Consider the following 57,671-nt stretch of genomic DNA (forward strand, 5'->3'; position numbering starts at 1 on the left):
AGCACAGTGCAAAATACTATCGTTGGTTTAACGAAGTGCCCTCGGTCCTGCTAATCGGCATCGTACTTCTCGTTGTGATCAAACCTTTCTAAGCGTAGACAACAATCCATGTCCCAACCCCTTTTCTTTTGTTTCGCCCCTTGCCCGCGTGGCCTTGAGGGTTTATTGGTACAGGAGCTGGAAACTCTGCCGCTAGCGGGTCTGGGCCAAGTCTTAAAAGTCACCCCCGCGCCCGGCGGAGTAAGCTTTCAGGCAGATTGGGCCGGGATCATGCAAGCCAATCTGTGGAGCCGCTGTGCGAGCCGGATTCTGTTACGGTTGGATAAAAAATCCTACCGTAACGAACAGGATATTTACGATATTGCGCTAGCCCAGCCCTGGACGGATTGGTTTGATTTGGCGAATGATTTTAAGGTGGACTTAACAGCCTTAACCGGACGTCGCGCTGCGCCAACCGAGGGAACCCGCACTAAGCAACCGCCCCCTGCTGGCAAACGCACTAAACCAGCGTCAGTCAGCCATTTACAAAGCCTTGATTTTGTTACGCTACGCGTCAAAGATGCGGTGTGCGATCACTTCCGTGAGCGCACTGGCCAACGCCCCGATATCAACACCCAGCATCCCGATATCCGCATTCACGTGTTTCTTGATGACATTAGTTGCACGCTTTATCTGGATACCTCTGGCGACGCACTGTTCAAGCGCGGCTGGCGCTTGGAAAAGGGGGAGGCACCGATTCGCGAAAATTTGGCAGCGGGGCTTTTGCAACTGGCGAATTGGCCAGAGCGCGCCGCGGCAGGATTAACCTTGCTTGACCCATTTTGTGGCAGCGGCACATTATTAGTGGAAGCGATGCTGCAACAATTGCAAGTGGCTCCTGGCCTGGCCCGTAGCTTTGCTTTTGAGTGCCTACGACCCTGTCCGCTTGAACAGTGGCAACAAGTGAAACAACAAGCACGACAGCAGATTCAGCTGCAACCATTGAACCAAATTCATGGCAGTGACATTGATCAGAAAATGGTTTATCGGGCCCGTCGCAATATTGAGCGTGCCGCAATTTTGTATGGATTACCCGAGAATTTACCGCTCCCCACCGTGGCGATGAGTAGTGCCGATGAGAAAGCGCCGCCAGCGCCACAAGGTTTGATTATTTGTAACCCACCGTATGGTGAGCGCATGCAAGTTCAGGCCAACCGAGATTCTGTTCATCCCGCGCCAGAAGAAACCGATGCGCTCTTTAGTCATTGGGCTACCCAGCTCAAACGCCACTATGCAGGCTGGTCTGTTTATGTCATCAGTGCAGATATGCAGCTACCGAAACGGTTACGGTTAAAGGAAAGTCAGCGTTTACCACTGTTCAATGGGCCGTTAGAGTGCCGCTATTTTCGTTTTGATATGGTGAGTGGTAGTGCTCGGCATAAGCCATCCCAGGATTCAGCGAACCCTGGGATGACACCCGCTTAGCGATATACGCCAGCACCAAGATAACCATCGTAACCAGGAATTTTGGCGACGTAGGCGGTTTTCTCTTCAATCACTTTGGTTTGGGGGTGGGGCCATTTGTAATCCACCCAACCACTGCCCTTGGCTTTGATCAACGCATTAAACTCTTGCATCAGCAGCTTGCCGTCGGCTGTTTTAAGCTCCCACAAATTTTTACCGACAAGGGCTTTGTTGGCACCGTGACAGACATTCACCCCCTCCATTTTGTAGCAAAAGAGATAGAGGTCACGGTCTTTCCATTTACTCCCAGGCGCTTGGTTGTTGGTGAAATCCTCAAAGGCTTTCTCGACGCCCACCGCTTTAATGTGGGCAATCGCGTCCTCTACCATCTTCTGGGCTTCCGCGCGGGTGCCAGGTTTCTCTTGTGCCAGCGCAACATTTACCGCAAATAAGGGGGCCAGGCAGGCCAGTATCATCCAGACTAGTCGCTTCATCATCATCTCCTTTATCGTTAGTTTGCATAAGCGCGAGCGCTTATGCTGCTAACTACGGCGAGATGGATGCCGCAAATAGATGGCTAATGGTGCTAATACTTATCGTTAACCCACAGTTTAACGTCGCCGACCACCGAGGATAGAGCCTAACACCCCTCGAATAATTTCTCGCCCAACTTGTGAGCCAATTGCCCGAGCCGCACTTTTTGCGAGGGCTTCCACCACACTCTCTCGACCACGCGGCGTTGGAGAGGCGCGCTCACCGAGCATGTCACGCGTGCGTTCACTCACGCTGGGGCGATCTGCGTTAGCGCGAGTGTTGGCAGGCGCACTGCCGGGCCCGGTTTGCTGGCTCGCTTGCAATCGCTCATAGGCAGATTCACGGTCTTCGGTGTGCTCATAGACCCCAGCTACCACAGACTGTGCTAACAACTGTTGGCGTTCTTGGGGGGTCACGGGTCCGAGCCGTCCGGCGGGGGGTAACATCCAGGCACGTTCAACGATATTGGGCCGCCCCTTTTCATCTAAAAAAGAAACTAGCGCTTCACCAACCGCCAATTCAGTAATGGCGGTCGCCACATCCAAGGCAGGATTCGCTCGCAGGGTTTGTGCCGCACTCTGCACGGCTTTTTGATCACGCGGCGTAAAGGCGCGGAGGGCATGTTGAATACGATTGCCAAGTTGCCCAAGGACGCTATCCGGCACATCCAGCGGGTTTTGCGTGACGAAATAGACACCAACACCTTTAGAGCGAATCAGACGGACTACCTGCTCGATCTTATCCAATAAGACCTTAGGTGCTTCATTAAAGAGCAAGTGGGCTTCGTCGAAGAAGAAAACACATTTGGGTTTTTCCACATCGCCGACCTCTGGCAAGTGCTCAAACAGCTCTGACAACAGCCACAATAAAAAAGTGGAATATAGACGTGGCGACAATAAGAGTTTGTCTGCCGCGAGAATATTCACCACACCTTTGCCTTGGCTATCAGTCTGCAAGAGATCTTGAATATTGAGCATTGGCTCACCAAAGAAATGGTTCGCCCCTTGCTGCTCTAGTGTCAGTAAACCGCGCTGAATCGCGCCAATCGACGCGGCTGAAATATTCCCATACTCAGTCTGGAAAGTTTTGGCGTGCTCACCAACATGCTGGAGCATCGCCCGCAAATCTTTACTGTCCAGTAGCAATAAGCCTTGATCGTCGGCAATTTTGAAAACCAGTTGCAACACCCCTTCCTGGGTATCGTTCAAATTCAGCATGCGAGCCAACAAGAGCGGGCCAAGATCAGAAATAGTCGCCCTAACAGGATGACCCTGTTGCCCGAATACATCCCATAGGGTGACCGGGCAACCTGCAAAGGTTGGAGTAGGTAAGCCGTATTGTTGAATCCGATCCTGCATCTTGGGAGTGAGGTTACCGGGTTGGGCAATGCCGGTTAGATCACCTTTCACATCAGCCATAAAAACAGGCACCCCAATCTCTGAGAAACGCTGTGCCAGCAGCTGCAGGGAGACGGTTTTACCAGTGCCAGTCGCCCCAGTAATTAAGCCGTGACGGTTGGCTAAGGCTGGTAATAAACCGAGTTGGGTTGAGCCACTTTGTGCCACAGCGAGGGCAGAAAAAGACATGTTGAACTCCTGGCGGGTCGAGTGATTGGCTATATGGGGATGAATACCCCATGATAAAATTACAACCAATAAGCATACCTTAAGACAGGGAGTCACTCATGGCCGGACACAGCAAATGGGCCAATATTAAGCATAAAAAAGCCCGCGCCGATGCGTCACGCGGTAAGTTGTTTACCCGTCTCATTAAAGAAATTACGGTCGCCGCCCGCTTGGGTGGTGGCGACCCCAACATGAATCCGCGCCTGCGCTTGGCCATGGATAAAGCGGCTGATGGCAATATGCCCAAAGACACCGTCAATCGGGCGATTCAACGTGGTGTCGGGGCCGAAGATGGCGCCAACTACGAAGAGATTCGCTACGAAGGCTATGGCCTGGGTGGCGTAGCGGTGATTGTCGATTGCATGACGGATAACCGTGTACGCACTGTGGCCGAGGTTCGCCATGCTTTTTCTAAACACGGCGGCAATTTAGGGACCGAAGGCTCGGTAGCCTTCCAGTTCACGCACTGCGGCCAGTTTTTATTTGCGCCCGGCACCTCCGAAGACGCGGTGATGGAAGCGGCGCTCGAAGCCGGTGCCGAAGATGTGCAAACCGACGAGGAAGGCGGAATTGAAGTGACCTGTGCCGTCAATGATTTTTCGCAAGTCAAAGTGGCCTTAGAAGCCGCCGGTTTAAAAGCGGAAGTGGCCGAAATCACCATGAAACCGCAAACTACGATTGAATTGAGCGGGGACGATGCCGTCAAAATGCAAAAGATTCTTGATACCTTGGAAAACCTCGACGACACCCAAGAGGTGTATCACAACGCCATTTTGCCGGAGTAAACAAGCATGAAAATTTTAGTGGTTGGCGCCGGGGGGCGTGAGCATGCCTTGGCTTGGCGTTTAACGCAATCAGAGCGTATTTCTAAAGTCTATGTTGCGCCCGGTAATGGTGGCACGGCGCTGGATGAGCGCCTAGAAAATGTCGCGATAACCGATCTGCATGCCTTAGCAGATTTCGCTGCACAAGAAGAGATTGCCTATACCGTGGTTGGTCCTGAAGCCCCCTTGGCAGGCGGTATTGTGGATATTTTCCGCGCCCGTGGTTTAAAAATATTTGGCCCCACCCAAGCTGCTGCCCAGCTCGAATCTTCAAAAGATTTTGCGAAAGCCTTTATGCAACGGCATGGGATTCCTACCGCCGAATATCAAACCTTCAGCGATGCGCAAGCAGCACATGACTACGTTGCCAAACGCGGCGCGCCTATCGTTATCAAAGCCGATGGATTAGCGGCGGGCAAAGGCGTGGTGGTTGCGATGAGCCTCGACGAAGCGCATAGCGCGATTGATGCCATGCTGCTTGATAACCGCATGGGCGATGCCGGTGCGCGGGTGGTGATTGAAGATTTTCTAGTGGGCGAAGAAGCCAGTTTCATTGTGTTGTGTGATGGTAAAAACGTCCTCGCCCTCGCCAGTAGCCAAGACCACAAGCGCCTGCTCGATGGCGATGCGGGCCCCAACACCGGCGGCATGGGCGCTTACTCCCCCGCCCCTGTAGTTACGCCAGAAATTCATCATGCCGTGATGCGGGATGTGATTCGCCCAACGATTGAAGGCATGGCCAAAGATGGCATTACTTATACAGGCTTCTTGTATGCCGGCTTGATGATTGATCATGGGCAAATCAAGGTCTTGGAATTCAATTGCCGCATGGGCGATCCCGAAACCCAGCCGATTATGGCGCGGATTAAAAATGACTTTACCGTCGTCATGGAACACGCTGTCAATGGCACGCTCGATCAAGCCGAAATTGATTGGGATCGCCGCCCGGCCCTCGGCGTGGTGATGGCCGCGCATCATTACCCAGAAACCCCGCGTAAAGGCGATGTCATCACTGGGCTACCCGCTGAAACAGAAGACTGCATCGTCTTTCATGCGGGAACCCAGGATGAAAACGGCAACACCGTCACCAGTGGCGGTCGGGTACTGTGCGTGACGGCCTTGGGTGAAAACATCAAGCTCGCGCAAAAACGAGCGTATGAAGGTTTAGCGTCGATTCAATTCGACGGCATGCAATACCGTACCGACATTGGTTACCGCGCCATCGAACGCAAAGCCGGAAACTAACATGCCCTTAGACGACCTGCGCGCACCCCTGCGGCCCTATTTTTCTAACCTGCAAGCGCAGATCGTCAGCGCCCTTGAAGCCTTTGATGGCAAAGCCTTCCTGCGCGACGAATGGGCTAAGCCTGAAGGCGCAGCACTCGGCGGCAATGGTGTCACGTGTATTGTCGAGAACGGTAACTTCTTTGAACGGGCGGGCGTCGGCTTTTCGCACGTTACCGGGCAACAACTCCCGCCCTCTGCCACCGCACAGCGCCCAGAATTAGTTGGCTGCGCGTGGGAGGCAATTGGCGTGTCACTGGTTCTGCACCCCCGTAATCCACAATGCCCCACCGTGCACATGAATGTACGCAGCTTTGTCGCTGAGAAAAAAGACGGGGAGGCAATTTTCTGGTTTGGCGGTGGTATGGATCTCACCCCGTACTACCTAGATGAAGCCGATGCGGTGCATTTTCACCAGGTTTGTCAGCGTAGTCTCAGCCCCTTTCAAAGCCCGACGGGTGAGGCCTACTATCCGCGCTTCAAACAAGCCTGCGATGAATACTTCTACCTCAAACATCGCCAGGAAGCGCGTGGCATTGGCGGGATATTTTTTGATGATTTTCATGAGCTGGGTTTTGAACAAAGTTTTGCCCTCACCCGTTCGGTTGGCGATCATTTCCTGGAAGCCTACTTACCGATTATTGAACGCCGGCAACACCTACCCTATGGCGAACGCGAACGCGACTTCCAAGCCTATCGGCGTGGCCGCTATGTCGAGTTTAATCTCGTGTTTGATCGTGGCACCCATTTTGGTTTGCAGTCGGGCGGACGCACCGAATCCATACTGCTTTCCATGCCACCTAATGTGACCTGGCGCTACAACTGGCAACCCGAAGCAGGCAGCGCTGAAGCCGCGCTGTACGAGCGCTTTTTACCCGCACGGGATTGGATTTAAGCGCAGTGAACGCCGTGAGCACAGTGCGCAGAATGCGTAAAGTTGGCTTATTGGGCGGGACCTTCGACCCCGTTCATGCCGGGCACTTAGCCTTGGCACACGCCGCCCAAACTCAACTGGGATTAGATGAGCTGCGTTTCATCCCGGCGGGGCAACCCTGGCAAAAACCCACTTTGCGCACCCCCATCGAACATCGCTTAGCGATGTTGAGGCTCGCCCTCGCCGACGCGAAACAGAGTCAGGCAAATGGCCACTGGCAAATTGATGAACGCGAATTACAGCACGTAGAAGCCTCGCGGGTACTTATACGGCACCCAACCTACACCGTTGATACGCTACGCAGCTTGCGTCAAGAATTGGGGCAAGACGTTTCCCTGATTTGGTTACTGGGCACCGATCAACTCGTCAATTTACCCACTTGGCATGATTGGGAAAGTTTGCTGACGCTCTGCCACTTTGCGTATGTGCCGCGTCTGAAGACCGACGGGCAGACGTATGTGTATCCCCCTGCGATTCAAGCGTTGCTGGGCGAGCGCACGACGAATCGTGCCAGCGCCTTAGGCGAAAGTGCATCGGGCTATTTCTTTTCACTGCAGATGGCGCCGCATGCTATTTCTTCGACACAGATTCGCGCGGGCGGCAGTGCTTGGCACCAACTGGCTCAGCCTAACGCAAATCAAGCGAGTAATTTACTTGTCCCGCAAACGGTTCTCGACTACATTCAACAACATCAGCTCTACACAGTCGCCTTATGAATACACAAAAATTGCAACGCACCATTGTTGATGCTTTAGAAGATATCAAAGCGCAAGATATTCAGGTATTCAACACCACTGAAGAAAGTGACCTATTTGATCGCGTGATTATTGCCAGCGGTCAATCTAACCGCCAAACCCGCGCTCTCGCTAAGAATGTGATGGATAAAGTTCGCGAAAATGGTGGCACGATTGTTGGCTGCGAAGGGGAAGAGAGTGGCGAGTGGGTACTGGTTGACGCCGGCGATATCGTTGTTCATATCATGCAACCCGCGATTCGGGCTTACTACGATATTGAAGCGGTCTGGGGTCGTAAACCGGTGCGCGTCAAACTCACGACAGAAAAAGGCAATTGAGGAATGCCCTTTCATTTGCTCGCGGTTGGCCACAAAATGCCAGCATGGATTCAAACGGGCTACCAGGAGTACGCCAAGCGTTTACTGGCTGAATGGCAATTAACCCTCAAAGAAATCAAACCCGAACCCCGCAGCGGTGGCAAAACCCCCGCGCAAATGATGCGTGCCGAAGCAGACCGAATTGAAGCGGCTCTCCCCAAGCACAGTTTCATCGTCGTCCTCGATGAACGTGGCCAAACCTGGCCCACCCAAGTATTGAGTCAACAGATTCAAGCTTGGCAGCAACAATATCGAGATATCACCTTCGTGATTGGTGGAGCAGATGGGCTCGATCCTGTCTTTAAAGAAAATGCCCATGAACGCCTGCGGCTGTCTAGCCTAACGTTGCCACATGGTCTGGTTCGTGTTTTATTGGCAGAACAGCTTTATCGAGCCTGGTCACTCACGGTGGGCCACCCGTATCACCGCGATTGAGCAAGCCAGTCTTGCAGGCTGAACTGACAATCACACGACGGGCAGATCCGCGTTTTTATCCAGCCAAGCCAGGAGATCATCCGGCGGCAAGGGCGGTGAGAAATGATAGCCCTGTGCCAAGGCGCACCCTTCGCGGCGCAAAAACTCAAGTTGCTCAGGGGTTTCCACCCCTTCTGCGACTGCCTCAATATTCAAACTGCGCGCCAAATCTAAAATAGCGGTTGTCATTTGTACATCATCGACATCACGCGGGATATCGCGAACAAAAGATCGATCAATTTTTAACTTGTTCGGTTTGAAGCGTTTGAGTGAGGCGAGTGAGGAGTAGCCGGTTCCAAAATCATCAACAGCAAATGAAATGCCGATCCCGCGCAAGGCCTCAACGGTGGCAATGGTAGCCTCAACGTCTTGCATCAGAGAACTTTCCGTCATCTCGATACTGAATTGCCGTGGGCTAATTTGGTGCCGCAAAATGGCTTCATGTATGGTGTGCGCTAGCTGCTGCATCCGAAACTGAACCAGGGAGACATTAACCGCGAGCGGAACCAATGTGCGCCCCTTATCGCGCCAATCTGCCATCTGCCGACATGCTTCCGCAATCACCCAGTTACCGATCGGCATGATTAGCCCGCGCTCCTCCGCCACATGCATAAAATTGGTGGGACTGAGCAACCCCAATTCAGGATGCTTCCAACGCAACAAGGCTTCAAGGGCAACACAGCGGCCACTGGCGACTTCAATAATCGGCTGGTAGTACAACATAAACTGCTTGCGCTCCAGCGCATGCAAGAGCTGACTTTCTATTTTCAGCGTTTCATGCGCCGATTGATTCATGTCTGCAGTAAAGAACTGGAAGGCATTTTTGCCGCGTTCTTTGGCTTTGTACATGGCTGCATCCGCATTTTTGACCAGCGTATCGTAGTCTTCGCCATCATCAGGAAAAATGGTCACGCCAATCGAAGGGGTAACATGCACAGGCTGTCCCGCGAGCTCATACGGCTGACCGACAGCATCAATAATCCGCTCTGCGATATAGGTGGCCTCATCCCAATTCCGAATTTCACCAGATACCACAATAAATTCATCGCCCCCTTGCCGCCCAACACGATCGGCATTCCGCAGGGCGACACGCAGGCGAGCCGCAACTTGCCGGAGTAATTCATCGCCAACCGAGTGACCCAATGAATCATTGACATGCTTAAAACCATCTAAATCAATAAATAGCACGGCAAAGCGCCGGCCACTGCGGGCGGCTTCCGCGATACTGGCCTGACTCAATTCGCGCAGCATGGTCCGGTTTGGTAACCCGGTGAGGGGATCAAATAGCGCTAAGAACTCCATTGCACGCTTACGCTCAGTCACCTCCGCAAATAAGCCTTGAAGCTTTTCGCTCATCGCATTCAAGCGGATACCAAGCCTGCCAAAGGCGTCATAAGGTAACCAATTAGGGCGCTCTAGCAGGTCAAGGTTACCAATCCGTTGGGCTTGGTTACTGAGCCGATGTAAGGGATGGAGGACTCGCCAATGCAAGCCTAGACTGACAAGTGATACCGTTAAGATCAGTTGCACGACGACCAACGGCATCCCCCAGTAGGTCAGCTCATACCACAGGCTGTTCGCAAGCCCTCTTTGCACCAGTAACACGACGTGCCCAAGCTTTTCGCCACGCTCAATGATGTCTTGGCTAACCTCAAGCAAGGGGCCGGAGCCAGCAGGTGTCGTTTTACCGACGGAGTGATAGGGCAGCGCTGATTGCTGGGTATAGACCCGAATTTGAATGACACCAGGATCCTGCAACGCGAGTTGTGTCGCCTGGATCACCCCCGCGCGGTTAAGATTCCACAAGTTAACGCGCAAGGCCGGCAGAAGTTGATTCATGCGCGTGGCATTGATTTGATTTTGCTGTGCCGTGGCCTCATGTTGCAAACGTTGCATCAGCATCGGAAAAACCACCAATGCTGGCAATAAAACGCCCAAGATAGCAAGCAAATACAGGGTTTGCTGTATGCCAAATACGCGACGCAGAAATTTCCTGATCTTTTTTAGCAATGTGACGCCCAACTTTCTTTTTGCCCTAAATCCAACCCACTAACTCGCTTGAAAAATAGCAGCTCGCCCTTACCTCTAAAGATAGCGGGGGAACCCTGTCCGAATAGATCAAAAAACAGACAGCCGGATTGCTTCTCAACCGATATAGGTCCCCTTTGACACCAACGCCAATACGATTGAGGCATGAGCCTATGTCTCATTAAGATAGACGGCATAAATTCTTTTAACTTAATGCTATAGGAGTCGAGATTAACCATGAATGCTGCAACGCAAAAAGAAACCCTCGGATTTCAGGCGGAAGTACAACGTCTATTGCACCTGATGATCCATGCTTTGTATAGCAACAAAGAAATATTTTTACGCGAATTGATCTCTAATGCGTCAGATGCCTGCGACAAATTGCGCTTTGGCATCAATAGTGGGCACTTAAAACCCGCTCTGTCTACAACAAACGCAAACGATTTTACGATTCGTTTGCGCGCTGACAAGGCCGCCCGCACCCTCAGTATTGAAGATAACGGGATTGGCATGTCGCGCGAAGAAGCGATTCAACACCTGGGCACGATTGCCAAATCCGGGACACGTGACTTCATTGCCCAATTATCTGGCGACCAAGCCAAAGATGCGCAGCTCATTGGCCAATTTGGGGTTGGCTTTTACTCGGCTTTCATTGTGGCCGAGCGCGTTACGGTTGAAAGCCGCCGCGCCGATGCCCCCGCAGATAGTGCGGTGCGGTGGGAATCTGATGGCAGTGGCGAATTCAGTGTCGAAACCATCGAAAAAGATCAGATTGGCACGTGCCTGACCCTGCATTTGCGCGAAGGTGAGGATGAGTGGCTCAGTAGCTGGAAGTTACGGGAAGTCGTCAAGCGCTACTCTGACCATATCGCCTTTCCCATCCAAATCCAACAGGAAAGCTGGGATGCCGAGAAACAAACCATGGAAGTGAAAGACGAATGGGAAACCATCAACCAAGCCAATGCACTATGGACACGCAGCAAATCTGAACTCAGCGCAGAAGATTACGAGCGCTTCTTTGAGAGCCTCAGCTTTGGCAACGGCAAACCCCTCAAGTGGGCCCACCACCGGGTTGAAGGCCGCAGCGAATACACCCAATTACTCTATCTCCCCCGTCAAGCGCCGCATGATTTATGGGACCGCAACCAAAAGCGTGGCCTGAAACTGTATGTCCGCCGTGTCTTTATCATGGAAGATGCCGAGCAACTGCTGCCCGCTTACCTCCGATTTGTGCAAGGGGTCGTTGATTCAAGTGATCTGCCTTTAAATGTCTCGCGTGAACTCTTACAAGAATCCCGTGATGTAAAAGCCATTCGCGAGGGCTGCACCAAGCGTGTATTAAGCATGCTCGAAGAGTTGGCCGAGAGTGAAAACGACCAAGACCAAAACGATTACGCCCTTTTCTGGCGCGAATTTGGTAACACCCTCAAAGAAGGGGTGGCTGAAGATTTCGCCAATCAAGAGCGGCTCGCAAAATTACTGCGCTTCGCCTCAACGCAACAAGATAGCAGTGAACAAACCGTGAGCCTAGCAGCCTATGTCGCGCGGATGAAACCGGAACAGGAACACATTTACTACCTGACCGCAGAGTCTTACGCCGCTGCCCTGGCGAGCCCTCACCTCGAAATTTTCCGTAAAAAGGGGATTGAAGTCTTATTACTGACCGATCGCGTTGATGAATGGATGCTGAGCTACCTATCCAGCTTTGCAGAAAAGTCACTGCAATCGATTGCCAAGGGCAGCGCTAATCTAGACAAACTGGCCGACGACACGGAAAAACAGGCACAAGCGACCGCCACCGAAGCCCACAAGCCCTTTATTGAACGCCTTCAACAGGCGCTACAAGAACAAATAAAGAGCGTTCAAGTCTCAGCGCGCCTGGTCGAATCGCCGGTCTGTATCGTGGCCGAAGAAGGTGCAATGAGCCTACACTTGCAACGAATGTTAAAGGCTGCCGGGCAACAAGCGCCAGTTAGCAAACCGATTCTTGAAATCAATCTTGAGCATCCCTTAATTCAACGCGTGCGGGCGCTGCCCGATGAAGCAACGGACTTTCAAGACTGGGCCGCGCTGCTATTAGATCAAGCGATTTTGGCGGAAGGCGGGCAACCGCAAGACCCTGCCGCGTTTGTAAAACGACTCAACAAACTACTCATCGCAGCCTGAAGGGAGGCGAAATAAAAAATCCCCGCATTGCTGCGGGGATTTTTTTGAGCATGCTGCTCGCTATTAAAGTCTGGCCAATCAGTTAGGCTTTTTTGACTTTTTCCAGCATTTTGAACACTGCTTTGGGCGAGTTAACAAACAAACGTTTGAATGCTTTTCCCAGGCAGCGACGCTCAAGAGTATTACGACGGGTGCGGCTACGCTCGGCCATGATGGACTCCAGTAATCAAGAAACAGACCGAGTATTATACAAGACTCAACTGTAATCGCCAATGCCGCTATCGGCTTCCTAACTTCGTATGTCAAATCAGAAAAAAACACCGCGCACGCCGCTCTACGCCCCCGTTACCTTTTCCGAGCAAGCAGGGGTGCGCTATCTGCACTTTGGAACCGAATGGGTACAAGGCGCTATGCGCCTGCGCAAGCCGTTTAAGCTAGAGCTGGAATATGCCCAGCAAATGATGGCCTGGCTACTATTTCTGGATGCTCCTCAGCATGTGGCGCAGCTGGGCTTAGGCGCAGCGTCACTCACCAAAGCTTGCTGGCAATTGCTGCCGCAAACGGCGGTGACAGCGGTAGAGCTGAATCCCGATGTGATCGCCTGCGCCCACAGTATGTTTGCCTTGCCACCCGAAGACGACCGCCTTACCGTGCTTGAACAAGATGCAGCTGAATGGGTTGCCCACCCCAAACGGGCGCGTACTGTGGATGTGCTGCAAGTGGATTTATACGATGCCACTGCCCGTGGCCCAGTGCTCGAAAGCCTGGCGTTCTATCAGGCTTGCCGCCGTGCGCTGCGCCGCCCCGGCATGCTCACCGTGAATTTGTTTGGGGATCACCCCAGTTTCGTTCGCAATCTCACCAACCTGCGCGCCGCGTTTGATGACCGGGTGCTGTGTTTACCCGAAGTCCACCAAGGCAATGTGATTGCCCTGGCATTTAATGGCCCGGCGTTAGAAGTGAGCTGGGAAGCACTCTACCAACGGGCCTTGGCGGTAGAAGCGCAATACGATTTGCCCGCGCGGAAATGGGTAAAAGGTTTACACCAGCGTTTGCAGCAGATGGGGAGTAATCTGGCGCCGATTTTAGTCATCTAATTTCGCTTTTTTGAAGCTGCGCCCCATGATTGAAGATAGCGTCGGCTATTTATTTTGATTGCAACTCAGTGGCTGGCTCTGCGGGTGCGGGCAAATCTAGGAATGGCATTTCAAGCGAAAAATGCTGGCAAAACCAGTTTGGGGTTAAATCTTTCCCAGCTAAACAGCTATATATTTCTTGATGGGGAATCAGCGGTAAATCCCCTCCACACAAATACTGAATACCACCTGCGACATTGATGACGGTTGCTATCACCGCGTAGCGTACCACTCGTTTTGCCAGGGTCACCTCACTAAGGAAAAAGCGCTCCGGCTCAGTAAAACAGGCCCGAATAAATTTGCGTTGATCAATCACCCAACAAATTAGCAACGCATTAGCCCACAGGTAGCTAAACCAGTATTCAGCCTCAAAAAGTAATCCCCCTATCGCGTATAAAAAAATTCCCAATAAAGCATAGTTAAGGCAAAAACAATAGTATCCCCATGGCATCAAACCAGCACCTTTATCGCTGACCGAGAGCGGGTGAGGGTTACTGATAGACATTATTCGTTTTCCTTTTTCCTACGTTTTTATGGCCCACGCTCACCCACCCCAACGCCGCCCCCACTACACATTAACCAGACCTACTACAACTCTAACAGCACCTCACACAAACCACAGCTAAAGGCCATGACTGGGGGTGAAATCGACGGGCGAACCCTGCCTTTAGTGCCCTTGTGCTTGTGCCATGGGGTGTACGGTGAGCGCTTGCCCGCTGGCTTGAATCTGAAATAGACGATCAATATTGGGGTGTTTACCGGGGTTGGCTTGCGCATCGGCAGTATGTTCAGCATAAATTTCTAGCCCCAAGCTTGCCGCCTCTGGCGTAACGCGGCCAAACTGGCTGGCGAGCCAAGCGTAAACGCGCACGGAACCTGCTTGACCTGGTTTGTTTTCAATCGTGGCAAGCAGTTGGCCTTGGGCGTCATGCAGTGCCAGTGCAGCCAACATGGGTTGCTCGGGCAGTTGCGCAAGGTTTTCGCTGAATTTGTCGCTGATTTGTAGGCTTTGTGGGGTTGGCTGAGTCATATTTCTTTATCCATCTTATAAAGTGTTTTAAGCTTTGCTGATTGTAAATCAAGGTAAGTGATGCCGAGCATGAATGCAACTGCCAAAAAAGACCCCGAAAATAGTAAATTAACGGTCGGAACCGTGATGCGGGCACTCTTGAAAGCGGGGCATGTGAATGCCGACACCGCCGAGCGCTTAAAGGTGAATGGCCGCCTGAAGCGTGCCGACATGCATCCCCTGAGTTTTGTGGCAGAGCAGCGCTTGAAATCACTATTACCCCCGCATAAGGTTCTGCAACTCGAATGGCTTACCGAGTGGTTTGCGCAAGAGATTGGCCTGCCTTATGCCCATATTGACCCACTGCGCGTTGATATACAGCGCGTCACGGAAGTGATGTCGAGCGCCTATGCCTCACGCTTCAAAATTCTGCCGTTGGAAGTCAATCCAACCACCGTAACGCTGGCGGTTGCGGAACCCTATCTTAACGACTGGGAGGCCGAGCTCAAGCCGATTTTGAAAAAGGATTTCAAGCGAGTTTTTGCTAACCCAGAAGATATTGATCGTTATATCGTTGAGTTTTACAGCATGGCGCGCTCGGTACGCAATGCAGCCAAAACCGGCGCGGTCAATAATCAACAAAGCTTTGAACAATTGGTTGAACTGGGCCAGAGTGGGCGGCAACTGGATGCCAACGATGCCCACATTGTGCATGTGGTCGATTGGCTCTTGCAGTACGCTTTTGAGCAACGCGCCAGTGATATACACATGGAACCCCGACGTGAGCAGGGCTTAGTCCGGTTTCGAATTGATGGCGTCTTGCACCAGGTCTATCAAGTCCCGATCTCGGTGATGAGTGCCATGATCGCTCGGATTAAAATTTTAGGGCGTATGGATGTGGTTGAACGGCGTCGCCCACAAGATGGCCGAATCAAAACCCGCACCCCCAGCGGGGAAGAAGTCGAAATGCGCCTCTCTACCTTACCCACTGCTTTTGGGGAAAAGTTGGTGATGCGGATTTTTGACCCCGAAGTCTTGTTACGTGATCTGACCGAGCTCGGTTTCTCTGAGGAAGACTCAGCCCGCTGGCAACAAATGACCCAGAGTCCAACGGGGATTATTCTCGTGACTGGCCCAACTGGCTCAGGTAAAACGACGACCCTCTATTCCACCCTGAAATCGCTAGCAACCGAAGAAGTCAATGTGTGTACGGTGGAAGACCCCATCGAAATGGTGGAACCCAGCTTTAATCAGATGCAAGTCCAGCATGGTATTGACTTGGGCTTTGCTGATGGCTTACGAGCACTGATGCGACAAGACCCTGATATTATTATGGTGGGGGAAATTCGTGATCTGGCCACCGCAGAAATGGCGATTCAAGCGTCATTAACCGGCCACCTCGTCTTATCGACACTGCATACCAACGATGCCCCCTCGGCCCTGACCCGCATGCTGGAGCTAGGCGTGCCGTCCTATTTAATGAATGCCACCATTCTCGGCGTTATGGCACAACGCTTGGTCCGAACACTCTGCCCGCATTGCAAAGTGGTTGGTGAACCGATTCCTGAGGATATCTGGCACAGTCTGATTGCCCCCTGGAAAATGAAAGCGCCGACCCACGTGTATCGACCAGTTGGTTGTCTGGAATGTCGAAACACCGGCTATAAAGGACGCGCAGGGATCTATGAAGTGATGCTGATGAATGACGCCATTCGCCTACTCCTTACCCAAGCGCCCAATCTCTCTGCCATGCGCTTACAGGCCATGAAAGATGGCATGAAAACCTTACGGGTTTCCGGCGCGCTCAAGATTGCAGCGGGCCTCACGACGCTGGAAGAGGTACTAAAAGTAGCCCCTGCTGTCGAGCCAGAAAAACCTAACTGATCGCGTTTCTGTCCTGTTGCAATTTTACGGGCGCTGTATCTGGTGGTGATGCCACCTAGCCGTTAAGCTGGCTTATGGATACCTTATTGATCAGCTCCCCTTCCCTGTTCTGGACACATACGCTGTCGTTTATCAGCTATTTCGCCATCATGTCGGTCACGCCCGGCCCCAATAACGTGTTGGTGACCGCTTCTGGTGCCGCCTTTGGTTTTAAACGCACCCTGCCCCACATGCTCGGTATTGGCTGGGGGCATGCCCTGCAAACAGTGGCGATTGCCTTGGGACTGGGACAACTTTTCCTGCATGCCCCTTGGCTACATGTCGCTCTCAAAAGCTTGGGAACAGCCTACTTACTCTATTTGGCATGGCGTTTATGGCATAGCGCCGTGATTGCAACCCCGGAAGTTAGACAACCGATCAGGTTTGTCGAAGCCGCACTATTTCAGTTCGTCAACCCCAAAGCATGGGTCATGGCTCTCAACACGGTAACCCTATTTTTACCGAGTGGCTGGCCCTGGTGGCTGGCTTGTTTGTATTTGACAGTAGTCTTGGTGTGCGTCAATTTTCCATGTGTCGCCCTGTGGGCCGTGTGTGGTGCCCGCTTGCAAGGCCACTTGCAAAAACCAGTGGGGCGACGGCTGTTTTTTGGCAGCATGGCCATCGGGCTGATCATCACAGGGGGATGGATGATTTGCCAATAAGGCAGCCCATCGCTCTAGACGAATAAGCTGCCGCTAAACTAGGAATTAATCGCAGCACCAAGCCGACGCTCTCAAGAAAAACTCCCTATCTTGCTTGTGAAGCGGGCTGGCTATGCCCTACAATGACGCTTTCTTAGAACTGTTTGATATAAATCATGACATTCTCCATCAAATCCTTTTTCTGCCTCAGCGCCCTCTTTCTTGCGGCAACGGCACCTGTTAATGCTGCCGAGGGTAATGCGAAAGCGGCTGAAGCAAAAATATCCATGTGTATCGGCTGCCATCAGATTCCTGACTACAAAGCCTCTTTCCCGACCGTTTACTCCGTACCGTTAATCAAAGGCCAAAACGCCAAATACATCGAAGCGGCATTAAATGCCTATAAGAAAGGCGAGCGTAGCCACCCCACCATGCGTGGTATTGCCAAACAGCTGAGCGATCAGGACATTGCTGACTTGGCCGCGTATTACGGCAGCAAATAACGGACTGGTGACCAATTTATCGGGCAAGCCCTGCTTCACCTTGCCCTCCCCCTGGAGAAAATGATGCAAATGACAAAGACAATCACACTGATTGCCCTGCTAACCGCGAGTCTCGGTGCGATGGCTGCCGATAAGGCTGCAGGCCAAAAACTGGCAGATGCCCAATGTGCGGCTTGCCATGCAAAAGTCACAGGCAATGACAAAGATTGGAATGTGCCACTCGATCCGAGTTATCCCAAGCTTGCAGGTCAAAAACAGGACTATCTGCTGCAAGCGTTAAAAGATTACAAGAGCGGCGCACGTAAAAATGCCATCATGGCAGGCCAAGTGGAGAAGCTGAGCAAGAAAGACTTAGAAAATCTCTCCGCTTATTTTGCTAGCCTCAAAGGAACCCTAAGCTACCGATAAGTTGATCTAGCGCAAACCCTGATCCTATCAGCCGCAACTTTTGCGGCTTTTTATTCTCTACACTCAAGACACCATGAATTTAGACGAGTAGCAGTGCATTGACCCGTAAGTTCGAGGTGTAGCAGAGAAGGAAATCAACCCATGATGAAAGGAACCACGGCATGAAAATTCTATTACCCGTTGACGGCAGCGATTACAGTAAGTTCGCAGTTAAGTACCTCTTGTCGCATAAGTCAGTCTTTGGCGAACAAGTATCGCTCACACTGGCACACGTTTATCCCTCTCTCCCCGGCCATATCAGTGCGCACATTGATAAAGAAACTTTAGCGGCCTATCACGCTGAACAAGTCGAAAGCGCGACCGCCAGTGCCCGCAAACTGCTTGATGCCGCGAAACAAGACTACAAAATCACGAGCAAACGAGGGGATGCTGGCGAAGAGATTGCCAAACTCGCCGAAAAAGGAAAATTTGATATGGTCATCATGGGATCCCATGGTCGGGGCGCATTCAGTGGCCTGTTCCTTGGCTCAGTAGCGCGCAAGGTCCTGGCTGCTTGCAAAGTGCCCGTGCTGTTGATTCGCGAATGACCCTTACACGTTTTTGAGCTACAACTGTTGTTGTAAACGTTGCAAGTAAGCTTGGCTGTCTGGCATCTGCCCTTGCTGTTGGGCTTGCCAGACAATCTCCGCCAAACAATCCATCACTGCATGAGCCGCTTGATGCTCTGAATCGAATTTACGGGTTAAACCCTGATAAATCGGCACGATACCCGGCGGCTGATCAATCGATAGCTGCTCGCTAACGGCCAAATGCATAGAAAGATGCAGAAAAGGATTGGTGTGATATTCGCCATCAGCATAATCCTGACCGAGCTGATCTGAATCTGCCAATATGGCGTGATATTCGGGATGCCAAAGGACTGCGGCAAACCCCATTTTTTCCAAGGGCGTCATGCTTTTGGGGCTGTGGCGCTTGGCCCAACATGCCATAAAAAATTGCCGGACTTGCGTGCGACTCGGGTTAAACATAAAGCTGTCTCTCAAGTTGACAAGCTGATACTGACGCCTGCGCCATTGCCCCCTGTTGCAGCACTGCAGGCGTTGCGGCGTGAGATGGCGGGGCAAGCTGAAAATGGCTTCTGGGCGCTAAGAGCGTCAAGATCGCAAGAATCAGGAATAACCCAGCAGCAAGCCCATGAATCAGCCGTAAGGGTAATTTTTTCGCTGCTTTCTGGCCGATTAGCACCACTGGCACATTCGCTAATAACATCCCCAGAGTTGTGCCCATCACAACGGCCACCAGCCCCCACGTCTCCCAGGCGGCATATTTTGCTGCCAAGAGCACCGTCGCAATTTGAGTTTTATCTCCTAACTCGGCGATAAAAAATGCCACTGTCGTGGTCCAGAAAACGCCATGCTTGCCCGCTTGTGGCAGCGCGGCTTCATCGACTTTATCGGGAATCAGCATCCAGCCAGCCATTAGCAGCAGCGATGTCGCTAAGCCCCATTGTAACCAGGCAGGATCTAGCCAACCAGCCAATACATTGCCGACCCAGCCGGCAGCGGCATGATTAAAAATGGTGGCAACAAAAATCCCGGCAATAATCGGCCAAGGTTGGCGAAAGCGAGCGGCCAGCACCAGGGCTAAAAGCTGGGTTTTATCCCCCATTTCACTGATCGCAACGAGGGTGGTGGAAGACAACAATGCTTCAATCATGGGCTGTAAACCTTTGTGAACGTTGGCCCCTGCGACGCTTGACGTAACAGGCGCGTATTAGCAATTAACTCGTTTTAAATCGATAGTCACATAAATCCTGCATCATGCACTCAGCGCAGCGAGGCTTACGAGCCTGACAAACATAGCGCCCATGCAGAATTAACCAATGGTGCGCATCTACCTTAAATTCTGCAGGCACCACTTTCAGTAACTTTTGTTCAACTGCCAACACGGTTTTACCTGGTGCCAGCCCCGTGCGATTGCTCACCCGGAAAATATGGGTATCAACGGCGATCGTCGGTTGTCCAAATGCGGTATTCAAAATCACATTCGCTGTCTTACGCCCTACCCCCGGCAACGCCTCAAGTGCCGCGCGCTCAGCCGGGACCTCACCAGTATGCTGGCGTAACAAGAGTTCGCAGGTCGCAATCACGTGTTTTGCCTTGCTCCGAAATAAGCCAATCGTTTGAATATAAGGAATGATGCCCGCTTCACCGAGTGCCGCAATTTGTGCCGGGGTATTCGCCACCTTGAATAATTTGGCGGTCGCGAGATTCACACTTTTATCGGTTGCTTGAGCCGAGAGCATCACCGCAATCAGCAACTCAAATGGGCTGGTGTAATGCAATTCTGTGGTGGGCTTGGGATTATCTGCCTGCCAACGCAGAAACATCTCGCGACGTTTTTGTGCATTCATACCGCCCCGTCTCCCGCTTTAGAACGCTCTATTGCGGCTGCCACGAGCTGCTGTTTGCGCAGTAGCGTCGGATCATCTGGATGCGTTTTCTGTAAGGCATTGAGTTCTGCCAATTTGGCCTCCGCTTTGCGGCGCAGCCGTTCTTCATTTTCAATCTGCTCACGCTGCAAACGCGCTTGACGCGCTTCATAACGGCTGCGCGCTAGCGCGGCATCGCGCGCCTGCCACTGGGGTAAGGGGGGTTCCGGACTGATCATCTCAATACAAGCCACAGGGCATGGTGCCACACATAAATCGCAGCCGGTACACCAATCGGCAATCACGGTATGCATTTGTTTGGCAGCACCGACAATCGCATCAACAGGACAAGCTTGAATACAGAGCGTACAGCCAATACACCACTCGGAACGAATCATGGCAACCCGACGCGGCGCTTCAACGCCGTGAACTGGGTTTAGAGGAATCACAGGACGGCCCAGACGTGCAGCCAGTTTCGCGATACCCGCCGCGCCACCGGGTGGGCACTGATTGATCTCGGCGGCGTTATTGGCAATCGCTTCCGCATAGGGACGGCAGCCCTGATAACCGCATTTAGTGCATTGGGTTTGGGGCAATAAATCGTGAATATCGTCGGCCAGGGATGACACAGCAGTCTGAGGAGCAGGGGAATCGATCAATCTGCGATTATAACTGCCCACCGATTCAGGATGACCTATCCCTCTATGTGTTTAAGGGTATCACCAGCGTCCTCATCTGCCCGACGCGCCGTCAGGCCAGCGTAGATGAAATAGCGGTTACGCCCACCACTTTTAGCCTGATAAAGAGCCTCGTCAGCCCGCAAAATCAGGGCTGCATTGGTAAGGTCTGGAGTCACTCGAACACTGGCTATGCCCAAACTAGCGGTCACATGGAGACTGGTTGGAGAGTAAGCATGTGGCAAGGCACGCACCGCCACATTACGCATGATATTGCGCGCCACCACGATGGCGCCATCTGGGTCGGTATCTGGCAAGACGACAGCAAACTCCTCGCCCCCATAACGCGCCGCGATATCCGTGGGGCGCTGACACGCGTGACGCATCGACTCAGCAATCACTTGCAAGCACTCATCGCCAGCTAAGTGACCGTAGCCGTCGTTATATTTTTTGAAATGATCAACATCGCAAAGCAAGAGACTCAGCCAGCCCTGACTACGTCGCAAACGCCCGATTTCTTGGGCCAAATAGCTATCAAAAAAGCGGCGATTAGCCAGCCCCGTGAGACCATCTTGATGTGACTGGATTTCCAATTCCATGTTTGCCTGCGCTAACTCCTGCGAGAGCTGTAACAACCGCTGACGCATATCGTCAATGCGCTGCATAGCGCGGATCTTGGCGCTCAGCACCACATAGCTCACTGGCTTGACCAAATAATCATCGCCACCGGCCTCAATCCCTCGCTCTAGATCTTGATCGTCTTCTTTCGCGGACAGAAAAATAATCGGCACCCAATCGTCAATGCGATATCGGCGCATTTGCTGCGCAACCGTATAACCATCGGTATCGGGCATCATCACATCCAACAACACCAAGCCTGGACGCTCGCGCTTGAATAGGTGCATCGCTTCCTCGCCATTACTAGCAAGAATCGCTTTGTGCCCCATCTTTTCGATCATTTTAGACAGAGCGAAACGTAACGTTTTAGAGTCATCCACCACCAAAATTGTTAGCATGATCGTCGTTGGTTTATCTGTTCTGTCTCGCTCTATGATTGAACTTATCAGCGCAACACGTTATATTGCCGCACTATGACAAGCTTAACTGCCACCCGCCCCGATGCCGAATCCTACTCATAAACCCAAAGCGGCTTCATCTTCTAGCTTAACGGCAAAATCAGCACTTTCTAAAACGACCAAAACGCCGATCAAGCGCGACCCGGAGCGCACCCGGCTCAAAATTTTAGATGCGGCTACCAGTGAATTTGCCCGCCATGGCTTGGGCGGAACGCGGGTGGATCGAATTTCCAAGCGGGCAGGCAGTAATGAACGCATGCTGTATTACTACTTCGGCAGCAAAGAAAAGCTCTTTTTGGCAGTACTTGAACGTGCCTATCTCTCTTTTGTTGCCGCAGAAAGGGCACTGGAGCTCGACTTGGCCGAGCCAGAAAAAGCGATACAAACCCTCTGCTGCTTTATCTGGGACTATTACTGGGATCATCCTGAGTTAGTGCGATTGCTTAACAGTGAAAACTTACATCAGGCCAAACACCTCAAACGCTCGGCTCGCCTGCAAGAACTGTTATCACCGCTTGTCAGCCACCTGGGTGACATTTTGGCTGAGGGCGTCAAGCAAGGCCTGTTTCGTGCAGATATTGATGCCGCAGAGGCGTATATCAAAATTGGATCACTGGGCTACTTTTATATTTCTAACCAGCACACCATTGCTGCGGTTTTAGGCCGAGATATAACGAGCGTAGCGGCACGGCGCGCTCGTTATGCCAGCAACCTGGAAATGGTACTGGCTTATTTACGTCAGCACTAGTGCTGACTGATGCTTGTGATTTACTCATGCTTTAGCCACGGCGGTTCGCACGCTTGGGTGCTGCACCGATGCGGACTTCATGCTGACGAATAAAATCACGAATCTGCGGGCAAACCACGGTGCGCCAGCGTCGCCCGCTGAAAATACCATAATGGCCCGCGCCAGTGACTTCAAGATGCTGCTTATGGTCGGCGGGAATATTGCAACACAAATCATGCGCAGCGCGGGTTTGGCCACTCCCTGAAATATCGTCCAGCTCACCCTCAATCGTAAATAAGGCGACTTGCCGAATTGACTCAGGCGCAACCCGCTCACCTCGCACATGCCAACGGCCTTCGGGTAGCAAATATTCTTGAAAAACCGTGCGGATTGTTTCCAGATAATACTCTGCAGGTAGATCAAGTACCGCGTTGTATTCATCATAGAAGGCGCGATGGGCATCTGTACTTTGGTCATCCCCCTTCATCAAATGCTCGTAGTAATCCCAGTGCGATTGCACATGGCGATCTGGATTCATCGCCACGAAGCCCGCATGCTGCAAAAAGCCAGGGTACACCCGCCGTAAATAGCCGGGATACTTGGCCGGCACGGTATAAATCACATTATTCTCAAACCAACTGAAAGGCTTTTTAATCGCTAGCGCATTCACCGCCGTGGGCGAGCGACGGGCATCAATCGGTCCCCCCATCATGGTCATTGAAAGCGGCAGTTTAGGATCGTTAGCTGCCGCCATGAGCGATACCGCTGCCAGCACCGGCACGGTGGGTTGGCAGACTGAGATGACATGCACATTGGGCCCCAGCAACTGCAGAAACTCGATCACATAATGCACATAATCATCAAGGTGGAATTCCCCTGCTGAGAGGGGCACCAGACGGGCATCTACCCAATCGGTGATATAAACATCATGCTCTGGGAGTAAGGCGCGCACGGTATCGCGCAAGAGTGTTGCATGGTGGCCTGATAATGGCGCAACCAACAACACCGTTGGGTCTGCAGCCCGGCTTTGTAGCGGCGTCGCGCTCAGATCACGCGCAAAATGCAGCAGCTTACAGAAGGGTTTGGCGACCACCACTTCCTCATTCACCGCAACCTCGTGGCCCTCAACCGAGGTCACCGTTAGCCCAAATGCGGGTTTGTCATACTCTTTGCCGAGCCGATGCAATAAATCGTAGCCAGCAGAGATACGTTTACTAAAGGGGGTATAGGCCAGCGGGCTGTAGGGATTGGAGAAGAGTTGGGCACTCATTTCAGCCCAAGAACTCACCCGATTCAGCATTTGCCGTTGAATTTCATGCAACTGATACAGCATTTCTTACTCCATTAATCCTAGCTGAGCCAAAACCAGCGAGCGCGTTATTGTGTCGATGATTATCCGCCGGAAATGAGTTTTGTGCAACGCATCATTTTCATTTACCCGCATCACTTTTTGAGGTATCGGCAGCGCAGAGTCGCCGCTGCAGCGAAAAATTAGAGTATTCCTGTAAAAAAGCCAAGCGAGAGGGCTTGGCTTTATGAGAACGAGAACAAAACAAGAAGCATCAACGCTCGAGGTATTGGAGCTTGTCTTTTACCTTGGCCCATTCGTCTGCATCGGCAACATGAGGCTCCATGCGCGTAATGCTTGGCCATTTTTTAGTCAACTCGGCGTTAATTTCGATGAATTGACGCTGATCATCAGGCACATCTTCCTCCGCATAGATCGCATTCACCGGGCATTCTGGAATACACACTGCGCAATCAATACACTCATCGGGATCAATCACCAAGAAATTCGGCCCTTTGCGGAAACAATCCACTGGGCAAACATCCACACAATCGGTGTAGCGGCATTTAATACAGGCTTCAGTCACAACGTGGGTCATACCAATCTCGCGGCGTGTTTAAACATAATTTGCTATTTTACCTGATTCCATCAGACTACCCATAGTTAAGCCTGCAAATCAGCTAGCGCGACTTGCAATGATGGGTAATCGAAGACGAATCCCTGATTCAGTAGGCGCTGTGGCACGACCCGCTGGCCTTCCAAGAGTAAATCGGCTTGTTCACCCAAGAGAGTCCGCATCGACCAAGCGGGCGTAGAAAACCAGACTGGACGGCGATACAAGGCCCCTGCAGTGTGGGCAAACTCAAGTTGAGTGATAGGCTGTGGCGCAGTCAAGTTATACACCGCTGAGATTCCCTCACCCTGCAAATGACGTTGAACAAGCCACTCGATAGCGCGGACCACATCGGTAATATGAATCCAAGATAGCCATTGGTTACCTTGCCCCAAGCGCCCGCCCAGCCCCAATTTGATTGGCAGCAACATCATTGGCAGTGCCTGCTGCCGCCCTAACACCACGCCTAAGCGAAATATTGCGACAGGCCAGCGGGCGCCCACCTGCGCTGCGGCCTCCCATCGCTGACAAAGTGTCGACATAAAGATCGGCTGCGGTGGACTGTCCTCCGCAAGTGAACGCATATCACCCGCCGGTTGAATGCCATAGTAGCCAATAGCAGAAGCACTTAGAACCAAACGAGGGAGCTGAGAGCGAGTCTGTAACCATGCGGTTAATGCCTGTGTACTCTGCACTCGGCTGGCCAGCAAAGTTTGCTGCCGTGCTGCAGTCCAGCGCGGGCCAAGAATCGGCGCACCTGCGAGATTCACCACCCAATCAATTCGTTCTGATGCCTCGATCGCCGCCAGTGCAGACACGACCTGCAAACGCTCATATCCATCCGTACCCGCATACAAAGCCTGGGTTTTCTGCGGGCGCCGAGTCAGTACCGTCACCTTGGCCCCGAGGCCTAGCCATCGACGTGTCAAATGTTGTCCAATGAATCCTGAGCCACCCGTAATCAGAATATGCTGCGAGGCCCAGGGCACCTCTGTTTGTCCTGCCATCATTACAGTCTCCTTAGATCATTGCGCACTATCCATCTACCTTACTTGCAATAGCCCGGTTTACCAATCCTACTTTTGCCTTGATGCACACAAGCTTAATCGAATTCCTTGTCATTTGCAGGCTGAGAGCTAGGCTATCAGGCCAGGACATCACTTGCTATTCAGTGAGGGACTTGTTATCCTCCAGCTGTTATTAAGCAAACACTTAAAAATGAAAAAATCACCGCAATTTACCGACAGCCGGGCTGAAGTCATGCAAAAAATTCGGCAACAGCTTGGCGTCTTACCCGGCACCCGAGATCAAGCCCGCGCAGAAGCCGAAGCCTATCTCGCGGCCCAATCCATAGGCCCGCAGCCAAGACTGAGTGAGTCAGCCTACGCGCAGTTCCTGACACAAACCAAGCGTATGTCCAGCACTTATGCAGAAATTAATAGCCTGGCTGAATTCCCGCAAGCAGTCGCAGCCTACTTAGCCGCACAACAGTTGCCTAACCGAGCCACAGCCTGGCCTGAATTCCGTCACCTCGATTGGCAAGCAGCAGGATTAGAGCTGCACTACGACGCCCCACGCGCAGATGACTTGGTTGGTATTACCAGTGTTTTTGCGGCGATTGCAGAAACGGGGACCCTCGCGCTCTGTTCCGGACCAGACAGCCCCAGCGCAACCAGCCTGCTGCCCGAAACACATATAGCCCTGGTGCGCAGCACGCAAATAGTGCCTTACATGGAAGAAGTCTTTGCACGCTTTCAAGCCAGCAGCACGGCTTCTACCTCTTTAGGCCCCGAAAACTCTCATCAACCAACCCTGCCACGGGCACTGAGTTTTATTTCAGGCCCATCACGCACTGGCGATATCGAACAAACCATTGTGCTAGGCGCACATGGCCCCTATCGTCTGCATGTGATTATTTTGCACGAATGAAATTGATGCAAAAATTGGGCTAGCGCTGCCTTAGCAGCCAAGGGTATAGTTGGCGCAATCCAGAGAAAACTGCAGAGCTGGTGGCAAATTGCCGCCGTGTGCGCCGCTGGGCAGCGCACTCGCTGCCTGTGTGTTGGTGTGGGGCGTTGATATTTGGGGCGTGCATTGGGCACAAACCTAGTTTCCCAATCTGTTTGAATCAGCTCGCTGGCAAGAAGCCAGCGAGCTCATGCAGCAGCATGGTTTGTGGGTGTTGGCGCTCATCGCTGCTAGCCCGCTGCCGCACACGCCTGCGCTACTGATGGTGGCTTTAAACGAACCCAACTTCATTGACATTCTGCTTGCCATGTGGCTGGGTAAAGCGCTGAAATATGGTGGGGTCGCGTGGCTAGTGGCTAAGTTTCCCGATACCCAAAGAGTACGGGGATGGATGGCGCGGTTGAGGGTTTGAGTTGATGCTATAACTCTAAAGCATGGCTGATAAATTAATTGTTTATTATGCTAGAGCGTAAGAGCATGGTTTATTGCGACATTAAATGAAATGCTTATATACTTTACTTTCTGATTCAAACTTTTTTGATTATTAAATCATTCACAAACTCAATGAGTTATGAGCACAGTATGTTTGTAACATCGTAATCAAAAGTTAGATATAGACCTGCACAATAAATACAGCATCCTAACTGTCTGGAACTATATGAAATTTGAGCTAGAAATTCACCATCGTAATGTGCCTGAGCGAGAGCTTGTCGATGATCTTGCTCGCGTTGCTCGTGAATTAAATAAAGATAAAGTAACTATTGATGAGTACAATGAGAGAGGTCACTTTCATGGTACGACTCTAACTAGAAGATTTGGCTCTTGGTTTAAGGCTCTTGAATTGGCGGGACTGGGAAAAACTAGAAACCTAAACATATCAAATGAAGAATTATTCGAAAATCTTGTTCAAGTATGGACTAGTCTTGGCCGTCAGCCAAAATACAATGATTTAACGAAAGAATTCTCCAAATACTCTTCGGGTACATATGAAAAACGCTTTGGTACATGGCGTCAAGCTCTTGAGTCGTTTGTCCTTTGGGCTAACGATGGCAAGCTTACAGAGGCTGAAGAAGGGGGGAAAGTACAGGGTAGAAAAACGCCTAGAAACATAAATTGGCGTCTTCGCGCAATTGTTCTTATGAAAGATGGTGCGCGTTGCAGATTATGTGGGGTAACGCCACAAGATGGCGCAAGATTACATGTAGATCACATAATTCCATGGGCGAATGGCGGGGAAACCGTTGTAGAAAATTTGCAAATCTTGTGTGAGAAGTGCAATATCGGGAAGAGTAATATAGAAGTAGAAAAGAACGGCTAATCAGTTTATAAAAGACCTGCGCGAAACTTGCGCTAGCCTGTAACTAGGTTTGATCCTAGATACTCATTTGACGCCCGCCTCGTTCTCCCCCATAATCACCCCATAAACGCGCCGATTTGAGTTCAGCTTGCGGGCGCATGATAAATTCGGCTAAAGCGAGGTGGCACGCAACATCGCCCATAACCCGCTTAGCGCACACCGCTTTGCGGGTTTTTTGTTTGGAACAATTATGCATAACGATGATTTTCATTTAGATACCCTGGCCGTGCGGGCGGGGATTGAACGCAGCCAGTTTGGCGAACATGCCGAGGCGCTGTACCTGACTTCTAGTTTTGTGTTTAAGAATGCGGCGGAAGCGGCGGCACGGTTTTCGGGCAGCGCCGAAGGAAATGTGTATTCGCGCTTTACCAACCCAACCGTGACGATGTTTGAGCAGCGCCTGGCGGCGCTGGAAGGCGCGGAGGATTGCTTGGCCACGGCATCAGGGATGTCGGCGATTTTGAGCTGCTGCATGGGCGTGCTCTCGGCGGGCGACCATATTGTGTGTTCGCAAAGTGTGTTTGGTTCGACCATCAATTTATTCAATACGATTTTGAACCGCTTTGGCATTACCACCACTTACGTGCCTTTGCATGACGTGGCGGCTTGGCAAGCGGCGGTGCGGCCGAACACCAAACTGTTTTATGTGGAAACCCCTTCCAACCCCTTGATGGAATTGGCGGATGTGCCAGCGCTCAGCCAAGTGGCGCGGGCCGCCGGGGCGCTGCTGGTGGTGGATAACTGTTTTTGCACGCCGGTGTTGCAGCAGCCTTTGGCGCAGGGTGCGGATGTGGTGATTCATTCCGCGACTAAATATTTAGATGGCCAAGGCCGCGTGCTGGGTGGCGCGGTGGTGGGGAGTAAAGAATTTATTCGCGGCAAAATTTTGCCTTTCTTGCGCACGGCGGGGCCGACGCTTTCGGCCTTTAATGCTTGGGTGATTTTGAAGGGCTTGGAAACGCTGAGCTTGCGCATGGAACGCCAATGTGCGAATGCACTGGCCCTGGCGCACTGGCTGGAAGCCCACCCCAAAGTGGCGCGGGTGTATTACCCCGGCTTGGCCTCGCACCCCCAACATGCCTTGGCGCAGCGCCAACAACGCTGGGGCGGGGCAGTGGTGTCGTTTGAAGTGGTGGGGGGCCGCGACGAAGCGTGGCGGGTGATTGACCACACCAAGCTGCTGTCGATTACCGCGAACTTGGGTGATACCAAAACCACCATCACGCACCCCGCTAGTACCACGCATGGCCGCATTACGCCGGAGGCCCGTGCCGCCGCAGGCATTCAAGAAAGCCTGATTCGGGTTGCGGTAGGGTTGGAACACATTACCGATATTCAGGCGGATCTGTCACGCGGTTTGGACTAAAGACCGGTCTGCCAGGCAGAAAACCACTTACACTCGGGGTACGTATGGCGATGATGCACTCATTCAACTTAGCTTTGCGTATGCTCTGGCGCGACTGGCGCGCCGGCGAACTGACCTTACTGCTCTCTGCTGTGGTGGTTGCCATGGCGGCGCTAAGCAGCGTTGGCTTATTAACAGACCGCTTGCAACGTGGCTTGGCCCGTGATGCAACGCAACTGGTCGGGGCTGACTTGGTTATTTCCGGTGATCGCCCGTTGAATCCTGACTGGGCCATACAAGCGCAAGCGGCCCATCTTCGCTCCCTACAGAGCGTTGGTTTTCCTAGCATGGCGCAAGTTCCCGGCCCAGATACCGAGAACGCAAGCGGCACCAGCTACCCGCGCAGCAAGTTGGTTTCTCTCTTCGCAACAGAGGTAGGTTACCCCTTGCGCGGGCAATTGAAAGTCGCTGATGGCTCAACAGAACGCTTGATTGACCCCAGCAAAGAACCGATTCAACGTGGCGAGGTTTGGGTTGATGCCGTCCTGTTGCGTAGCCTGAACCTGGCGGTTGGGCAGTCGCTGCAACTGGGGGAGCAGCAGTTTTTGATTCGGCATGAAATCCGCTATGAAGGCCCCCGTGGAGCGGGCTTTGCTAACTTTGCGCCACGGGTGCTGATGCGGTTTGAGGATTTACCCAAAACAGGCTTGTTGCAGCTTGGTAGCCGCGCCACCTGGCGTCTGTGGCTGGCGCACCAGGACAGTAACGAGAGCCAAGGCCACTTGCTGGCGCTGAAACAGCAGATTGAACGTGCGCTAGAACGCGGGCAACGCCTGGAAACCCTAGAAAATGGCCGCCCAGAAATGCGCAACGCGCTGGAAAGAGCGGAACAATTCCTCGGCTTGGTTGCCACCTTGGCCGCGCTGTTGGCAGCACTGGCGATTGCACTGGGGGCGCAGCGCTTTATGCAGCGGCATTGGGATGCCTGTGCGGTCATGCGCTGCCTGGGGCTATCACAACAAGCGTTAGCGCAGATTTTATTGCTCGAATTCGCCACGATTGGCTGTCTCGGTGGTGGGCTGGGCAGCATGCTGGGCTGGGGTATTCAAGCGGCGTTGGTTAGCCTGACAGCCACCTTGTGGCAAACCAGCCTACCAGCGCCGAGCCTTTGGCCCTTCGTGCAGGCCTGGCTCGGTGGAGCATTACTGTTGCTGGGCTTTGCGCTGCCCGCCCTGCTGCGCTTATGGCAAATCAGTCCGCTGGCAGTCTTGCGTCGGGCCTTGCCTAATCGCTCTGCCCGCGTTGGGCTGGCCTGGCTTATTGCCATTTTGCTGGCCAGTGGCTTGGTGTGGTCGTATGCCGGCCAGCTCAAGCTCGCTGGAATTGTATTGGGCGCATTTTTAGGTGGCCTCGGCTTGTTTGCATTGGTCGGCCTATTCGTGATGCAACTGATTCGGTATATCAGTGCAAGGCGCTTGAGCGGACAACCCGCCTTGAGTGCTTTTCAGCGGGCGCTGAACAGTATTGCCCGACGCCGCCAAGAAACTGCGCTACAAATTGCAGCGCTAGGCATGGGCTTGTTAGCCCTCTTGTTACTGGGAATGACCCGCACGGATCTGCTTGATGCATGGCGCGCTGCAACGCCCACAGACGCCCCCAATCGTTTTGTGATTAATTTACAAAATGATCAGCTCGATGCCTTTAGCGCGGCACTTCGAGAGCTTGGCCAGCGCCAGCAAGTCAACCTGGCTGCCCCGCGTTATAACCCCATGATTCGAGGCCGGCTGGTCACGCTCAATCAGCAACCTATTTTGCCAGAGGATTATCGGAGTGAGCGCGCGCAACGGCTGGTTGATCGTGAATTTAACCTGAGTTACAGCGCGACGCTGCCCCAACATAATCAACTGGTTGCGGGTAAGTGGTTTGATCCAAGTGCGCCCCAAGCCGAACTCTCAATCGAAACAGGAATTGCACAAACACTGGGGCTAAAACTGGGTGACACCTTAGGGTTTGATATTGCGGGTACGGTAGTTGAGGCGCGGATCACAAGTATTCGCAAGCTGCGCTGGGATTCAATGCAAGTGAATTTCTTTGTGATTATGCCGCCGCACTTACTGGCAGAGCAACCGCAAAGTCACCTCAGCGCATTCTACGTACCCGCACCGCTCGCCAATGCGGTGGATAATCTGGTGCAACTCTTTCCAAATATCACCCTCATTGATACCGGTGCGATTGCCCGTCAAGTCGAGGAAGTTCTGCGCAAGGTCACGCAAGCTGTGGAGCTACTCTTTTTATTTGCCCTGGCAGCTGGCGTTTTGGTACTTTATGCGGCCCTACTCAGCTCGCGTGATCAACGCCTGCAAGAAGTTGCACTGCTGCGTACGCTGGGCGCCCGCCAGCGGCACCTACAGGTGGAACAATACTGGGAACAAGCCATCACCGGAGGGCTGGCGGGCTTGATCGCAGCAACCCTGGCCCAAGGGGCAGGCTGGGCACTCGCGCATGTTGTGTTTGAATTTGCCTGGCAATTCAAGCCCTGGGTTTGGTTAATTGGTGGTGCAGGCGGCGCGCTATGTGGGATAGGCGCAGGCTGGCTAGCGTTACGCGGGATTGTCAGCACTCCCCCTCTGCTGACCCTTCGCACGATGAATTGAGCATCCATCATGACCGCCCCGATACCGACAGAAGAAACGTTATATCAGCAGTTAGGTGGAGACCCCGGCGTACGGCAGCTGGTTGATCGCTTCTACGACATTATGTCGTTAGAGCCGACTTATGCGGCTCTGCGGGCACTGCACCCCAGCACACTCGACGCTTCACGCGACAAGCTGTATTGGTTTTTGTCCGGCTGGCTGGGCGGCCCAGATCTCTACATTGAGCGCTTTGGTCACCCACGTTTGCGTGCCCGCCATTTACCTTATGCCATCGGCGAGAGTGAACGCAATGACTGGTTGGCCTGTATGTGGCAAGCGATGCAAGAATTGGGTTATGCAGAGGCGTTACAAACGCGGCTCTTGGAAGCTTTCTTCCCCACAGCGGACTGGATGCGCAATCAGTCTTGAGTCATCAAAGTGACCCACTAGGGCTGTTTACCTAGCTGTTTGAAAAAATCATACTGCTGCTGCGCCCGCGCAGCCCAACTGTAGGCCTGAACGCGTTGCCAACCATGCTCAGCCAGTTCACGGGCCATCGGCAGATTTTTAAGAAGACGCAATAAATTTAGCGTGAGTGACTGTGGCGAACCTGCTGCAAAGAAAGCGGCGCAGCGCTCATCGACCACTTCACGAATTGCCGGTAAATCACTCGCTAGCAGCGTACAGCCCGCAGCCATGTACTCAAAGAGCTTGATCGGGGAGGTAAATTGACTCTCGATTTGGGGTCGGTTCGGCAGCACGGCAATATGGGTGTCTTGCAGAATCTGGTACACAATCGAGGCAGGCTGCCGGGGCAGGAGCGTGACATGTACTCCATTGGGCAAATACCCCGCGATGCCACTCTTTTCTGCTATGGCCTCGCCACTACCCGCGGTTAAGACCTGTACGTCATGTAAAGCCTGCGCGAGTGACTTGATTTGACTGTGCTCGCCCCCGACCAGCTTTACTTTCAAACGAGGCAGGGTATCAAGTTGTTTGGGCGTTAACCCAAGCAAACAGTGCCAGAGATCATCGACGCCTTTCCAGCCGAAGAAGGATCCGGCATAAGTCACTCGCAATGGCCCTGTCCAATCTTTCTCTGGCATCGCAGCCGGTAAATTCACCCCGTTATGCAACACAACAAGCGGGTTCTGATAGTGGTAACGTGTTTCGATTGCCCTTGCGGTTGCGGCGGAATTCGCAATAACGCCGTCACTTAAGCTGAGCGCGGAGCGTTCCAACTCTCCGATTGCAAGTTGCCGATGCGTGGGCGCGGTTAAGGCAAAAATTTCATGCGCTTCGTAGATCAGGGGCACATCCGGAAGTAGCCGCTTTAAAGGACCGACCGATTTTAAATGACGCACCAAAATGCAGTCATATGGCTGTGGCTGTTGGCGGAGCCAGCGGCCAAGGTTGGCATGAAAAAAACGGCTGGAAACAGGGGCAATAGAGATTCCCCGCCAGCGTGCGGAAACGCTATGCCAATTCAGTCGTGCCCGAGCTTGGGCAAGTGCAAAGACAGTGTGTTCGGTGAGGTCTTCCTGATCCCTCACCCGACTCACAAAATCAATATCGACTTGGTCTAAATCAGCCAGTGCATTGAGGGCATGCAGCACTTGGACACTGCGTGCGCGAGGGAGAGGGAAAGGCTCGGGGAAGACGTAAAGGAGCCTCATATCCTACTGCTTGATACATTCGAGAATTAATAAATCACCAAACAAGACTGCGTCTGTGCTTACGCCTTTGTCAGGGAAGTTTTTCTTTTTGATATTGGAGCGGATGATCTTTGCAAATAACTGTTCCAACAATCTCGGAAAAAACTTTCTTTTTTGTAAAAGCTCGTTGGTGGAAACGTTCACAATATCAATCCCCATCTGCATTAAAAAATAATGTAACTGCCAAAAATAGATGGGGCTGATGTGCGCATCATCCACATCTTGCTCCATGACTTTTTCAGGGGACTGCATCAGTGGTCTGAATCTGGGAAAGTAGCCAGAAATGAGATATTTGAAGCGCGCATCAATTGAAAATGTATTGGGGGTGGAAATGTAAAGCTTTCCGCCTGGCTTTAGCACCCGACCTAATTCCATCACAAATTGCCAGGGATTAATAAAATGCTCAATGCCTTCTATGCTAAATACGCAATCAAAATGTGCTGTTGGAAAAGGTAGCGGGTTAATAACGTCATGACATATAAATGTCGTTTGATCTTTAAGCTTGAAGGGTGCTTCATGAATATCAAGGCAAGTGATATCGGTATAGCCTCTTAGCAGCAGCTCATGCGCAAATGCGCCATGCCCAGCAGGAACATCTAAGATCTTCGCGTCTTTCTGTAGAGAGAAATCCGCCAGAATAGCCGGATAGAGGGAAGAAACTGCAAGCGCTTGTATTTCCATGAAAGATTAAGTATGAGTTAACCAATAAGACCCTATTGCTAAGCAATCTACCCGCTTTTCCACAAAAGCCCTAACAGCTTCAGGCGGGGCGCAGACAATTGGCTCTTCATGAACATTGAACGAGGTATTGAGGACCAGCGGAATGCCACTGAGTTTGTAATATGCACTAATCAGTTGGTGATAGAGCGGATTACGATCGGCGCGTACCACTTGTGGGCGGGCGGTGCCATCCACATGGACCACGGCTTGAATGCGCTCGCGCCACTCCGGTTTGGTGTCGAAAGTGACGGTCATGAATTCTGCGGTATGGCGGGCTTTTTCGACACCGATAAAAATCTCGTCGGCATGCTCGGCCAGTACGCTTGGTGCAAAAGGCATGAATTCAGAACGGTCGAGGCGGTCATTCAACCAGTTGTTAATGTCGGATTTGGTGGGGCGCGCCAACATGCTGCGATTGCCCAGCGCGCGGGGGCCAAACTCCATGCGGCCCTGGAACCAGCCAACGATTTTGCCATCGTGAATATTTTGTGCGGCACGTTGTACGAGGTCTTCGCTGCTGAGTTTGTTTAGTGGCAAGCCTTGTGATTGTAGATAGGCTGCAATCTCGTCATCCGAATATTCTGGGCCCCAATACACATCTTTCAGTGGCGCTTGCGGTGTGCGATGCGCAGGGTCTTCCAACCAGTTCATGACGGCGGCACCCACGGCATTGCCGGTGTCGCTCATGGGTGGGAACACGAACAGGCTGTCTACTTCAGCAAGGGCAGCCAATCGTTGATTGAGCTTCACATTCGCAAACACGCCGCCATTGAGCGCGAGTTTGCGCTGACCGGTTTTTTTCAGATAGTTTTGCGTGACTTCCAAAACCGTTTCTTCCAGTACCAGTTGCACAGCGGCTGAAATGTCTTCACGACGATGGCCTGCGGAGACTTCGGCCAGGTAGGCGGCGCGCTCGTTTTCGGGTTCTTCACGCCCCACGAAATCGGAGGTGAAGGTGAGGCCATCGGCGGAAACTCGCAGGGCTTTGCGATAGGCTTCGCGCAGTACCAAGGGGTCGCCCATGGCGGCTAAGCCGACGATTTTGCCTTCATGGCGCATGGGTTTGAAACCGAGCATTTTGGTGATGATGCTGTAGAACAAACCCGGCGAGGCCCCTTGCTGATTGGTCATTTGTGCGCGGGTATACACGCCATCTTTGTACAGGCCATTGGTGTGGCAAATATCCCAATCACCCACGCCGTCGATGGTGATGACCGCACAATCGTTAAAGCCTGAGAAGTAACCTGCAGGATACGCATGCACGGTGTGATGGTCGTAGAACTTGAGGGTGGCCAGGCCAAACCCTTCGTCGCGTAGAAAGTCAGCTTGTTTGAAATGGTCTTCAAATTTTTTGCCTTCTTTGGCGAGTCGATCCAAAAAATTGCCGAGCAACATCTGGGGATCTTCTTGCCCTGAAAAAGCTTTTTTCGTGCGCGAAATGCGGCGTTCAAATTCTTTGATCCAGCTTTCGCGGTAGAAGTATTTCTCTGGGAAGAAGGTGTAGAGAAACGCGAGGTGATCGAGATCCTGGCGCTGGAGGCCGGTGTAATTCAATAACCAGTTAATGGAAATATCGTTGTACTTGCCGCCATCATTTTTGATGCGGGTTAAGCGCTCATCAGAGATTGCAGCGATAACTTCGCCATCGCGCAATAAACAAGCCGAGGCTTCATGTCCGGTTTGTAGGCCGAGGGTCCAACTCACGCTTTCCTCACTATTTAAATGAATACTCGTCAGTATAACATTCGAGATATTCTCTCACCTGTGGGCCTATCGCTCGGTTTCCGGCAGAAGGCGATAAATTTCTGTCTTGAGCGCAGTAAATATTCGTTCTGGGGTAAATTCTCGCGACATAGCCAAAGCACGTTCTTGATAAGCCTCAGCTATGCTCCGATTCTGGAGCGAACTCAGGGCATTTTTTATCGTATTGATAAAATCGCTAGAGTGATTCGAATCTGTCACCCAACCTGCATCATATTTTGTTACCCATGTGGCGACCCCTGCATGACTTGAACAAATCGCAGGTAGCTGCATAAGCGCGGCTTCAATTACCGTCATATTCAGGCCATCAGCCAACGTAGGATTGATAAATAGATCGCCTGCCGCATAGTATGAATAAACCAGATGTTGTGGCAATGATCCCGTTAATAGGATCCTGCCATTCACGATACTGGGTTCAATGAGAGGGAGTACATTTTTTGAAAACCAAGCATTATCCGGTCCGCACAGTAACCAGTATGAATTAGGCGCAATCGTTTGAATGATGGACCAAATGTTGGCAAATAAATGAATGCCTTTGCCTTTTAGATTCCCAGAGAGCGTAACAAAAACGCAGGCTTGTTTTGGGATACCGTATTGAAGCCGTATCTCTTCGCGCTTGGTCAATCTCTGTTTTGTAAGGTGATCAATATCGTTCTGATGCAATGGTAAGTGGTTTGGTAAAACAAAGATTCGGTCAGCAGCAATATGAAAAATCTCTTCTAAGGTGTCTTGTATTAGCGGAGAAATAGCTCTGAAACGATCGAGATAAGGCAAGCCCCATTGCATCAGTTTGAAAGCAATCCCTGTGCGACGCTTACCAACCTCTGCCTCCGGCACATCCAATACATCCCCACCTATCGCCTGAGCCATGACTGGTGTTTTCAACCAGCCAAACCGCCGCAACAATCCAGCAGGTAGGGCGTAGGTAAACGCATCTCCGCAATAAATGATATCGGGCTTGAAGTGGTGAGTCGCATACAGAATAGTAAGCATGCGATGCAGCAATGACCGACCGTCAAACCCTCTTTTAAGAAATACATCGAGTGGCCAGCACAACCACCTCGCCCAATGACGTTTGGGGTGATACCAAAGTGTAGGGATGCCTTCAATCTGCTCAAAATTCGGCGTGTGATGATATCGTCCACGCGCGCTTTTGCGATCTTCCTCCAGCACGCACACCTCAAAACCTTGCTCTTGCAGGGCTTGTAGCGAATAGATGTCACCCGTCCAAGAGCGGGGGTGCAGGAATAGCAACCGTGGCATATGCGTTGCATGTGAGAAGGCTGAGGATGGCGGGGTCGTCATATTCATGCGGCAGAGACGGCCAAAGCACGCTGCCAACGCGCACAAAATTCAGCGGGGCTGAATTGGGCGAGCCAGGCTTGCGCTGATTCGGCCTGAGCTTGAAAAGCACGTTGTTGGAGACGACTTAGTAACACAGCGAATGATTGCCCTTGATCTTGTCGTGGGTCTTGGTAAAACAAGCCCGTGACGTCATTCTGAATCGTTTCAGTAAACGGTTCGGCCTGAATCGCTAGCGTAGGCACGCCGAGTGCTGCGGCTTCGAGTACGTTCAAACCTAAGGCTTCTTTTTCCGGTAGCCCAGTCATGAGGTAGTCAATTTGCTGATACGCAGCGGCGACCTTTGATTGAAAACCAAACCAGCGCACACGATTTTGAATGGGTGCGAGCGCTTGCCGCAAATCTCTGACGGAGGCATAGCCCCCCGCGCCATAAATATCCAGTCCGAAAGCTGGGTATTTTTGCAAGACTGGGCTCAAAATTTGGAAGAGCTGCGGAAACTGCTTGATCGGCGTCAGGCGCGACACAATACCCAAGCGTATCGGAGCAGGTGCAGACTGCGCACGATGCCAATGTTGATAGAAAGGGTAAACCTGTTCTAACGTTGCTAGACAGCGATCGCGCCACTTACGCGTATCCCAGTCGTAGGGGGAAGCCGGTGTGACGATGCTAGCAGTATTGTTATCCGTCACAGGATCAGTAGCAGTAGCGGGCGTGACTTGAGCTATTCCATACATCGGTTCAGCGTAAACGTTTTGCAGACCCTGTTCACGCAAGCTGCGGATGACGTAATGCGATACCCCATAGACCTGATCATATTCGGCTAATCCTGTGACGTTACGGCCCTGCTGAGGCATGTGTGTGAGCGCATGGGTGCGCCAGCCGCGACTTCGACAGTGTTGAACGAAACTGCTTGGCAGTCTTGTATGGGCAAGAATGTGTACTGATTGCTCGCTGTATTCTGCAAGATAGGAAGCTATTTCCGTTGCATGACCAAGCGCCCTTGTTGGCGTCGTTTGATGTATGCATTGGTGCCAAAATTGCGCTTTGGGATGGTGGATCAGCAATTGCGGCATACCTAGGCTTTGCGCAGCACGGCACAGGCTGGCGGTGTAGGTTTCACCGCCACCGTAGTGTTCTTGCATGTTGATCTGGACCAGCATGGTTACCGTTGTGCGTTCATTTAGGCTGCCAGGCTTTCAGCATCACGCTCCAAGGGAACGTTGAACTGCTGAATCCATTGCGCCATTACATACAGTGGCCACAGTTTGGTGCTATGGTATTTGCCTGCAATGTGCTCTTGGACGTAGTGGGCAATGCGCTGTTGATCAAACCACGGTGCCAAGGTTTGTTGGTGCAAGAGTAAATCTTGCATGCTGTCTTTAAGGTCGGTTTGCAACCAGCGCGCCAGTGGCACCGAAAAGCCTTTTTTCGGGCGATCAAAAAAGCCTGGTGGGAGCCAATCGGCAAAGGCTTCTTTGAGGATATGCTTGGAGCGCCCCCGTGCGGTCAGTTTGTACTTGCCCGGCAGACTCGCGGCGAATTCAATCACTTTGTAATCCAAGAAGGGCGAACGGCATTCGAGCGAGTTCGCCATGCTAGTGATATCCACCTTGAATAAAATATCTTCGGGGAGATAGGTGACGAGGTCGAGGTAAAGGTAGCGGTTCAACACATCATCGGTTTGTGCGCGTTGCCAATTTTGTTCGAGATAACGGCGAGCAAATAGCGGATCTAAACCATGCCGGAAACCTGCGGTCGTGGTTTGCAAGCGATCTTCTTGGGGGAAGAAGGCGAGGATGTGTTGATAGCGTTCCAAGCCTTGCATGACCAGCATTTGGTCGGCACGGGTGTAGGGGAATTGTTTTTTCTTGTCGGCGGGACGTTTGATGTTTTCAACGCCCACGGTCCATTTGCGTAATGTGCGCCATACGGGTAACAAGCCAGCCCGTTCAATATTTTCTACGCGCCGCATTTGGTGAAAGCGACGGTAACCGGCAAAGGCTTCATCACCCCCGTCACCACTTAAGGCCACCGTCACGCCCTGGCGCGCGAATTCGGAGACATAGTAAGTGGGCATGACGGAGTTGTCCGCCATTGGCTCGCCGAGGAGTTCAATCATGCGCGGCATAATTTCGACGGCATTCGCATGCACCATCATTTCATGGTGTTCGGTGCCTAAGTGCTCGGCCACTTGACGGGCATAGGGCAGTTCATTGAACTTCTCATCGTCAAAGCCGATTGCGTAGGTTTTGAGTGGGTTTGCACCGAGGTGCTTCATCGCGGCGACGGTGATACTGGAATCCACGCCACCCGATAGGAAGGCGCCGAGCGGTACATCGGCAATCATACGTAAACGCGTGGCTTCTAAGACCTGTTCGCGCAGGGCGGCGCAGGCATCGTCAAAACTGAGGTTGCTGCGCTGGCTGAAATCCACATCCCAATAGCGCCAAATACGTTCAATTTGGCCATTGCGCACCCGCATCGCGTGAGCGGGGGGCAGCTTGCGCACATGCGCAAAGCCACTCAGTGGCGCGGGGCTGTATTGGAAAGTGAGATAGGCATCCAGTGCTTGGCGATCCGGTGTGCGCGGCAAGGCCGGATCGATAGCAAACAGCGTATGAATTTCCGAAGCGAAGATCAGCCCATGTGGCCGTTCGGCATAGACCAAGGGCTTGACGCCGAGGCGGTCACGGGCGAACCAAGTGGTGTTGGTGTGGCGATCATGCACGGCAAAAGCAAACATCCCGCGCAGCTTGGGCAGCGTTGCTTCAAAGCCGATTTTTTGTACGGAACGCAGCAGCACTTCGGTATCGGAATGGCCGATAAAGGTTTCGCCTTGGGCTTCCAGTTCGGCGCGGATGTCCTGAAAGTTATAAATCTCGCCATTGAAGACAATCACCCAGTGCCCATCGGCGGTATGCATAGGCTGGTGGCCGTGCGCAGACAAATCGATAATCGAGAGTCGTACAAAGCCGAGCCCGGTAGTGTGATCTGGCGAAAACCAAACACCGTGATCGTCCGGGCCGCGATGGTGCATGGATTGCACCCCGGCCATCAGGTTTAGGCTAGCAGGCCATTGGTTATTTGTTTGGGCTAGGTAGCCGCTAATTCCACACATGGTTATTCCAAGAAAAAACTTGTTTAGGCCGGGACTTTTTCAATGAGCTCTACTAATTTGGCCGCATTGCTCATCCAGGTAAAGTGTTGCAATACCCGTTCGCGGGCGGCCAAGCCCAACGCTTTACGCCTATCCGAATTATCCACTATGTTCGCTAGGGCAGCAGACCACGCGGTGGTATCGCCACGGGGCAAGACGCTGCCGACGGTGGCACTGTTCACAATTTCAGTTAAGCCGCCATTTTCCGAGACCAATACAGGGCATTGGCAGGCCATGGCTTCGACGACACTGATGCCGAAGGATTCTTCACCCATCGAGGGTTGCACAAAGCAATCGAAGGCGGAGAGTACCTGCGGTAAGGCGTGGTGGGGTATCCGCCCGGCAAAGTGAACCCGTGCTGCGACCCCGAGTGCCTGGGCTTGCGCTTGCAGGTCAGCCTGGGCTTCGCCTTCGCCGCAAATCACGTAATGCACATGCGCGGGGAGCATGGCTAAACTTTCGAGGATGACGCGCAAACCTTTCCAGCCGACTAGACGTCCAACACTGCCGATGACGACCGCCTCGTGCGGTAGCCCCCACTGGGCTTGCCATTCTTGGCGTACAGCATCGCGGGCCAACGCTTGGAAGGTGAAGTGATCGGTATCGACGCCGTTGTGAATCACATTCACTATCTGGTGGTAATGGCCTTCTACCTGGGCCGCGTTATAGCGGCTGGTCGAGGCCCACACATCTACCACGTGGGCGAAAAAGCGATCGGCCATAAAAAATTCACGACCGCCGGAGCGAAACACAATCTTGCTCTTCAGGCCTTTTTGTTTGGCCCACCACAGAGATGGAAAATCAAAAGGTTTGTTGACGATAATCGCATCAAACTGCTGTTCCAGTAGCCAAGGTAAGGCGTGGCGGTAGAACGAGCCGCGCTCCATTAAGCGCCGAAAGCGGCTGCCAAAATTAGGCCAACTTTGTTCAATTCGGAAAGGAAAGGTTTGATACTGAATTTCGGTATGCCGAGGGGGCTGCCCGCCCGGGGGAATGCCTGTGGCTAGTGTGACTGCATGGCCTTGGCGACTGAGCGCACGCCCGACTTCCCAGCAGTAGGTTTCTAATCCACCTGCAAGAAAACTTGCGGTGACATTACAGAGGCAAAGTTTCATTGCGTTGCAATCACTTCATTGCTAGAAGGCCTGTTCCGTATTATTTGAGCGTAGCCTAAGACATATCCAAGAAGTAGCCAAAACAATAGTGCATTGTCGCGTACCCACATATCGTTCACTTGGTTACGCAAGAGGGCGCCGAGTAACAGGCAAATCCCTACCCCCCAGGCAGTTGCGGCCAATTTTGTCTGTTCTTGAAGGGCACGCTGGGCTTGTCGATAGCACTGATAAGGCAACACAATAAATAATCCAAGCAAAGCGACAAGACCGAATACCCCCGCATATAAAAAATAACTCATGACAAGATTATGCGGATGCCAGAGTAAATTATCCTGGTGTAATAATTGTGGGAAAACTTGCTTCAGGGTCTCGCGGCCAAATCCATGACCCTGCCAGGGAGTTTGAACAAGCTGTTGCAGTAGGTCATGCCAGAATACCAACCGTGGATCGTTCACGAGATAGAACCAGGCCGTTTCCGCATTTTTAAAGCGAAATTTAATTTGCAAATAAAATGAAATCGCAACTAAGGCAAGGCCCAGCAGCACGCCATACAGCATGCTGTGTCGTGGCAGAGGTCGGCCTAGCATGGTTCTGTGCAGCCATAAGCCCCCCAGCACACCAAACCCAAAGACAATCGGCAAGCCAATCCGTTGATTAGAGATCAGCGTGATCCATATCGCCACCATACTGATGATCCCCCACCCTATGTAGGCCTGTTGTGGGGACAGGCTGCGGCCTTCTACCAGCCGCTGAGCGAGGGTAAGAAATAACAGTGGCATGGTCACGACCCAGTAACTGACGAGACTGGCTGTGCGGCCTATGCCTTTGGTGAATTCCAGTTGCTCCCAACCGATACCAGTCCAAACAACTAGGCCAGAAATCAGTAGCCCACTGAGCCAATTGGCAACGATCCCAACACTCATCGCATAGCCCGCACGCGGAACCGAGGCAAGTTGGGCGCCAAGCCAAAAGGCGACGATGCCATAAATCACTTCAGTTTTAAATTCGGACCAAGCATAGGCCGGCTGCGCGGCTGATAATACCCCATACAAGCAAGCCAGCGCCCAAACAGCCAAGTAGGGCCACTGGCGCGGTAGGAGCCAAGCCTGTTGCCGAGTGAGTAATCGATAAAGGATTAGCAGCAAAAGCAGTGTCAGTAAGGCATAGCGCGCTGCAGTGGTACCAGGAATAGGTAGTAGTCCAACTAAAATCGCCAACAAAATCAATGGCAAACAAGTCAGCCGAGTGTTTCGGGAGCCAGCAATGAAATTACGTAACATAATTGACAGCCATTGAAGGCAGGAAAAGAGGCTCAGACAATAATGCGCATGAATGATAGCCTAGATTCACCCTAACACCGTGGCCCATGACCACCTTAGGGTCACAGGATGGTGTCATAGACCTGCTCGAACTCGGCAGTCACGCGCTCCCAGGTGTAATCCTGCTCGACCATCTGCCGCAGCGTATGGCCAATCCGTAAGCAGCGATCAGGGTCAGCCAGTAAACTGATTAATGCCTGCGCCAACGCCACGCTGTCGCCAGGCTCATCGAGCAACCCGAGCTCGGGTACCTGTTGCAAAAACTCGCTGATACCACCACGACGCCCGGCCACAATCGGGATACCTGCTGCAGCCGCTTCCAACATCACGGTCGGAAAGGGATCGTGCCACAGGGAGGGCATGGCAAACAGATCGCAAGCACAGAGGAAGTCGTGCATGCTCGCTGGATGCAAGCTGCCGACCCACGTTACACCGGGCATCGTTGCCATTCGTTCTGTAACGGCTCGGCCGTAAACGGCTTTTTGATTTCGGGGATCATTACTCTCACGAACATTACCCGCCACCAATAAATGAACGGTCGGTCCCAGCTGGTTATAGACTTGGGCAAACGCATCCAGTAACTCTTGCACCCCCTTCTCTTGCACCAAACGTCCGGCAAAGCCAATCACAAAATGGGCTGCAGCGGGCACCCCTGCCGCAACACGGTACGCCGCACGCGTTTGCTCCGAGCGCTGCCACCAGGGCAGACGGGTGGTATCGACTCCGGTATACAGGGTTCTGACACGATTCGCGGCGATACCATTATGATTGATCAGCCAATTTGCAATGTAATCACTGCACGCGATCCATTGCTGCGGTATCGCTTTGATACGCGCCTCGGGTAAGGGCTTTTCATTGGCGACATGCACAACCGTAGGCAATGCTGTCCGCTGCAAAAATGTCGCTAAACCAGACAATAATTTGGGTTCGTTATGAATATGGATCAAACTGGCTTGCTGTTGTTGTATTCGCTGCGCCACGCGATCCACATAGGGATACGGGTCAAATCGGGTGATTTTTTGAAATAAGCGCCGATACACCCGACCGATATGAACCCGCTCAACTGCCATACGGCCAATCGTTTCATGGGCGGGTTGATCGTCAAACCCGCCACAGATCACCACGCCACGGTAACGTTGCTGGCGCAAACAAACCTGCTCAACGCGCAACTCTGTCCCGGCAGGATACTGAGGGGGAAAAGGGTTATAGGTTGGCAGAATATGGGCAATTGTTTTCATCTTTGGGCGGCGATCAAGAGCGAGTGCGTGGCATGCCAAACCGCATCAGCGGTTAATTGCTGCATGCATAAGGGAATCAAATAAGGGCATTTTTTTTCTAGACATGGGGTGCAGGTCTGCGGCCGTTGTAGTACCTGCACAAGCTGTCCTGACTGCTGACGGCGCGGACCAACCTGCGCGGCATCGGTTGCGGCATATAAGCCCAAGACAGGACGCCCCAATGCTGCTGCCGCATGTAAGATGCCAGTATCCGGCGCGATCACCAGGGTGGCGCGCTGTAACAGCGCCAACATTTGCGCTAAATTCAACTCGCCGACACAGCTTCTCCACACCGGCACAGCCGCGCTGCTCTGTTGGCTGAGCGCTGCTTGCGCCGCCAACAACGTGGGCGCCAGAATAGCTTGGTCTGCTGCCGTCCCTGTGATGATCACGCGCACACCCTGCTGCTGACAATGCTGCAAAAATTGCTTGAGTTCGGCTTGGGGCCAAGACTTATAACGATCTGCCGCATGCGGATGCAACACCAGATAGGGCTGCCCGCCAAGCCAGGCCTGTAGTGTGGCGGGTAAGGATGCGCTGGAGTCAGGCCCTACGCACAGCCGGGGGCCAGCGGACCACCCCGCCTGGGGCCGCACCAGCTTACCGGGGGTACAGAGGCTATCGAGGATTCGCAAGCGATTTTCAACGTAATGCCAACCAGGCATGGTTTGTTGATCCGCTGGCTGCAAGCGATTCGCCAACAGATAGGGATAACGGGTACCCGCCACAGGCACACGGACGAGATAGCGGCAGCCGGCAAACGCCAAAAGCGGCAATACATCAGGGTCATTGGCATGCAAGACCAAGGTTAAATCGGCGTTAAAGCGTCGCAATGTTCGCCAAGTCTGCCAATAACGTCGATATTTCCCATAGTAAGGAATCACACAATGCAGGCGGCTGTCTGCCGCATACAGGGCTTGCCATTTATGGCGCACCAATAAGCCGAATTCCGCCTGCGGAAAAAGCTGCTTGAGGGGATCAATCACCGCGCTGGAAAAAATCGCATCGCCCAGACCGGTTGTCAATACCAGCAAAATACGGTGCGTCGTAGCAGGATTCCAAGCATCAAGAGTCGCGACCCCGGTTGGCCCTTGCCGTTTGGCCCAGCGCTGCGCAAGGCCAGTAATCAACGCGTCAAGACCTGGGATATTCATGCGTCAGTATGCTGAGGCGGTAGCACCGAATCCTGCCCATGTGAGGCGGCAGAAACCACACTGGCCATTAATGATTCCATTTTGCTTAACATAGTCTCAATGCCTGCTTGCTGCAAAGCCTGTTGCCGTGCCGTTTGCGCCAGCGTTTTCGCCAGGGCTGGCTCTTGAACCAGTCGCGCGAGTGCTTGCGCGAGGGCGGACGCATCTTTGACCGGCACGACCAGGCCATTTTTTTCATGGGTAATCAACTCAGGAATCGCCCCTGCTGCCGTTGTCACTATCGGCAAACCACATGCCATGGCTTGTAACAAGGCTTGTGGAATCCCTTCATTGGCATACGAGGGTAAGCAGAAGCTGTCCATGCTTTGTAAATAAGGGACGACATCTTTCTGATTCCCGGCGAGATGCACCCGCCCCGTCAAGCCTAAGGTCGCAATCTGTGTCTGCAATGGTTGCCAACCCGCGCCAGCACCCACAATCAGCACACAGCAATGCTGTGTCGGCGGCTCAGCCAGTAACTGCGCCAGCGCTTGTAATAAATAACGGTGGCCCTTCCAACTGCGTAAGGTCGCCACGATCCCAATCACATGGGCATGGGCGGGAAAGCCAAATTGTTCCGGTAACCAAGGTTTAGTCGTAGCGGGTTGAAATCGCAGTAAATCAATCCCTGTGGGAATAGACACAACCTGAGAGGCGGGTAATGCCAAGTCTCGACAGAGCACTGTGCGAATTACCTCTCCCGTGGTCACGACTTTTTTTACCGCACGGCCATACAGCCAACGATTGAGGGTGCTGGGGTTGACAGCCGCAGAAATATGTCGTGAGCGGATGATCACCGGGCGAATGGCTTTGGGTAAGAGTAAACAGGCCAGAACCGCCAGCCAGGTATCGGTTGAACTGTGGGTATTCACCACATCGACCCGCTGCTGCTTGAGCCACTGTCGCAAAGCCCAGACCCCTCGCAACTGTTTACGGTCAATTGGCAGCGCGCTGGCAGGAACGCCATACTCTGCTGCTTTCTGATAAATCTGTGCTTGCGCTGGCGCGCACAACCAGACTTGGTGGCCGCGCGCTTGCATGCCCTGCGATTCCGTCAGAATTCGAATTTCCTGCCCACCCCAACCTAGCGAAGCCTCGGTATGCAAAATCCGTAACGCGGTGACGCTCATACGTCCTCCCGGGTCGAGGTAGTGGGCGCGACTGCAATCGCGCCATCATCAGGCACTGGAACGCTGGCCGCAGACGTCGTTGATGATGGAGCCGAACGATTATATTGAATGTGATAGAGGTGGGCATACACCCCCTCTTGGGCCAAGAGACTGGCGTGATTGCCCAACTCGACCAATTTTCCCCCTTCGAGAACAGCGATACGGTCAGCCTGCTCAATCGTCGATAAGCGGTGCGCAATAACCAAGGTGGTTTGCTGATGTAACAACCCATCGAGGGCTTCCTGCACAACACGCTCAGACTCTGAATCGAGCGCCGAAGTAGCCTCATCTAAAATCAGGATCGGGGCTTGTTTGAATACCGCACGAGCAATCGCGAGGCGTTGACGCTGGCCGCCCGATAATTTGACGCCATTTTCGCCGATCAGGGTCTCGTAACCATCTGGTAGCGCCATAATGAACGCATGGGCATTCGCTGCTTTGGCGGCGGCAATAACACGCTCCCGTAACTGCGCTGCGGCATCGGGATGATCCGCCGTCACGGTGTAGGCAATATTGCCGGCGACTGAATCATTAAATAGCGTGACGTCTTGACTCACAATCGCAATCTGCTGACGCAAACTATTCAGCTCAATCTCCCGCACATCGATCCCGTCGATAAGGATCACGCCCTCTTGCACATTAAAGAAACGGGGGATTAAATTGATGAGGGTCGTTTTCCCGCCGCCGGACGGGCCCACTAAAGCGACGGTCTCGCCCGGCTGGATCGTTAGAGAAACCTGATCCAAGGCCAAGCGATTGGCACCTGGATACTGATAACTCACCGCCGATAGCGCAATCTCGCCCCGAACCTTCGGTAAAGCAGGCACCAGCTGCACTTGTTCTGTTGTTGCCTGTGCGGGGCCAGTTAGCAAAGATTGTTGCGGGTTAGCAAAGCGGTAAGCACCACGATTTTCTTCTTCAGCTTCATCGAGCACAGCAAAGACCGCTTCCGCTGCGGCCAAGCCTCGCTGTAGCGGCGCATTGATATCTGCCAGGCGTTTTAAGGGGGCAATCAGCGCCATCATCGCGGTCATAAATGCCACGAACTGTTCTGCCGTTAGCCCGCCTTGCTTGCCCTGGAAAAGGGCAAAGTAAATCACCAGCGTGATGCCAAATGCGGCGATGACATGCACGATCGGCCCACTGGCCGCAGCAGCGGCAGCTTGTTTCATGTTCATGCGCCGCAGTTTGTCATTAAACCCAAAAAAACGCTGCGACTCACGCGCTTGGCCGCCAAACACTTTGATGATTCGAAAATTATCGAGTGTCTCGTTCAACACTTGGGTCAGGCCTTGCGCCGCGACCTGTGAGCCACGTGAAGCTTGGCGTAGGCGTTTACTGAACTGCTTCACAATCAGCGCGGTTAAAGGAATGGTGATCAGCGTAATCACCGTGAGCTGCCAATTCAAATAAAGCAGGTAGCCTGTCAACGCCAACACGCGCACAGAATCACTCACCAACGTCGTTAAGACACTGGTTGCAGCAGCGGCAACCCCAGCAACTTCGAAGCACACACGCGAAATCACGACACCCGTATTGGTATTGACCAAATACTGCATGGGTAACTGCAAGACTTTGTCATACATTCGCTGACGAACATCCGTCACGACTTTATTGGAGACCCAACTGAAGGCGTAATCTTGCACAAACGACAGTATCCCCCGCAGCAAAAACAGCCCAATGATAATCAGCGGGATGAAATAAGTGGTAGTGGTCGGCTGGCTGAACCCAGACAATAAGCGCGCCAGTAATTCAGGAAAGGCCGGCTCAGTTGCAGCACTGGCCACCATACACACAATCGATAAGGCGAAAATCCGCCAGTAAGGACGTACAAAACCCAATAAGCGGCGGTAAAGAATTTTGCTTTCGCGGAAAGAAGACATATTGAGCGCACTGCGCGGCCAAGAATAAACACAGATTATACCGGCAGCACGCCTGAGTGTTTTTTAGCCGATCGGTGGTTTTATCACCGCCCCATCCGTGAGCAATCCCTGCCACGCAGTGAATACCTGGGAGACCGTCAAGTGCTGTACATCTCGAGCCGGGTCTTGCAGCACCACATGCGGCACACCCCACGGGTGCCAACGGCTGGCCTCGGAGTCACCGAAGAGGGCCACAATCGGTTTACCCAAAGCAGCCGCCACATGCATGGCACCCCCATCTGCGCAAATGACGGACTGGGCTAGATCCAGCCCGGCAATTAACTCACTCAGCGTATCGGTACGCACAGGCACAACATGCCGCCGGTCGCATTGCGCCAAGATGTGTCGCAATTTATCGTCATCGCCAGGGTGCGTGGGGTCTTGCGCTGAACCAGGCGCCCAAAACAACAAGACGCCCAGGCCCTGGGCGGCAAGGGTATTGGCTAATTCAATGAAGTGGCCGACGGGCCAACGCTGAGAGGGCTTACGGGCACTGATATGAATCGCCACCCGCTGTACCGGTAAATGCGCAGGCAGCGTACTGGCCAATAGACTGGCCGTGGCGCTATCAGGCCTTAGGGTTGCTACGGGTGTCTGATAGGGCAAACCGAGGGCAGTCAATAAAGAGCAAGTACGCTCGACTTCATGCGCACCCGCATACTGAGCCAGTTGGTCCTGCCTGACAATCTGCGTGGGCTTAAGCCACTGCGCCCAGCGTAAAGTGCTGTCATTAATCCCGCCCGCCAGCAACACCCAATCAAACTGATGCTGCCGCATTTGTTGGGCCTGCTTCCAACGCTGCCAGAAAATGCCGAGTCGAGTTTCTCCCGGTAAACGATGCTTGTCTTTCTGATAAGCCCAATAGCCCGCGAGCACTTTGGTCGGATCTGGACGCGCATGCTGACTGACATAATGCTGCAAGATCGGCGCGTTATAGCGGTTGACATAGGCATAGAGCTGGCTGTCCGGTTCTTGAGCTTTGATCGCCTCCAGCAGCGGCAAAGTGCAGACCAGATCGCCAATGTTATCGCGCCGGACAATCAGAATTTTTTTCATAGCAGCACAATGTCATATTGTTCTTGGGAAGGGAAAGATTCTGCTTGAAGGGCAATCGGCTTGCCAATAAAGTCACTCAAGGCAGCGAGGTGACTGGATTCTTCTTCAAGAAACATTTCAACCACATTCGGCGCCGCAATGATGCGGAACTCCCTGGGGTTAAATTGCCGGGCCTCACGCAACACTTCACGCAAAATTTCATAGCAAACAGTTTGCGGGGTTTTCACCTCCCCATTCCCTGCACAGGTAGGACAAGGCTCACACAAGATATGGGCCAATGATTCGCGGGTGCGCTTACGGGTCATTTCCACCAACCCTAAAGGCGAAAAGCCGTGAACAGTCACTTTGGTGCGATCCGCAGCCAGTGCCCGCCGTAACTCAGACAGCACGGTTTCCCGATGCTCACTTTGGGCCATGTCAATAAAATCAAGAATAATGATGCCGCCTAAATTACGTAAACGTAATTGGCGGGCAATCATCTGAGCCGCTTCCAAATTGGTTTTGAAGATCGTTTCTTCAAAATTTCTTGCGCCCACATAACCGCCGGTATTGACATCAATCGTTGTCATGGCCTCGGTTTGATCGATGATCAGATAACCGCCTGATTTGAGGCCTACTTTACGGCTCAGGGCCCGTTCAATTTCCTGCTCGACATTGTGGAGATCAAACAGGGGGCGCTCCCCCCGATACAGCTCTAATTTCTCCACCACGCTGGGGGTGTAGATACGGGCAAACTCTTGCAACACCGCAAAATTCTCACGCGAATCAATTTGAATGTTGGCGGTATGGTCGGTGACTAAATCACGCAGGACCCGTTGGGCGAGATTCAGATCGGTATAGAGTAAATTGGGCGCTGGCTGTTGTCGGCTGGCTTGGCTGATTTCTGCCCAACGCTTGTGTAAGTAGGCAATATCCGCCTGCAAGTCCTGCTCACTTGCACCTTCAGCCATGGTGCGCACAATAAACCCACCCCGGCTTTCAGGGGGCAATAGTGCTTGCATGCGATTTTTTAAGTGCAAGCGCTCTTCATCATTATCAATTTTTTGCGATACGCCAATATGTTGCTCTTGCGGCAAGTAAACCAGCATACGGCCTGCAATACTGATTTGTGTGGTCAGGCGTGCGCCTTTTGTCCCTATTGGGTCTTTTAAGACTTGCACTAGAATCGCTTGACCTTCAAACAACTGTTTTTCAATCGGCAAGCCTGGGGATTTATTGACTTTGTGGGTGTCACTGGCAGGGCGCAGATCACTCTGACGATTTTCCCAAATATCGGCCACATGCAGAAATGCCGCTTTCTCTAAGCCAATATCGATAAAGGCCGATTGCATACCGGGCAACACCCGGATGACGCGGCCCAGATAGATATTGCCGACCAAGCCCCGCGTCAGGCTACGCTCGACGTGAATTTCTTGAACCGCACCGCGCTCAACGATTGCGACGCGGGTTTCTTGTGGCGTAATGTTGATGAGTATCTGTTGTGTCATGCTTGATCAGGTCGCCACGGTGAGTAAGGAATAACCAGCCCAGGCCAGCAAAGTTGCCGTTTCGTGCAGCGGCAGCCCAATAATGCCAGAAAAACTACCGCTCGCGTGGGTAACGAACATCGCCGCTCGCCCCTGTAAGGCATAGCTCCCGGCTTTGCCGAAAGGCTCTCCAGTCGCAATGTAGGCGGCAATCTCAGCGGCACTCAAGGTGGCGAGCGTCACCTGCGAAGTGGATAAACTCAAACGCCGCTCACCCCGTAAATTCTCGACCACCACGGCGGTGAGGACTTCATGGGTTTGGCCACTCAAACGCGCTAACATGGTCTGCGCTGCTGCGGCATCAGCGGGTTTGCCCAAGATTTCGCCAGCAAATGACACCGTCGTATCAGCGCTCAAAATGATCCCCGCTGGTAAATGACGCTGCTGCCGGCGGGCCGCCGCGGCGGCGGCTTTTAAGGTAGCTACGCGCTGCACATAAGCAGCGGCTGGCTCACCGGCCAGCGGCGCCTCCAGGGCCTCGACATCTTCGTCGGCGGCAGCCAATAAAGGTTGAGGGCTGGCGCCCAGTTGAGTGAGCAGGGCTTGGCGGCGCGGGCTTTGTGACGCCAGATAGAGAATGGGGTTTAGCGTATGCATGACACAGTTAAGATTCAGCAGGAATGAGGTTGGCGCAGTGTAGCACCCACGCTTGGTCGGTGCGAACCAACAGTACTTTATGCGGAATGTGTCACAGAAGGCAAAACAGCGTGAGACTTAGACTTGCATGTTCATGATTTCGTTGTAGGCGGCGACTAAGCGATTACGAGTTGACACCAAGGTCTGGAAGCCGAGGCTGGCACTCTGAGAAGCCAGGACAGTCTCTTCCAAGCTGACCGCCGGATTCCCCATTTGAAATTGCGTATCTAATTCACGGGCCTTGGTTTGGGCACTATTCACCTGGTCGAGCGCGCTTTTCAGCGCCTGAGAAAAATCAGTCCCGCTAGCCGCGCCACTGGCGCCGGCCGCAGCGTTACCGCGCATACGGGTGGATTCGAGCAGATAACTACGCTGCAAAGCAACATTTAAACCGACTTTATCCATGAAAGTAGCCCTGCTGATCGCCAAGATAGCCATAGTGTAATGAATAGGCTTATTTCCAGGAGGTGAATTAGCGGGCAAAAACCCTGGCTATTCCTAACTTGAGTTTGCCACTCGTCTGCTGATAATGAGATGCAGAAAATTCCCTGAATAAAGAGGCAATGATGGCAGAGGAGCAAACCCAGGATAACGATAGCGTGGTCGCCCGCTTCCGCAATTTATCGACCAATAGTCGAATGGCACTCCTATTTGGCTTGCCTTTGGTCTTGGCGGCCTTGGTGGCGACAATGCTGTACTCCAAAGAACCCGATTACCGGATTTTATTTACGAATGTCGCTGACCGCGATGGCGGCGCCATCTTAACCGCCTTGGGCCAGATGAATGTGCCCTACAAAATGATCGAGGGCGGGGGCATTATGATTCCGGCCGATAAAGTGCATGAAACGCGCTTGCGCCTGGCCTCGCAAGGGTTACCGAAAGGCTCCATTGTGGGCTTTGAGTTGATGGAAAATCAAAAACTCGGCGTCACACAATTTCAAGAGCAAGTGAATTACCAGCGGGCACTAGAGGGAGAGCTATCACGCTCAATTCAGGCGTTGGCGTCGGTTCAATCTGCCCGCGTTCACCTGGCCATTCCTAAACCCACGGTGTTTATTCGTGAACAGCAAAAACCAACGGCGTCGGTCTTGGTCAATCTCTATCCTGGCCGTTCACTGGAGCGCACCCAGATTGCCGGGATCGTTCATTTGGTCTCAAGCAGCTTGCCTGAACTGACCCCAAAAAATGTCAGTGTGATTGATCAAAATGGCGTTTTGCTATCGAATGAACCAGACAGCACTATGGGCGCGCTAGACCCCAGCCAAATGGCCTATGTTCAGTCACTCGAACAAAACTATGCCAAACGGATTATGGACATTCTAAGCCCCATTATTGGGGCAGAAAATGTACGGGCTCAGGTCACCGCAGAAATTGATTTCAGTCAAACAGAGCAAACGGCTGAACTCTACAAGCCCAATGGCGATGCAAAAGAAGCGGCGATTCGCAGCCAACAGATTTTAGAAAATGCCAATGGGGCGACCCCAGGGGCACAAGGCGTACCAGGGGCCTTATCGAACCAACCACCCGGTAACACCAGCGCCCCCATCAGTGGGCCAGGTGCCGGCGCCACCAACCCGACAGCCACCACGGCAACCAGCAACCCCAATGCCAGCACACGCCGCGAAAGCACCGTTAATTACGAGGTAGATAAAACCGTTCGCTATACCAAAAATGCCAGTGGTGCGATTAAACGCCTCTCTGCAGCCGTGGTGCTTAACCACAAGACTGTCACCGAAAAAGGGAAAACAACCAGCGTTCCACTCACCGAAGAGGAAATTGGAAAAATCACCGCCCTGGCGAAAGAAGCAATTGGCTTTTCCACCGATCGCGGCGATAAGTTAAATGTCATGCATACAGCTTTCAATAAATCGCCAAAACAGGAAATTGAAGCGGACCCATTCTGGAAAACACCCGAAGGGATGCTGTTAATCAAGGATGTCATTAAATATGGCCTGATTGCCGGGCTAATCATGTATCTGTTGTTTGGGATCTTAAAACCAGCGATTAAAGATTTACTGACCCCACGTCAAGTTTTGCAGCCTGCCGGGACCACGCTTGATATTATTGAAGACAGTATTGAAGAACCTCTTTCTATCCAGGTACAAAACAACCCTGTCGTCGATCAGGTTCGAGAGTTTGCCAAACAAGACCCACGGGTAGTGGCGACCGTGGTTCAGAATTGGGTGAAAGGCAATGAATGACGAAGGAATCAATGACAGCGCTATTTTATTGATGTCGCTGGGTGAAGAATATGCGGCAGAAGTATTCAAGCATTTGTCCCCCAAAGAAGTTCAAAAATTGGGGATGGCAATGGCCAAAATCAAGAATGTGGGCCGCGATAAAGTTGATAGTGTTTTAGAAAAATTCAAAAAAGAAGCCAGTGAATCGGCTGGCTTAAATATTGATTCTGATGTTTATTTACGGACGGTCTTAACCACCGCGCTGGGTGAAGATAAAGCCAATTTTTTACTAGACCGGATTCTCAATAACAGCGACACCAGTGGGATTGAAAGCTTGAAATGGATGGATGCGGCAACGGTTGCTGAACTGATAAAAAATGAGCACCCACAAATTATTGCTTCGATTTTGGTGCATTTAGAGCGCGATCAATCAGCAGAAATTTTAAATAAATTTACCGAACGCCTGCGTAACGATACGATCCTGCGCATTGCGACCCTCGACGGGATTCAACCCAGTGCTTTGCGTGAACTGAATGATGCCTTGAATAAAGTGCTCTCGGGTTCGAGTGATCAAATCAAGAAAAATCAGTTGGGCGGCGTACGTACAGCTGCGGAGATTCTCAACTTCGCGGGTAGTACTGTTGAACAATCGGTGATTGAGTCTGTGCGGGAATTTGATCCTGACATCGCACAAAAGATTCTGGATGAAATGTTCACCTTTGAAAACCTCATGGATGTCGATGATCGCGGCATTCAGACCGTCTTGCGTGAAGTGCAATCAGAATCACTGGTGCTGGCGCTTAAAGGTGCGAACACCGAAATGCGTGAAAAAATCTTCCGCAATATGTCGAGCCGTGCCGCTGAAACATTGCGTGAGGATCTTGAATCACGCGGGCCGGTCAAGGTTTCTGATGTGGAACGGGAACAAAAAGAGATTCTCAAAATTGTTCGGCGCTTGGCCGAAGAAGGACAAATTGCCTTGGGTGGCAAGGGTGAAGAGGCGTTTGTTTAAACCATGGCGGATAAATTTAATAAAATCATCAGCGCCGACAGCGGGCAGGCCGTTCAGGTTTGGTCACCGAAACTGTTACATGACCCCGCCCCCAAGCCCGTCAAACAGGCCGTGCGCGCTATTGATCTGGCCGAGTTACAAGAGCGCGCGCTCGAAGAAGCCCGAGCAGAAGGCTATCAACAAGGGCTACAGGAAGGCTATAACGCGGGCGAACATTGGGTGCAACAGGAAAGCCAGCGCATGTGGAATTTACTCACACAGGCTGAACAATCCCTGCAAACGCTACAAAGCAATCTCGCAGACTCCGTGCTGGATCTGGCCATTGATGTCGCCCAGCAAATTTTGCGTCATGCCTTGCAAACAGACCGTACCGTGATTATCCCGGTTGTCCGCGAAGCAATCGATCAATTGGTCGGAACAGGCAATCACCCACAACTTTTTATCAGTCCGCAAGACAGTGAACTGGTCAGACGTGAGTTTGCTGACGAGCTTCAGCTAGACCACTGGAAAATCATTGAGGATCCCCGTATTGAGCCGGGGGGTTGCAAAATCAGTACCGCATTCGGTGATATTGATGCCCAGGTTAATACTCGCTGGCAGCGCACCGTCGCGGCCCTGGGCAAAAAAGTTGCCTATCAAGCTGAGCTCGACATTGATCCCCCTATAGGGGGAGCCACATGACGGAACATACCGCCGCCCCGACCATGCTCAGTGAAATGGAGCGCTTCGTGCAAGACTGTCGCGGCCATGTTGCGAATGTCAATGCGATTGAAATGCGCGGACGGCTGACCCGGGTTGCGGGTCTGGTCATGGAAGCCATTGGGCTACGCCTGCCCGTGGGTAGTAATTGCCTGATTTTGCAAGAAGGCATGAATCCTGCCGAAGCAGAAGTGGTGGGCTTTAATGGTGACCGTTTATTTTTAATGCCGACTGGGGAGGTTTATGGGCTAACCCCAGGGGCGATTGTTTTGCCACTTGAAATGGATGTGACCCCGCCGAAATTCGGCATGCCATCCCATCCTTGGCGGCGGGCGGAAGACCGAACCAAACACCTGCCGGTAGGCGAAGGCCTATTAGGTCGTGTGCTCGATGCCAATGGCCGCCCACTGGACAAATTGGGGGTCGTCACGACTGAACGTCGTCTGCCGCTACAGACTCGCCCGCTCAACCCGATTGAGCGTGAACCGATTCACGATGCCCTAGATGTAGGCGTACGCGCCGTGAATGCTTTACTAACCATTGGTCGCGGGCAGCGGATCGGGCTGTTTGCCGGTTCTGGCGTTGGTAAATCAGTGTTACTGGGCATGATGGCCAAATATTCGCAGGCCGATGTCACTGTTGTCGGTTTGATTGGCGAACGTGGCCGCGAAGTCAAAGAGTTTATTGAACAAATTTTGGGCGAAGAAGGGCTGCGGCGTTCTGTCGTGATCGCGGCCCCTGCCGATACTGCTCCCTTGTTACGGATGCAAGGTGCAGCATACGCGACACTGATTGCGGAATACTTCCGCGATCAAGGTAAAAACGTGCTCTTGATTATGGATTCGCTGACGCGCTATGCGATGGCCCAGCGCGAAATCGCGCTGGCAATTGGCGAACCACCAGCGACCAAAGGGTATCCCCCTTCCGTGTTTGCCAAATTGCCGATGCTGGTTGAACGGGCGGGCAATGGGGCCAATGGTCGAGGGTCAATCACGGCCTTTTATACCGTGCTGACTGAGGGCGATGATCAGCAAGACCCGATTGCCGATAGCGCACGGGCGATTCTTGATGGTCACATCGTGTTATCGCGGCAACTTGCGGAAAGCGGCCACTATCCTGCGATTGATATTGAGGCGTCCATTTCGCGGGTTATGCATAACGTTGTTGCGCCACAGCAATTAAATCAAGCGCGAGCCTTGAAAGGGGCCTTTTCACGGTATCAGCGTAACCGCGACCTGCTCGCAGTGGGGGCCTATGTGCCGGGAAGCGACCCACAGCTTGATGAAGCGATCCGGCTTTATCCCCAGATTGAAGGGTTTTTGCAGCAATCAATGAGTGAAAGTGCGGGGATGGATGCCAGCTTATCCGGGCTTAGAAATTTGTTTGGTCATATACACTGAAATCGTTAGTGTGGGATAGATAAGGCAAACGGCGATGGCGATTCAGCAGGCGACATTGAATAAGTTGCTGCAACAAGCGCAGGAAAAGGTCGACGAAGCAGCGAAACAATTGGCGCAGCATATTGGGCAACGGCAAGCCAGTCAGGATAAATTGAAAATGCTACAAAGTTATCGTGATGAATATCAACAGCGGCTTGACAACAGTAGCCGGCAGGGGGTTGCGCCGCATGAGTTGCTCAATTTTAGAGAGTTCATTAATAAGCTGGAACTCGCCCTAACCCAACAGGAAAACGAGGTCGCTTATTGGGAAAAATCGGTGCAAGCCAGCCAGCAAATGTGGCTGGCCGAGCA

55 protein-coding genes and 3 pseudogenes (2 of these 58 only partly in view) are annotated in these 57,671 nt (G+C 52.5%); 27 read left to right on the top strand and 31 right to left on the bottom strand.

Annotated features, from left to right (window positions below; genetic code table 11):
* Window positions 1–92 carry the final stretch of a protoporphyrinogen oxidase HemJ gene (gene hemJ, locus DU000_RS05440; protein WP_114402350.1) on the top strand. It extends 325 nt beyond the left edge of the window, so the window shows 92 of its 417 coding nt (coding positions 326–417); its start codon lies beyond the left edge, outside the window; its stop codon occupies window positions 90–92.
* Between the two features lie 16 nt (window positions 93–108).
* Window positions 109–1,464, top strand: coding sequence for a THUMP domain-containing class I SAM-dependent RNA methyltransferase (locus tag DU000_RS05445; protein ID WP_114402351.1), 1,356 nt, complete (start codon window positions 109–111; stop codon window positions 1,462–1,464).
* Here DU000_RS05445 and DU000_RS05450 read toward each other — a convergent pair.
* Together DU000_RS05450 and DU000_RS05455 are read right to left on the bottom strand one after the other, a co-directional pair.
* Window positions 1,461–1,937, bottom strand: coding sequence for a cache domain-containing protein (locus DU000_RS05450; protein WP_114402352.1), 477 nt, complete (start codon window positions 1,935–1,937; stop codon window positions 1,461–1,463). The two genes, DU000_RS05445 and DU000_RS05450, sit on opposite strands and share 4 nt — an antisense overlap.
* 117 nt (window positions 1,938–2,054) lie before the next feature.
* Complete coding sequence (locus DU000_RS05455) at window positions 2,055–3,563, bottom strand: helicase HerA-like C-terminal domain-containing protein (protein WP_114402353.1); 1,509 nt, start codon at window positions 3,561–3,563, stop codon at window positions 2,055–2,057.
* 98 nt (window positions 3,564–3,661) lie between these two features.
* On the opposite strand from DU000_RS05455, the gene DU000_RS05460 reads away from it, so the two are divergent.
* From DU000_RS05460 to rlmH, 6 genes and pseudogenes are all read left to right on the top strand, one after another.
* Window positions 3,662–4,387, top strand: coding sequence for a YebC/PmpR family DNA-binding transcriptional regulator (locus DU000_RS05460; protein ID WP_114402354.1), 726 nt, complete (start codon window positions 3,662–3,664; stop codon window positions 4,385–4,387).
* 6 nt (window positions 4,388–4,393) lie between these two features.
* Window positions 4,394–5,671, top strand: coding sequence for a phosphoribosylamine--glycine ligase (purD, locus tag DU000_RS05465; protein ID WP_114402355.1), 1,278 nt, complete (start codon window positions 4,394–4,396; stop codon window positions 5,669–5,671).
* A gap of 1 nt (window position 5,672) precedes the next feature.
* Window positions 5,673–6,605 carry an oxygen-dependent coproporphyrinogen oxidase gene (gene hemF, locus DU000_RS05470; RefSeq protein WP_114402356.1) on the top strand — a complete coding sequence of 311 codons (933 nt, stop codon included), beginning with the start codon at window positions 5,673–5,675 and terminating at the stop codon, window positions 6,603–6,605.
* 14 nt (window positions 6,606–6,619) lie between these two features.
* A complete protein-coding gene (gene nadD, locus DU000_RS05475; RefSeq protein ID WP_147266966.1) occupies window positions 6,620–7,360 on the top strand; it encodes a nicotinate (nicotinamide) nucleotide adenylyltransferase in 741 nt (246 codons plus the stop codon).
* Window positions 7,357–7,695 (top strand): annotated as a pseudogene (gene rsfS, locus DU000_RS05480) (ribosome silencing factor); the annotation flags it as partial. The gene nadD and the pseudogene rsfS, both read left to right, overlap by 4 nt.
* Window positions 7,696–7,719: 24 nt before the next feature.
* Entirely contained in the window at window positions 7,720–8,190 is a 471-nt protein-coding gene (rlmH, locus tag DU000_RS05485) for a 23S rRNA (pseudouridine(1915)-N(3))-methyltransferase RlmH (protein ID WP_114402359.1), read from the top strand.
* Between the two features lie 30 nt (window positions 8,191–8,220).
* Here rlmH and DU000_RS05490 read toward each other — a convergent pair whose 3' ends face one another.
* The gene (locus tag DU000_RS05490) at window positions 8,221–10,239 is read right to left on the bottom strand and encodes a putative bifunctional diguanylate cyclase/phosphodiesterase (RefSeq protein ID WP_114402360.1); all 2,019 of its coding nucleotides are present in this window, start codon (window positions 10,237–10,239) and stop codon (window positions 8,221–8,223) included.
* Window positions 10,240–10,494: 255 nt separating this feature from the next.
* Between DU000_RS05490 and htpG the strand changes: the two genes are divergently transcribed.
* Window positions 10,495–12,423, top strand: coding sequence for a molecular chaperone HtpG (htpG, locus tag DU000_RS05500; protein WP_114402362.1), 1,929 nt, complete (start codon window positions 10,495–10,497; stop codon window positions 12,421–12,423).
* Window positions 12,424–12,505: 82 nt separating this feature from the next.
* Here htpG and DU000_RS13065 read toward each other — a convergent pair whose 3' ends face one another.
* A complete protein-coding gene (locus tag DU000_RS13065; protein ID WP_275667794.1) occupies window positions 12,506–12,634 on the bottom strand; it encodes a hypothetical protein in 129 nt (42 codons plus the stop codon).
* Window positions 12,635–12,743: 109 nt separating this feature from the next.
* Here DU000_RS13065 and DU000_RS05505 point away from each other — a divergent pair.
* Window positions 12,744–13,520, top strand: a pseudogene (locus tag DU000_RS05505) (class I SAM-dependent methyltransferase); the annotation flags it as partial.
* A 49-nt stretch (window positions 13,521–13,569) separates the two neighbouring features.
* On the opposite strand, the gene DU000_RS05510 reads toward DU000_RS05505, so the two are convergent.
* Window positions 13,570–14,064 carry a hypothetical protein gene (locus DU000_RS05510; RefSeq protein ID WP_114402364.1) on the bottom strand — a complete coding sequence of 165 codons (495 nt, stop codon included), beginning with the start codon at window positions 14,062–14,064 and terminating at the stop codon, window positions 13,570–13,572.
* 162 nt (window positions 14,065–14,226) lie between these two features.
* Window positions 14,227–14,589, bottom strand: a complete 363-nt coding sequence (locus DU000_RS05515; RefSeq protein WP_114402365.1) for a DUF2322 family protein — start codon at window positions 14,587–14,589, stop codon at window positions 14,227–14,229.
* Window positions 14,590–14,658: 69 nt separating this feature from the next.
* On the opposite strand from DU000_RS05515, the gene tfpB reads away from it, so the two are divergent.
* From tfpB to DU000_RS05540, 5 genes are all read left to right on the top strand, one after another.
* Window positions 14,659–16,452, top strand: coding sequence for a type IV pilus assembly ATPase TfpB (gene tfpB / locus DU000_RS05520; RefSeq protein ID WP_205074018.1), 1,794 nt, complete (start codon window positions 14,659–14,661; stop codon window positions 16,450–16,452).
* 74 nt (window positions 16,453–16,526) lie between these two features.
* A complete protein-coding gene (locus tag DU000_RS05525) occupies window positions 16,527–17,153 on the top strand; it encodes a LysE family translocator (RefSeq protein ID WP_114402367.1) in 627 nt (208 codons plus the stop codon).
* 155 nt (window positions 17,154–17,308) lie between these two features.
* Window positions 17,309–17,635 (top strand): c-type cytochrome, encoded by a 327-nt coding sequence (locus DU000_RS05530; RefSeq protein ID WP_114402368.1) that lies wholly within the window; start codon window positions 17,309–17,311, stop codon window positions 17,633–17,635.
* A 69-nt stretch (window positions 17,636–17,704) separates the two neighbouring features.
* Window positions 17,705–18,043: a c-type cytochrome gene (locus DU000_RS05535; RefSeq protein ID WP_114402778.1), complete on the top strand. Its 339-nt coding sequence runs from the start codon at window positions 17,705–17,707 to the stop codon at window positions 18,041–18,043.
* A gap of 161 nt (window positions 18,044–18,204) precedes the next feature.
* Entirely contained in the window at window positions 18,205–18,630 is a 426-nt protein-coding gene (locus DU000_RS05540) for a universal stress protein (RefSeq protein WP_114402369.1), read from the top strand.
* An 18-nt stretch (window positions 18,631–18,648) separates the two neighbouring features.
* Here the strand turns inward: DU000_RS05540 and DU000_RS05545 are convergent, their stop codons facing one another.
* The 5 genes and pseudogenes from DU000_RS05545 to DU000_RS05565 all read right to left on the bottom strand — a co-directional run bounded on the left by DU000_RS05545 (window position 18,649) and on the right by DU000_RS05565 (window position 22,167).
* Entirely contained in the window at window positions 18,649–19,071 is a 423-nt protein-coding gene (locus DU000_RS05545; protein ID WP_114402370.1) for a DUF1841 family protein, read from the bottom strand.
* Between the two features lie 115 nt (window positions 19,072–19,186).
* Window positions 19,187–19,756 (bottom strand): annotated as a pseudogene (locus DU000_RS05550) (TMEM165/GDT1 family protein); the annotation flags it as partial.
* Window positions 19,757–19,823: 67 nt separating this feature from the next.
* The gene (gene nth / locus DU000_RS05555) at window positions 19,824–20,456 is read right to left on the bottom strand and encodes an endonuclease III (protein WP_114402372.1); all 633 of its coding nucleotides are present in this window, start codon (window positions 20,454–20,456) and stop codon (window positions 19,824–19,826) included.
* Window positions 20,453–21,103, bottom strand: coding sequence for an electron transport complex subunit RsxB (gene rsxB / locus DU000_RS05560; RefSeq protein WP_240001815.1), 651 nt, complete (start codon window positions 21,101–21,103; stop codon window positions 20,453–20,455). Before rsxB ends, nth begins: the two co-directional genes overlap by 4 nt.
* A gap of 65 nt (window positions 21,104–21,168) precedes the next feature.
* Window positions 21,169–22,167 carry a GGDEF domain-containing response regulator gene (locus DU000_RS05565; RefSeq protein ID WP_114402373.1) on the bottom strand — a complete coding sequence of 333 codons (999 nt, stop codon included), beginning with the start codon at window positions 22,165–22,167 and terminating at the stop codon, window positions 21,169–21,171.
* 103 nt (window positions 22,168–22,270) lie between these two features.
* Between DU000_RS05565 and DU000_RS05570 the strand changes: the two genes are divergently transcribed.
* The gene (locus tag DU000_RS05570) at window positions 22,271–22,975 is read left to right on the top strand and encodes a TetR/AcrR family transcriptional regulator (protein WP_114402374.1); all 705 of its coding nucleotides are present in this window, start codon (window positions 22,271–22,273) and stop codon (window positions 22,973–22,975) included.
* A 31-nt stretch (window positions 22,976–23,006) separates the two neighbouring features.
* Here DU000_RS05570 and DU000_RS05575 read toward each other — a convergent pair whose 3' ends face one another.
* From DU000_RS05575 to DU000_RS05585, 3 genes are all read right to left on the bottom strand, one after another.
* The gene (locus DU000_RS05575) at window positions 23,007–24,287 is read right to left on the bottom strand and encodes a polyhydroxyalkanoate depolymerase (protein ID WP_114402375.1); all 1,281 of its coding nucleotides are present in this window, start codon (window positions 24,285–24,287) and stop codon (window positions 23,007–23,009) included.
* Window positions 24,288–24,516: 229 nt separating this feature from the next.
* On the bottom strand, window positions 24,517–24,840 hold the full coding sequence (gene fdxA, locus DU000_RS05580) for a ferredoxin FdxA (RefSeq protein WP_114402376.1): 324 nt from the start codon (window positions 24,838–24,840) through the stop codon (window positions 24,517–24,519).
* 65 nt (window positions 24,841–24,905) lie between these two features.
* The gene (locus DU000_RS05585; protein ID WP_240001816.1) at window positions 24,906–25,865 is read right to left on the bottom strand and encodes a TIGR01777 family oxidoreductase; all 960 of its coding nucleotides are present in this window, start codon (window positions 25,863–25,865) and stop codon (window positions 24,906–24,908) included.
* Window positions 25,866–26,073: 208 nt separating this feature from the next.
* Here DU000_RS05585 and DU000_RS05590 point away from each other — a divergent pair, with 208 nt between their 5' ends.
* From DU000_RS05590 to DU000_RS05600, 3 genes are all read left to right on the top strand, one after another.
* Window positions 26,074–26,784: a LutC/YkgG family protein gene (locus DU000_RS05590; protein WP_114402377.1), complete on the top strand. Its 711-nt coding sequence runs from the start codon at window positions 26,074–26,076 to the stop codon at window positions 26,782–26,784.
* A 229-nt stretch (window positions 26,785–27,013) separates the two neighbouring features.
* Complete coding sequence (locus DU000_RS05595; protein WP_114402378.1) at window positions 27,014–27,235, top strand: hypothetical protein; 222 nt, start codon at window positions 27,014–27,016, stop codon at window positions 27,233–27,235.
* Between the two features lie 246 nt (window positions 27,236–27,481).
* Window positions 27,482–28,141 carry a homing endonuclease associated repeat-containing protein gene (locus tag DU000_RS05600; RefSeq protein WP_114402379.1) on the top strand — a complete coding sequence of 220 codons (660 nt, stop codon included), beginning with the start codon at window positions 27,482–27,484 and terminating at the stop codon, window positions 28,139–28,141.
* Window positions 28,142–28,196: 55 nt separating this feature from the next.
* On the opposite strand, the gene DU000_RS05605 is transcribed toward DU000_RS05600, so the two are convergent.
* Complete coding sequence (locus DU000_RS05605) at window positions 28,197–28,391, bottom strand: hypothetical protein (protein ID WP_147266967.1); 195 nt, start codon at window positions 28,389–28,391, stop codon at window positions 28,197–28,199.
* Between DU000_RS05605 and DU000_RS05610 the strand changes: the two genes are divergently transcribed.
* The 3 genes from DU000_RS05610 to DU000_RS05620 are packed head-to-tail and all read left to right on the top strand — an operon-like array spanning window position 28,371 to window position 32,587.
* The gene (locus tag DU000_RS05610; RefSeq protein WP_114402381.1) at window positions 28,371–29,546 is read left to right on the top strand and encodes an O-succinylhomoserine sulfhydrylase; all 1,176 of its coding nucleotides are present in this window, start codon (window positions 28,371–28,373) and stop codon (window positions 29,544–29,546) included. The two genes, DU000_RS05605 and DU000_RS05610, sit on opposite strands and share 21 nt — an antisense overlap.
* Before the next feature lie 44 nt (window positions 29,547–29,590).
* On the top strand, window positions 29,591–32,179 hold the full coding sequence (locus tag DU000_RS05615) for an ABC transporter permease (protein WP_114402382.1): 2,589 nt from the start codon (window positions 29,591–29,593) through the stop codon (window positions 32,177–32,179).
* Window positions 32,180–32,188: 9 nt separating this feature from the next.
* Entirely contained in the window at window positions 32,189–32,587 is a 399-nt protein-coding gene (locus DU000_RS05620; protein WP_114402383.1) for a group II truncated hemoglobin, read from the top strand.
* Between the two features lie 17 nt (window positions 32,588–32,604).
* Here DU000_RS05620 and DU000_RS05625 read toward each other — a convergent pair whose 3' ends face one another.
* The 16 genes from DU000_RS05625 to fliE all read right to left on the bottom strand — a co-directional run bounded on the left by DU000_RS05625 (window position 32,605) and on the right by fliE (window position 52,434).
* Window positions 32,605–33,834 (bottom strand): glycosyltransferase family 4 protein, encoded by a 1,230-nt coding sequence (locus tag DU000_RS05625; protein WP_114402384.1) that lies wholly within the window; start codon window positions 33,832–33,834, stop codon window positions 32,605–32,607.
* Window positions 33,835–33,837: 3 nt separating this feature from the next.
* Window positions 33,838–34,554: a class I SAM-dependent methyltransferase gene (locus DU000_RS05630; RefSeq protein WP_114402385.1), complete on the bottom strand. Its 717-nt coding sequence runs from the start codon at window positions 34,552–34,554 to the stop codon at window positions 33,838–33,840.
* 6 nt (window positions 34,555–34,560) lie between these two features.
* A complete protein-coding gene (locus tag DU000_RS05635; protein ID WP_114402386.1) occupies window positions 34,561–36,297 on the bottom strand; it encodes a carbamoyltransferase family protein in 1,737 nt (578 codons plus the stop codon).
* Window positions 36,298–36,363: 66 nt separating this feature from the next.
* The gene (locus DU000_RS05640) at window positions 36,364–37,665 is read right to left on the bottom strand and encodes a glycosyltransferase family 4 protein (RefSeq protein ID WP_114402387.1); all 1,302 of its coding nucleotides are present in this window, start codon (window positions 37,663–37,665) and stop codon (window positions 36,364–36,366) included.
* Window positions 37,662–38,801, bottom strand: a complete 1,140-nt coding sequence (locus tag DU000_RS05645; RefSeq protein ID WP_158529643.1) for a glycosyltransferase — start codon at window positions 38,799–38,801, stop codon at window positions 37,662–37,664. The genes DU000_RS05640 and DU000_RS05645 overlap by 4 nt, the downstream gene beginning before the upstream one ends.
* A gap of 38 nt (window positions 38,802–38,839) precedes the next feature.
* Window positions 38,840–40,777, bottom strand: coding sequence for an asparagine synthase (glutamine-hydrolyzing) (gene asnB / locus DU000_RS05650; RefSeq protein WP_114402389.1), 1,938 nt, complete (start codon window positions 40,775–40,777; stop codon window positions 38,840–38,842).
* 23 nt (window positions 40,778–40,800) lie between these two features.
* Window positions 40,801–41,931 (bottom strand): glycosyltransferase family 4 protein, encoded by a 1,131-nt coding sequence (locus DU000_RS05655; protein ID WP_114402390.1) that lies wholly within the window; start codon window positions 41,929–41,931, stop codon window positions 40,801–40,803.
* Complete coding sequence (locus tag DU000_RS05660) at window positions 41,928–43,211, bottom strand: O-antigen ligase family protein (RefSeq protein WP_114402391.1); 1,284 nt, start codon at window positions 43,209–43,211, stop codon at window positions 41,928–41,930. The genes DU000_RS05655 and DU000_RS05660 overlap by 4 nt, the downstream gene beginning before the upstream one ends.
* 101 nt (window positions 43,212–43,312) lie before the next feature.
* A complete protein-coding gene (locus tag DU000_RS05665; RefSeq protein WP_114402392.1) occupies window positions 43,313–44,488 on the bottom strand; it encodes a glycosyltransferase family 4 protein in 1,176 nt (391 codons plus the stop codon).
* Window positions 44,485–45,681 (bottom strand): glycosyltransferase family 9 protein, encoded by a 1,197-nt coding sequence (locus DU000_RS05670; protein WP_114402393.1) that lies wholly within the window; start codon window positions 45,679–45,681, stop codon window positions 44,485–44,487. Before DU000_RS05670 ends, DU000_RS05665 begins: the two co-directional genes overlap by 4 nt.
* Window positions 45,678–46,850, bottom strand: coding sequence for a glycosyltransferase family 4 protein (locus DU000_RS05675; RefSeq protein WP_114402394.1), 1,173 nt, complete (start codon window positions 46,848–46,850; stop codon window positions 45,678–45,680). The genes DU000_RS05670 and DU000_RS05675 overlap by 4 nt, the downstream gene beginning before the upstream one ends.
* Complete coding sequence (locus DU000_RS05680) at window positions 46,847–48,772, bottom strand: ABC transporter transmembrane domain-containing protein (RefSeq protein ID WP_114402395.1); 1,926 nt, start codon at window positions 48,770–48,772, stop codon at window positions 46,847–46,849. The genes DU000_RS05675 and DU000_RS05680 overlap by 4 nt, the downstream gene beginning before the upstream one ends.
* A 63-nt stretch (window positions 48,773–48,835) precedes the next feature.
* The gene (locus tag DU000_RS05685) at window positions 48,836–49,867 is read right to left on the bottom strand and encodes a glycosyltransferase family 9 protein (protein ID WP_114402396.1); all 1,032 of its coding nucleotides are present in this window, start codon (window positions 49,865–49,867) and stop codon (window positions 48,836–48,838) included.
* Window positions 49,864–51,354, bottom strand: a complete 1,491-nt coding sequence (gene rng, locus DU000_RS05690) for a ribonuclease G (protein ID WP_114402397.1) — start codon at window positions 51,352–51,354, stop codon at window positions 49,864–49,866. The genes DU000_RS05685 and rng overlap by 4 nt, the downstream gene beginning before the upstream one ends.
* 6 nt (window positions 51,355–51,360) lie before the next feature.
* Window positions 51,361–51,990 (bottom strand): Maf family protein, encoded by a 630-nt coding sequence (locus DU000_RS05695; RefSeq protein ID WP_114402398.1) that lies wholly within the window; start codon window positions 51,988–51,990, stop codon window positions 51,361–51,363.
* Window positions 51,991–52,107: 117 nt separating this feature from the next.
* Window positions 52,108–52,434, bottom strand: a complete 327-nt coding sequence (gene fliE, locus DU000_RS05700) for a flagellar hook-basal body complex protein FliE (protein WP_205074019.1) — start codon at window positions 52,432–52,434, stop codon at window positions 52,108–52,110.
* Between the two features lie 161 nt (window positions 52,435–52,595).
* Between fliE and fliF the strand changes: the two genes are divergently transcribed.
* The 5 genes in view from fliF to fliJ are tightly spaced (at most 34 nt apart) and all read left to right on the top strand, a layout consistent with a single transcriptional unit that may run on beyond the window.
* Window positions 52,596–54,230, top strand: a complete 1,635-nt coding sequence (gene fliF, locus DU000_RS05705) for a flagellar basal-body MS-ring/collar protein FliF (RefSeq protein WP_114402782.1) — start codon at window positions 52,596–52,598, stop codon at window positions 54,228–54,230.
* The gene (fliG, locus tag DU000_RS05710; RefSeq protein WP_114402399.1) at window positions 54,223–55,221 is read left to right on the top strand and encodes a flagellar motor switch protein FliG; all 999 of its coding nucleotides are present in this window, start codon (window positions 54,223–54,225) and stop codon (window positions 55,219–55,221) included. Before fliF ends, fliG begins: the two co-directional genes overlap by 8 nt.
* 3 nt (window positions 55,222–55,224) lie before the next feature.
* A complete protein-coding gene (locus tag DU000_RS05715; RefSeq protein ID WP_114402400.1) occupies window positions 55,225–55,902 on the top strand; it encodes a flagellar assembly protein FliH in 678 nt (225 codons plus the stop codon).
* Entirely contained in the window at window positions 55,899–57,320 is a 1,422-nt protein-coding gene (gene fliI, locus DU000_RS05720) for a flagellar protein export ATPase FliI (RefSeq protein WP_114402401.1), read from the top strand. Before DU000_RS05715 ends, fliI begins: the two co-directional genes overlap by 4 nt.
* 34 nt (window positions 57,321–57,354) lie before the next feature.
* On the top strand, window positions 57,355–57,671 hold the 5' portion of the coding sequence (gene fliJ, locus DU000_RS05725) for a flagellar export protein FliJ (RefSeq protein WP_114402402.1). It continues 136 nt past the right edge of the window; 317 of the gene's 453 nt are visible here — the first part of the coding sequence; the start codon lies at window positions 57,355–57,357; its stop codon lies off the right edge, out of view.

The sequence above is a fragment of the Parvibium lacunae genome, assembly GCF_003335215.1.
GTDB lineage: Bacteria > Pseudomonadota > Gammaproteobacteria > Burkholderiales > Burkholderiaceae_D > Parvibium > Parvibium lacunae.

Coding starts and splice junctions, on each gene's coding strand:
- DU000_RS05675 (WP_114402394.1), bottom strand. CDS start 46,850: ATGAGCGTCACCGCGTTACGGATTTTGCATACCGAGGCTTCGCTAGGT.
- DU000_RS05660 (WP_114402391.1), bottom strand. CDS start 43,211: ATGTTACGTAATTTCATTGCTGGCTCCCGAAACACTCGGCTGACTTGT.
- fliG (WP_114402399.1), top strand. CDS start 54,223: ATGAATGACGAAGGAATCAATGACAGCGCTATTTTATTGATGTCGCTG.
- DU000_RS05605 (WP_147266967.1), bottom strand. CDS start 28,391: ATGAAAATCATCGTTATGCATAATTGTTCCAAACAAAAAACCCGCAAA.
- DU000_RS05680 (WP_114402395.1), bottom strand. CDS start 48,772: ATGTCTTCTTTCCGCGAAAGCAAAATTCTTTACCGCCGCTTATTGGGT.
- DU000_RS05670 (WP_114402393.1), bottom strand. CDS start 45,681: ATGAATATCCCAGGTCTTGACGCGTTGATTACTGGCCTTGCGCAGCGC.
- DU000_RS05510 (WP_114402364.1), bottom strand. CDS start 14,064: ATGTCTATCAGTAACCCTCACCCGCTCTCGGTCAGCGATAAAGGTGCT.
- DU000_RS05685 (WP_114402396.1), bottom strand. CDS start 49,867: ATGAAAAAAATTCTGATTGTCCGGCGCGATAACATTGGCGATCTGGTC.
- DU000_RS05585 (WP_240001816.1), bottom strand. CDS start 25,865: ATGATGGCAGGACAAACAGAGGTGCCCTGGGCCTCGCAGCATATTCTG.
- DU000_RS05450 (WP_114402352.1), bottom strand. CDS start 1,937: ATGAAGCGACTAGTCTGGATGATACTGGCCTGCCTGGCCCCCTTATTT.
- DU000_RS05620 (WP_114402383.1), top strand. CDS start 32,189: ATGACCGCCCCGATACCGACAGAAGAAACGTTATATCAGCAGTTAGGT.
- DU000_RS05595 (WP_114402378.1), top strand. CDS start 27,014: ATGCAGCAGCATGGTTTGTGGGTGTTGGCGCTCATCGCTGCTAGCCCG.
- fdxA (WP_114402376.1), bottom strand. CDS start 24,840: ATGACCCACGTTGTGACTGAAGCCTGTATTAAATGCCGCTACACCGAT.
- fliF (WP_114402782.1), top strand. CDS start 52,596: ATGGCAGAGGAGCAAACCCAGGATAACGATAGCGTGGTCGCCCGCTTC.
- rng (WP_114402397.1), bottom strand. CDS start 51,354: ATGACACAACAGATACTCATCAACATTACGCCACAAGAAACCCGCGTC.
- DU000_RS05445 (WP_114402351.1), top strand. CDS start 109: ATGTCCCAACCCCTTTTCTTTTGTTTCGCCCCTTGCCCGCGTGGCCTT.
- DU000_RS05590 (WP_114402377.1), top strand. CDS start 26,074: ATGAAAAAATCACCGCAATTTACCGACAGCCGGGCTGAAGTCATGCAA.
- DU000_RS05515 (WP_114402365.1), bottom strand. CDS start 14,589: ATGACTCAGCCAACCCCACAAAGCCTACAAATCAGCGACAAATTCAGC.
- DU000_RS05600 (WP_114402379.1), top strand. CDS start 27,482: ATGAAATTTGAGCTAGAAATTCACCATCGTAATGTGCCTGAGCGAGAG.
- DU000_RS05715 (WP_114402400.1), top strand. CDS start 55,225: ATGGCGGATAAATTTAATAAAATCATCAGCGCCGACAGCGGGCAGGCC.
- asnB (WP_114402389.1), bottom strand. CDS start 40,777: ATGTGTGGAATTAGCGGCTACCTAGCCCAAACAAATAACCAATGGCCT.
- DU000_RS05630 (WP_114402385.1), bottom strand. CDS start 34,554: ATGGAAATACAAGCGCTTGCAGTTTCTTCCCTCTATCCGGCTATTCTG.
- htpG (WP_114402362.1), top strand. CDS start 10,495: ATGAATGCTGCAACGCAAAAAGAAACCCTCGGATTTCAGGCGGAAGTA.
- DU000_RS05455 (WP_114402353.1), bottom strand. CDS start 3,563: ATGTCTTTTTCTGCCCTCGCTGTGGCACAAAGTGGCTCAACCCAACTC.
- DU000_RS05540 (WP_114402369.1), top strand. CDS start 18,205: ATGAAAATTCTATTACCCGTTGACGGCAGCGATTACAGTAAGTTCGCA.
- DU000_RS05565 (WP_114402373.1), bottom strand. CDS start 22,167: ATGCTAACAATTTTGGTGGTGGATGACTCTAAAACGTTACGTTTCGCT.
- DU000_RS05615 (WP_114402382.1), top strand. CDS start 29,591: ATGGCGATGATGCACTCATTCAACTTAGCTTTGCGTATGCTCTGGCGC.
- tfpB (WP_205074018.1), top strand. CDS start 14,659: ATGAATGCAACTGCCAAAAAAGACCCCGAAAATAGTAAATTAACGGTC.
- fliE (WP_205074019.1), bottom strand. CDS start 52,434: ATGGATAAAGTCGGTTTAAATGTTGCTTTGCAGCGTAGTTATCTGCTC.
- DU000_RS05655 (WP_114402390.1), bottom strand. CDS start 41,931: ATGAAACTTTGCCTCTGTAATGTCACCGCAAGTTTTCTTGCAGGTGGA.
- hemF (WP_114402356.1), top strand. CDS start 5,673: ATGCCCTTAGACGACCTGCGCGCACCCCTGCGGCCCTATTTTTCTAAC.
- rlmH (WP_114402359.1), top strand. CDS start 7,720: ATGCCCTTTCATTTGCTCGCGGTTGGCCACAAAATGCCAGCATGGATT.
- DU000_RS05625 (WP_114402384.1), bottom strand. CDS start 33,834: ATGAGGCTCCTTTACGTCTTCCCCGAGCCTTTCCCTCTCCCTCGCGCA.
- DU000_RS13065 (WP_275667794.1), bottom strand. CDS start 12,634: ATGGCCGAGCGTAGCCGCACCCGTCGTAATACTCTTGAGCGTCGCTGC.
- purD (WP_114402355.1), top strand. CDS start 4,394: ATGAAAATTTTAGTGGTTGGCGCCGGGGGGCGTGAGCATGCCTTGGCT.
- DU000_RS05645 (WP_158529643.1), bottom strand. CDS start 38,801: ATGCAAGAACACTACGGTGGCGGTGAAACCTACACCGCCAGCCTGTGC.
- DU000_RS05460 (WP_114402354.1), top strand. CDS start 3,662: ATGGCCGGACACAGCAAATGGGCCAATATTAAGCATAAAAAAGCCCGC.
- fliI (WP_114402401.1), top strand. CDS start 55,899: ATGACGGAACATACCGCCGCCCCGACCATGCTCAGTGAAATGGAGCGC.
- DU000_RS05525 (WP_114402367.1), top strand. CDS start 16,527: ATGGATACCTTATTGATCAGCTCCCCTTCCCTGTTCTGGACACATACG.
- nth (WP_114402372.1), bottom strand. CDS start 20,456: ATGAATGCACAAAAACGTCGCGAGATGTTTCTGCGTTGGCAGGCAGAT.
- DU000_RS05610 (WP_114402381.1), top strand. CDS start 28,371: ATGCATAACGATGATTTTCATTTAGATACCCTGGCCGTGCGGGCGGGG.
- DU000_RS05570 (WP_114402374.1), top strand. CDS start 22,271: ATGCCGAATCCTACTCATAAACCCAAAGCGGCTTCATCTTCTAGCTTA.
- DU000_RS05575 (WP_114402375.1), bottom strand. CDS start 24,287: ATGCTGTATCAGTTGCATGAAATTCAACGGCAAATGCTGAATCGGGTG.
- DU000_RS05640 (WP_114402387.1), bottom strand. CDS start 37,665: ATGAATATGACGACCCCGCCATCCTCAGCCTTCTCACATGCAACGCAT.
- DU000_RS05695 (WP_114402398.1), bottom strand. CDS start 51,990: ATGCATACGCTAAACCCCATTCTCTATCTGGCGTCACAAAGCCCGCGC.
- DU000_RS05545 (WP_114402370.1), bottom strand. CDS start 19,071: ATGTTTAACCCGAGTCGCACGCAAGTCCGGCAATTTTTTATGGCATGT.
- DU000_RS05535 (WP_114402778.1), top strand. CDS start 17,705: ATGACAAAGACAATCACACTGATTGCCCTGCTAACCGCGAGTCTCGGT.
- DU000_RS05530 (WP_114402368.1), top strand. CDS start 17,309: ATGACATTCTCCATCAAATCCTTTTTCTGCCTCAGCGCCCTCTTTCTT.
- DU000_RS05665 (WP_114402392.1), bottom strand. CDS start 44,488: ATGAAAACAATTGCCCATATTCTGCCAACCTATAACCCTTTTCCCCCT.